The 56,512-nt window shown below is 50.8% G+C and carries 56 protein-coding genes and 3 pseudogenes (1 of these 59 cut by a window edge); 31 read left to right on the top strand and 28 right to left on the bottom strand.

Annotated elements, in window-relative coordinates; genetic code table 11:
• The 4 genes from GBAG_RS20445 to GBAG_RS20430 all read right to left on the bottom strand — a co-directional run.
• A protein-coding gene (locus GBAG_RS20445; RefSeq protein ID WP_034499837.1) for a hypothetical protein crosses the window boundary here: on the bottom strand, window positions 1-312 show its 5' portion. The gene continues 855 nt to the left of window position 1, outside the view; only the first 312 of its 1,167 coding nucleotides appear in the window; the start codon lies at window positions 310-312; the stop codon falls past the left edge of the window.
• A 175-nt stretch (window positions 313-487) separates the two neighbouring features.
• A complete protein-coding gene (gene ulaA / locus GBAG_RS20440) occupies window positions 488-1,744 on the bottom strand; it encodes a PTS ascorbate transporter subunit IIC (RefSeq protein WP_034499835.1) in 1,257 nt (418 codons plus the stop codon).
• Between the two features lie 12 nt (window positions 1,745-1,756).
• Window positions 1,757-2,044: a PTS sugar transporter subunit IIB gene (locus GBAG_RS20435; protein WP_034499832.1), complete on the bottom strand. Its 288-nt coding sequence runs from the start codon at window positions 2,042-2,044 to the stop codon at window positions 1,757-1,759.
• Window positions 2,045-2,204: 160 nt separating this feature from the next.
• Window positions 2,205-2,648, bottom strand: a complete 444-nt coding sequence (locus tag GBAG_RS20430) for a PTS sugar transporter subunit IIA (RefSeq protein WP_034499830.1) — start codon at window positions 2,646-2,648, stop codon at window positions 2,205-2,207.
• A 270-nt stretch (window positions 2,649-2,918) separates the two neighbouring features.
• Between GBAG_RS20430 and GBAG_RS20425 the strand changes: the two genes are divergently transcribed.
• Window positions 2,919-3,953 (top strand): LacI family DNA-binding transcriptional regulator, encoded by a 1,035-nt coding sequence (locus tag GBAG_RS20425; RefSeq protein WP_034499828.1) that lies wholly within the window; start codon window positions 2,919-2,921, stop codon window positions 3,951-3,953.
• A gap of 39 nt (window positions 3,954-3,992) precedes the next feature.
• On the opposite strand, the gene yieH is transcribed toward GBAG_RS20425, so the two are convergent.
• Window positions 3,993-4,658: a 6-phosphogluconate phosphatase gene (gene yieH / locus GBAG_RS20420; protein WP_034499825.1), complete on the bottom strand. Its 666-nt coding sequence runs from the start codon at window positions 4,656-4,658 to the stop codon at window positions 3,993-3,995.
• Between the two features lie 180 nt (window positions 4,659-4,838).
• Between yieH and GBAG_RS20415 the strand changes: the two genes are divergently transcribed.
• On the top strand, window positions 4,839-6,176 hold the full coding sequence (locus GBAG_RS20415) for an NCS2 family permease (protein WP_034499824.1): 1,338 nt from the start codon (window positions 4,839-4,841) through the stop codon (window positions 6,174-6,176).
• A gap of 41 nt (window positions 6,177-6,217) precedes the next feature.
• Here the strand turns inward: GBAG_RS20415 and GBAG_RS20410 are convergent, their stop codons facing one another.
• Complete coding sequence (locus tag GBAG_RS20410; RefSeq protein WP_034499822.1) at window positions 6,218-6,559, bottom strand: RamA family antibiotic efflux transcriptional regulator; 342 nt, start codon at window positions 6,557-6,559, stop codon at window positions 6,218-6,220.
• A gap of 21 nt (window positions 6,560-6,580) precedes the next feature.
• Entirely contained in the window at window positions 6,581-7,696 is a 1,116-nt protein-coding gene (locus GBAG_RS20405; protein ID WP_034499819.1) for an MBL fold metallo-hydrolase, read from the bottom strand.
• A gap of 189 nt (window positions 7,697-7,885) precedes the next feature.
• Here GBAG_RS20405 and GBAG_RS20400 point away from each other — a divergent pair, with 189 nt between their 5' ends.
• Window positions 7,886-8,458, top strand: coding sequence for a TetR/AcrR family transcriptional regulator (locus GBAG_RS20400; protein ID WP_034499816.1), 573 nt, complete (start codon window positions 7,886-7,888; stop codon window positions 8,456-8,458).
• Here GBAG_RS20400 and GBAG_RS20395 read toward each other — a convergent pair.
• From GBAG_RS20395 to GBAG_RS20385, 3 genes are all read right to left on the bottom strand, one after another.
• A complete protein-coding gene (locus GBAG_RS20395; RefSeq protein ID WP_034499814.1) occupies window positions 8,455-9,021 on the bottom strand; it encodes an NADPH-dependent FMN reductase in 567 nt (188 codons plus the stop codon). The two genes, GBAG_RS20400 and GBAG_RS20395, sit on opposite strands and share 4 nt — an antisense overlap.
• 34 nt (window positions 9,022-9,055) lie before the next feature.
• A complete protein-coding gene (locus tag GBAG_RS20390; RefSeq protein WP_034499811.1) occupies window positions 9,056-9,784 on the bottom strand; it encodes a 4'-phosphopantetheinyl transferase family protein in 729 nt (242 codons plus the stop codon).
• Window positions 9,785-9,917: 133 nt separating this feature from the next.
• The gene (locus GBAG_RS20385) at window positions 9,918-10,775 is read right to left on the bottom strand and encodes an MBL fold metallo-hydrolase (RefSeq protein ID WP_034499808.1); all 858 of its coding nucleotides are present in this window, start codon (window positions 10,773-10,775) and stop codon (window positions 9,918-9,920) included.
• Between the two features lie 150 nt (window positions 10,776-10,925).
• Between GBAG_RS20385 and GBAG_RS20380 the strand changes: the two genes are divergently transcribed.
• Window positions 10,926-11,843 carry a LysR substrate-binding domain-containing protein gene (locus tag GBAG_RS20380; protein ID WP_034499807.1) on the top strand — a complete coding sequence of 306 codons (918 nt, stop codon included), beginning with the start codon at window positions 10,926-10,928 and terminating at the stop codon, window positions 11,841-11,843.
• A gap of 51 nt (window positions 11,844-11,894) precedes the next feature.
• Here the strand turns inward: GBAG_RS20380 and mnmE are convergent, their stop codons facing one another.
• The 5 genes from mnmE to rpmH form a co-directional block, all read right to left on the bottom strand.
• The gene (mnmE, locus tag GBAG_RS20375) at window positions 11,895-13,259 is read right to left on the bottom strand and encodes a tRNA uridine-5-carboxymethylaminomethyl(34) synthesis GTPase MnmE (protein ID WP_034499804.1); all 1,365 of its coding nucleotides are present in this window, start codon (window positions 13,257-13,259) and stop codon (window positions 11,895-11,897) included.
• Window positions 13,260-13,366: 107 nt separating this feature from the next.
• Window positions 13,367-15,013, bottom strand: coding sequence for a membrane protein insertase YidC (gene yidC / locus GBAG_RS20370; protein ID WP_034499801.1), 1,647 nt, complete (start codon window positions 15,011-15,013; stop codon window positions 13,367-13,369).
• Between the two features lie 2 nt (window positions 15,014-15,015).
• Window positions 15,016-15,273 (bottom strand): membrane protein insertion efficiency factor YidD, encoded by a 258-nt coding sequence (gene yidD, locus GBAG_RS22420; RefSeq protein ID WP_072011227.1) that lies wholly within the window; start codon window positions 15,271-15,273, stop codon window positions 15,016-15,018.
• Window positions 15,237-15,596, bottom strand: a complete 360-nt coding sequence (gene rnpA / locus GBAG_RS20365) for a ribonuclease P protein component (RefSeq protein WP_034499799.1) — start codon at window positions 15,594-15,596, stop codon at window positions 15,237-15,239. The genes yidD and rnpA overlap by 37 nt, the downstream gene beginning before the upstream one ends.
• Window positions 15,597-15,613: 17 nt before the next feature.
• Window positions 15,614-15,754 carry a 50S ribosomal protein L34 gene (rpmH, locus tag GBAG_RS20360; RefSeq protein ID WP_003849659.1) on the bottom strand — a complete coding sequence of 47 codons (141 nt, stop codon included), beginning with the start codon at window positions 15,752-15,754 and terminating at the stop codon, window positions 15,614-15,616.
• A gap of 627 nt (window positions 15,755-16,381) precedes the next feature.
• Here rpmH and dnaA point away from each other — a divergent pair.
• From dnaA to GBAG_RS20305, 11 genes are all read left to right on the top strand, one after another.
• The gene (dnaA, locus tag GBAG_RS20355; protein ID WP_034499796.1) at window positions 16,382-17,770 is read left to right on the top strand and encodes a chromosomal replication initiator protein DnaA; all 1,389 of its coding nucleotides are present in this window, start codon (window positions 16,382-16,384) and stop codon (window positions 17,768-17,770) included.
• A 4-nt stretch (window positions 17,771-17,774) separates the two neighbouring features.
• Entirely contained in the window at window positions 17,775-18,875 is a 1,101-nt protein-coding gene (dnaN, locus tag GBAG_RS20350; protein ID WP_034499793.1) for a DNA polymerase III subunit beta, read from the top strand.
• Window positions 18,876-19,949, top strand: coding sequence for a DNA replication/repair protein RecF (gene recF / locus GBAG_RS20345; RefSeq protein WP_034499790.1), 1,074 nt, complete (start codon window positions 18,876-18,878; stop codon window positions 19,947-19,949).
• Between the two features lie 28 nt (window positions 19,950-19,977).
• Window positions 19,978-22,392: a DNA topoisomerase (ATP-hydrolyzing) subunit B gene (gene gyrB, locus GBAG_RS20340; RefSeq protein WP_034499786.1), complete on the top strand. Its 2,415-nt coding sequence runs from the start codon at window positions 19,978-19,980 to the stop codon at window positions 22,390-22,392.
• A gap of 126 nt (window positions 22,393-22,518) precedes the next feature.
• The gene (locus tag GBAG_RS20335; protein WP_034499784.1) at window positions 22,519-22,908 is read left to right on the top strand and encodes a YidB family protein; all 390 of its coding nucleotides are present in this window, start codon (window positions 22,519-22,521) and stop codon (window positions 22,906-22,908) included.
• Between the two features lie 252 nt (window positions 22,909-23,160).
• Window positions 23,161-23,979 (top strand): sugar-phosphatase, encoded by an 819-nt coding sequence (yidA, locus tag GBAG_RS20330; RefSeq protein ID WP_034499782.1) that lies wholly within the window; start codon window positions 23,161-23,163, stop codon window positions 23,977-23,979.
• 279 nt (window positions 23,980-24,258) lie between these two features.
• Window positions 24,259-24,942, top strand: a complete 684-nt coding sequence (gene dgoR / locus GBAG_RS20325) for a D-galactonate utilization transcriptional regulator DgoR (protein WP_034499780.1) — start codon at window positions 24,259-24,261, stop codon at window positions 24,940-24,942.
• Window positions 24,939-25,823 (top strand): 2-dehydro-3-deoxygalactonokinase, encoded by an 885-nt coding sequence (locus tag GBAG_RS20320; RefSeq protein WP_034499777.1) that lies wholly within the window; start codon window positions 24,939-24,941, stop codon window positions 25,821-25,823. Before dgoR ends, GBAG_RS20320 begins: the two co-directional genes overlap by 4 nt.
• Window positions 25,807-26,427, top strand: a complete 621-nt coding sequence (locus GBAG_RS20315) for a 2-dehydro-3-deoxy-6-phosphogalactonate aldolase (protein ID WP_034499775.1) — start codon at window positions 25,807-25,809, stop codon at window positions 26,425-26,427. The genes GBAG_RS20320 and GBAG_RS20315 overlap by 17 nt, the downstream gene beginning before the upstream one ends.
• On the top strand, window positions 26,424-27,572 hold the full coding sequence (dgoD, locus tag GBAG_RS20310; RefSeq protein ID WP_034499772.1) for a galactonate dehydratase: 1,149 nt from the start codon (window positions 26,424-26,426) through the stop codon (window positions 27,570-27,572). Before GBAG_RS20315 ends, dgoD begins: the two co-directional genes overlap by 4 nt.
• 66 nt (window positions 27,573-27,638) lie before the next feature.
• Window positions 27,639-28,976 (top strand): MFS transporter, encoded by a 1,338-nt coding sequence (locus GBAG_RS20305; protein ID WP_072011225.1) that lies wholly within the window; start codon window positions 27,639-27,641, stop codon window positions 28,974-28,976.
• A gap of 62 nt (window positions 28,977-29,038) precedes the next feature.
• Here GBAG_RS20305 and cbrA read toward each other — a convergent pair whose 3' ends face one another.
• Window positions 29,039-30,139, bottom strand: coding sequence for a colicin M resistance lipid reductase CbrA (cbrA, locus tag GBAG_RS20300; protein WP_034499766.1), 1,101 nt, complete (start codon window positions 30,137-30,139; stop codon window positions 29,039-29,041).
• A gap of 131 nt (window positions 30,140-30,270) precedes the next feature.
• Between cbrA and GBAG_RS20295 the strand changes: the two genes are divergently transcribed.
• Window positions 30,271-31,536 (top strand): YidR family protein, encoded by a 1,266-nt coding sequence (locus GBAG_RS20295; RefSeq protein WP_034499764.1) that lies wholly within the window; start codon window positions 30,271-30,273, stop codon window positions 31,534-31,536.
• On the opposite strand, the gene GBAG_RS20290 is transcribed toward GBAG_RS20295, so the two are convergent.
• On the bottom strand, window positions 31,537-31,857 hold the full coding sequence (locus GBAG_RS20290; RefSeq protein WP_034499761.1) for a YceK/YidQ family lipoprotein: 321 nt from the start codon (window positions 31,855-31,857) through the stop codon (window positions 31,537-31,539).
• A 317-nt stretch (window positions 31,858-32,174) separates the two neighbouring features.
• On the opposite strand from GBAG_RS20290, the gene ibpA reads away from it, so the two are divergent.
• The 3 genes from ibpA (at window position 32,175) to GBAG_RS20275 (ending at window position 35,026) form a co-directional block, all read left to right on the top strand.
• Window positions 32,175-32,588: a small heat shock chaperone IbpA gene (gene ibpA, locus GBAG_RS20285; RefSeq protein ID WP_034499759.1), complete on the top strand. Its 414-nt coding sequence runs from the start codon at window positions 32,175-32,177 to the stop codon at window positions 32,586-32,588.
• A gap of 228 nt (window positions 32,589-32,816) precedes the next feature.
• A complete protein-coding gene (gene ibpB, locus GBAG_RS20280; RefSeq protein WP_034499757.1) occupies window positions 32,817-33,245 on the top strand; it encodes a small heat shock chaperone IbpB in 429 nt (142 codons plus the stop codon).
• 125 nt (window positions 33,246-33,370) lie between these two features.
• Entirely contained in the window at window positions 33,371-35,026 is a 1,656-nt protein-coding gene (locus GBAG_RS20275) for a putative transporter (protein ID WP_034499754.1), read from the top strand.
• Between the two features lie 19 nt (window positions 35,027-35,045).
• Here the strand turns inward: GBAG_RS20275 and GBAG_RS20270 are convergent, their stop codons facing one another.
• A complete protein-coding gene (locus GBAG_RS20270; RefSeq protein WP_034499752.1) occupies window positions 35,046-35,753 on the bottom strand; it encodes a GntR family transcriptional regulator in 708 nt (235 codons plus the stop codon).
• A gap of 296 nt (window positions 35,754-36,049) precedes the next feature.
• On the opposite strand from GBAG_RS20270, the gene GBAG_RS20265 reads away from it, so the two are divergent.
• Together GBAG_RS20265 and GBAG_RS20260 are read left to right on the top strand one after the other, a co-directional pair.
• Window positions 36,050-37,672 (top strand): alpha-glucoside-specific PTS transporter subunit IIBC, encoded by a 1,623-nt coding sequence (locus GBAG_RS20265; RefSeq protein WP_034499750.1) that lies wholly within the window; start codon window positions 36,050-36,052, stop codon window positions 37,670-37,672.
• A complete protein-coding gene (locus GBAG_RS20260; RefSeq protein ID WP_034499747.1) occupies window positions 37,669-38,991 on the top strand; it encodes a 6-phospho-alpha-glucosidase in 1,323 nt (440 codons plus the stop codon). The genes GBAG_RS20265 and GBAG_RS20260 overlap by 4 nt, the downstream gene beginning before the upstream one ends.
• A gap of 96 nt (window positions 38,992-39,087) precedes the next feature.
• Here the strand turns inward: GBAG_RS20260 and dsdA are convergent, their stop codons facing one another.
• Complete coding sequence (gene dsdA, locus GBAG_RS20255; RefSeq protein WP_034499745.1) at window positions 39,088-40,416, bottom strand: D-serine ammonia-lyase; 1,329 nt, start codon at window positions 40,414-40,416, stop codon at window positions 39,088-39,090.
• A gap of 18 nt (window positions 40,417-40,434) precedes the next feature.
• Window positions 40,435-41,022 (bottom strand): annotated as a pseudogene (locus GBAG_RS20250) (GntT/GntP/DsdX family permease); the annotation flags it as partial.
• Between GBAG_RS20250 and GBAG_RS20245 the strand changes: the two are divergent.
• Both GBAG_RS20245 and GBAG_RS20240 read left to right on the top strand, forming a co-directional pair.
• Window positions 41,014-41,277: pseudogene (locus GBAG_RS20245) on the top strand (DNA-binding transcriptional regulator DsdC); the annotation flags it as partial. The pseudogenes GBAG_RS20250 and GBAG_RS20245 sit on opposite strands and share 9 nt — an antisense overlap.
• Window positions 41,278-41,372: 95 nt before the next feature.
• The gene (locus GBAG_RS20240) at window positions 41,373-42,185 is read left to right on the top strand and encodes a helix-turn-helix domain-containing protein (RefSeq protein ID WP_051873764.1); all 813 of its coding nucleotides are present in this window, start codon (window positions 41,373-41,375) and stop codon (window positions 42,183-42,185) included.
• A gap of 7 nt (window positions 42,186-42,192) precedes the next feature.
• Here GBAG_RS20240 and GBAG_RS20235 read toward each other — a convergent pair whose 3' ends face one another.
• Entirely contained in the window at window positions 42,193-43,485 is a 1,293-nt protein-coding gene (locus GBAG_RS20235) for a BNR repeat-containing protein (RefSeq protein WP_051873763.1), read from the bottom strand.
• On the bottom strand, window positions 43,485-44,756 hold the full coding sequence (locus GBAG_RS20230; RefSeq protein ID WP_034499740.1) for an MFS transporter: 1,272 nt from the start codon (window positions 44,754-44,756) through the stop codon (window positions 43,485-43,487). Before GBAG_RS20230 ends, GBAG_RS20235 begins: the two co-directional genes overlap by 1 nt.
• Window positions 44,757-45,086: 330 nt before the next feature.
• Here GBAG_RS20230 and GBAG_RS20225 point away from each other — a divergent pair, with 330 nt between their 5' ends.
• The 3 genes from GBAG_RS20225 (at window position 45,087) to GBAG_RS20215 (ending at window position 47,466) form a co-directional block, all read left to right on the top strand.
• Window positions 45,087-45,824, top strand: coding sequence for a basic amino acid ABC transporter substrate-binding protein (locus tag GBAG_RS20225; protein ID WP_410373342.1), 738 nt, complete (start codon window positions 45,087-45,089; stop codon window positions 45,822-45,824).
• A 168-nt stretch (window positions 45,825-45,992) separates the two neighbouring features.
• Window positions 45,993-46,757, top strand: coding sequence for an amino acid ABC transporter permease (locus GBAG_RS20220; protein ID WP_034499738.1), 765 nt, complete (start codon window positions 45,993-45,995; stop codon window positions 46,755-46,757).
• Window positions 46,744-47,466 (top strand): amino acid ABC transporter ATP-binding protein, encoded by a 723-nt coding sequence (locus GBAG_RS20215; protein ID WP_034499910.1) that lies wholly within the window; start codon window positions 46,744-46,746, stop codon window positions 47,464-47,466. The genes GBAG_RS20220 and GBAG_RS20215 overlap by 14 nt, the downstream gene beginning before the upstream one ends.
• Before the next feature lie 18 nt (window positions 47,467-47,484).
• On the opposite strand, the gene emrD is transcribed toward GBAG_RS20215, so the two are convergent.
• Entirely contained in the window at window positions 47,485-48,669 is a 1,185-nt protein-coding gene (gene emrD / locus GBAG_RS20210; RefSeq protein WP_034499735.1) for a multidrug efflux MFS transporter EmrD, read from the bottom strand.
• A gap of 256 nt (window positions 48,670-48,925) precedes the next feature.
• Between emrD and GBAG_RS20205 the strand changes: the two genes are divergently transcribed.
• The gene (locus GBAG_RS20205) at window positions 48,926-49,273 is read left to right on the top strand and encodes a DUF6404 family protein (protein WP_034499733.1); all 348 of its coding nucleotides are present in this window, start codon (window positions 48,926-48,928) and stop codon (window positions 49,271-49,273) included.
• 49 nt (window positions 49,274-49,322) lie between these two features.
• Here the strand turns inward: GBAG_RS20205 and GBAG_RS22865 are convergent, their stop codons facing one another.
• Window positions 49,323-49,412 carry a type I toxin-antitoxin system toxin TisB gene (locus GBAG_RS22865; protein ID WP_134185952.1) on the bottom strand — a complete coding sequence of 30 codons (90 nt, stop codon included), beginning with the start codon at window positions 49,410-49,412 and terminating at the stop codon, window positions 49,323-49,325.
• 431 nt (window positions 49,413-49,843) lie between these two features.
• Entirely contained in the window at window positions 49,844-50,146 is a 303-nt protein-coding gene (locus tag GBAG_RS20200) for a hypothetical protein (protein ID WP_034499730.1), read from the bottom strand.
• A gap of 199 nt (window positions 50,147-50,345) precedes the next feature.
• Here GBAG_RS20200 and GBAG_RS20195 point away from each other — a divergent pair, with 199 nt between their 5' ends.
• A complete protein-coding gene (locus GBAG_RS20195) occupies window positions 50,346-50,963 on the top strand; it encodes a hypothetical protein (protein ID WP_034499727.1) in 618 nt (205 codons plus the stop codon).
• 56 nt (window positions 50,964-51,019) lie between these two features.
• Here GBAG_RS20195 and GBAG_RS20190 read toward each other — a convergent pair whose 3' ends face one another.
• Window positions 51,020-51,682 carry an OmpA family lipoprotein gene (locus tag GBAG_RS20190; RefSeq protein WP_034499724.1) on the bottom strand — a complete coding sequence of 221 codons (663 nt, stop codon included), beginning with the start codon at window positions 51,680-51,682 and terminating at the stop codon, window positions 51,020-51,022.
• A 166-nt stretch (window positions 51,683-51,848) separates the two neighbouring features.
• Between GBAG_RS20190 and GBAG_RS20185 the strand changes: the two genes are divergently transcribed.
• On the top strand, window positions 51,849-54,179 hold the full coding sequence (locus GBAG_RS20185) for a molybdopterin guanine dinucleotide-containing S/N-oxide reductase (protein ID WP_034499721.1): 2,331 nt from the start codon (window positions 51,849-51,851) through the stop codon (window positions 54,177-54,179).
• On the opposite strand, the gene GBAG_RS20180 is transcribed toward GBAG_RS20185, so the two are convergent.
• Both GBAG_RS20180 and tag read right to left on the bottom strand, forming a co-directional pair.
• Entirely contained in the window at window positions 54,148-54,588 is a 441-nt protein-coding gene (locus tag GBAG_RS20180) for an N-acetyltransferase (protein WP_034499719.1), read from the bottom strand. The genes GBAG_RS20185 and GBAG_RS20180 overlap by 32 nt on opposite strands.
• Window positions 54,585-55,148 (bottom strand): DNA-3-methyladenine glycosylase I, encoded by a 564-nt coding sequence (gene tag, locus GBAG_RS20175; RefSeq protein WP_034499717.1) that lies wholly within the window; start codon window positions 55,146-55,148, stop codon window positions 54,585-54,587. Before tag ends, GBAG_RS20180 begins: the two co-directional genes overlap by 4 nt.
• A 140-nt stretch (window positions 55,149-55,288) precedes the next feature.
• Here tag and GBAG_RS20170 point away from each other — a divergent pair, with 140 nt between their 5' ends.
• Complete coding sequence (locus tag GBAG_RS20170; RefSeq protein ID WP_034499715.1) at window positions 55,289-56,005, top strand: autotransporter domain-containing protein; 717 nt, start codon at window positions 55,289-55,291, stop codon at window positions 56,003-56,005.
• A gap of 238 nt (window positions 56,006-56,243) precedes the next feature.
• Window positions 56,244-56,512, top strand: a pseudogene (locus GBAG_RS20165) (oxalate/formate antiport family MFS transporter); the annotation flags it as partial.

Raw genomic sequence — 56,512 nt, 5'->3', positions numbered from 1 at the left:
CCAGGCTTTACCTGATGCGAACTCTTCTAACGTATACATTTTTGTGAATGGTTGAGGTGAAACGCATAAAGTTTTAAGCATGGTTTTCCGGTAAAGCATTACCTCCATAATATAAATGGTTGAAATGGGTTCGCTGATGTTTTCTGTTGCATGAGATTGTGTTTCATAATTAGTGAGAAGCGCTTGTTGCTTTACATCCACAATGGAATGTTTTCTTTTTTCCGAATCCATCCGATAAATACACAAATCATAAAGAATTTCACTTGCAGGTACATTCGAACTTATTCTGGTGGAGACATGATAAACAGACATCATTCAAATCCTTATGAATACAAAGTATAAAGATTACAACGATTGCCCATTCAATAAAGGCATGTATGTCTGAAAATGGTAAGCGGAATTTATATTCCAGGGTGGAATGACATAAAAAAAGGTTCACCGCAAATTAGCGTGAACCTTTTCTACTACTGATTTGTTAACTCAAAGATTAGCGAACGATAATCCCTAACAGAATCCCCAGCGCACCAAAGTCGGCATCACTGAAAGTGGTGTTAGCAAAACCGATATCGCCCAGCACTGGCAGCAAGAACACTGGCAGGAAGGTAATCAGCAAGCCCTGCGCAAACGCCCCCAGAATCGCGCCACGACGCCCACCGGTTGCGTTACCGAATACGCCAGCGGCTGCACCGACGAAGAAGTGCGGCACCACGCCTGGGATAATCACGGTCATGTTCAGCAGATACAGCGCGAACATACCGATTAAACCTGCCGCAAAGCTGCTCAGGAAGCCAACCAGTACAGCATTAGGTGCATACGGGAACACGACCGGGCAATCGAGCGCTGGCTTCGCGTTCGGCACCAACTTGTCGGAAATACCTTTGAACGCTGGAACGATTTCCGCAATTACCATGCGCACACCTTGCAGAATGATGTACACGCCAGCCGCAAAGGTAATGGATTGCATGATTGAGAACATGAACCAGTTTTTACCACCGCTCAGCTCTTTCACCACGTCAGCGCCCGCAAACAGGCACGTCACGAGGAAGATAATGCTCATGGTAAAGGAGATAGCGACTGGTGTATCACGCAAGAACAGCAGACTTTTCGGCACATTCATGTCTTCAGTCGAGTGTTCTTTATTACCAAATTTGCTGCCGATGAAACCCGCCAACACATAAGATAATGTCGAGAAGTGGCCGATTGCCACGTCGTCAGAACCGGTAACTTGCTTCATGTAAGGGTGTGCAATGGCCGGGAAAAAGACCATCGCCACACCGACAACCAGCGAGCCAACAGCAATCAGCGTTACGCCAGTCATGCCAGCCGTTGCCAGAATCACCGCCACCATCATCGACATAAACAACGTGTGATGACCGGTCAGGAAGATAAATTTCCATGGCGTGAAGCGGGCAATCAAGATGTTGATAACCATGGCGAAGAACATGATCATCGCCATCTCTTTACCGAAGCTTTTTTGTGCGACGGAAACAATAGCTTCGTTGTTCGGCACCACGCCCTGAATACCAAAGGCGTGCTGGAATATATTGGCGAAATCACCCAGCGAAGACACGACCAGGCCAGCACCGGCACCTAAAATCACAAAACCCATAATGGTTTTGACGGTGCCTTTGATACATTCTGTGACCGGTTTTTTCTGTGCAATCAAACCAATCAAAGCGATTAAACCAACCAGCACTGCCGGTTCGGAAAGCACATCGCTCATCAAAAAACGAAAGAAATCCATATCGACCCCTGCTTACAGTGCGCCTAACTCGGTTAATGCCACGGACAAACGTTCTTTCATGGCTTTCTTATCGATCATATTGTCCAGTGCGACGATTTTGCCGCCGACGGACTGTGCGACTAATTGCTCGGCAATGTCTTTGGTGCCGACAAAAATATCGCTAGGCGTACCTTTGGCTGAACCAAGATCAACATGGTCAACATCCGCGCTCACGCCGAGATCTTTCAGGATGGTTTTAATGCTCATTTCCATCATCAGACTGGTGCCTAAACCGTTACCGCATACCACTGTGATTTTCATAATTTTCCCCTGGATTAAGAGCCTATCCCATTAGGCTATTTTATTTGTTCGTTTGGTCTTGGGCTGTGCTCAAAATCCTCACGTACTACGTGTACGCTGCGGTTTTTCCGCGCAGTCCGATCCCAAACGGTCTGCAACAATTACGCCTACTGGGCAGGCTCTAATAGCGCGCAATGACGGACAAAATGTCTTGCGATGTTTTGGCCGTCAAAATGGCCTGAATGTCTTGTTCGTTATCGAATAGCTGAGCGAGCTGAGAAATCGCTTCGATGTGGCTGGTGCTGTCGGTTGCGGCCAACACAATCAACAGTTTTACCGGATCGTTTTCATCGGCATCAAAATTCACGCCTGAGGTAATCAGGGTCAGCGCCAGCGCCAGTTTATTTGCGCCCTCTTCTGGACGCGCATGTGGCATCGCAATGCCTGGACCTACCACGTAATACGGGCCGATAGCTTCATGCGAGCGATAAATAGCTTCGACATAACGTGGTTCAATCGAGCCGTTTTCAATCAACGGGTGACACGAAATAGCTACGGCGTCGCGCCAGTCTTTAGCCTGCTCAACGACCTGAATGACCTCTGCGGTTAATAGATTTTTTAACATGCGTCTGATAACTCCCGATGATAATTAACAGGAGAGTAGATATTTTATGTATCAATTAATGTGATGGTTGTCGCATTTGATAGCGCTACCTGATAGCGCTATCAAGGTTTGTGATAGCGCTATCATTTATCCCGGCTCCGACTTTGGCTATATCCAGTTCCGGCATATACAATGCGTAAGGGTTTTTGCTAACGTGTTCAATTGCTTGACCGATAGACGGTGAAATAAAAATAATGAAAACAGTGAGTTGTAGTTGCCCGGAGAGGCCTAATGGAAAAAACGCGTAAGCGCCGAGGTACCGGGCGAGTCACACTGCAAGAAGTCGCCAATTTTGCGGGCGTCGGAACCATGACCGTTTCCCGCGCGCTGAGAACGCCTGATCAGGTTTCTGATAAGCTGCGAGAGAAGATAGAACAAGCGGTGGAAGCGCTGGGTTATATCCCTAATCGGGCAGCGGGCGCGCTGGCGTCCGGACACAGTGATACCGTCGCTGTACTCATTCCTTCTTTGACCGACAAAGCCAGTTCCCGCTTTATGCAGTCGCTACAGCAGGTGCTGAATAAAAACGAATTTCAGCTGCTACTTGGCTGCCATGAACATAACAAAAATAAAGAAGCTGAAATATTGATGACGTTGCTGCAAAGCAATCCTGCCGCGTTGGTTATCTTTGGCTCGCAACTGGCTGAAAAAACGTATCAAACTCTCGAAAAGGCGAATGTTCCAACGATTAATGTGGTGGGTTCCCCGTTTAGCCAGGCGTCAATTTCCCTCGAAGCGTCATTTTTTGAGGCGGCGCATAAACTGACGGAACACCTGTTGGATCAGGGATATAAGAATATTGGTTTTATTGGTGCGCACATGGATAACCGTCTGCAGCGCCAGCAGCTTAATGGCTGGCATAAAGCCATGCTCAGTCGCTACCAGAATTCCGATCAGGTTATTACCACGCCCGATGCCGCCAGCCTACAGTTTGGCCGCTACGCATTGACTGAAATACTCCAGCGCCAGCCGGAACTCGATGCGGTGATTTGCAGCCATGAAGACATTGCGTTAGGGATAATGTTTGAGTGTCAGCGTCGTCTGCTAAAAATCCCAGGTAATATTGCCATCGCCTGCCTCGATGGTTCAGACAGCTGCGATCAAACGCACCCAACACTGACCTCTATTCGCATCGATTATAAAAAGATGGGCAAAGAAGCGGGTAAACTGCTGATTGAATTGCTCAATGATGAGCGTGATGATGAGTTAGATGAATCGCGGGTCGAGCTTTTCAGCTATCAGATAGAGTTACGCCAAAGTACCTGAGTCATTCGGCGGATAAGCTTGTGCCATCCGCCATTTTCGTTAAACCGTAATATTCCAACCTCGCGCACGCCATAATTCCGGCAACTGCGCTAAATCGGTAAACGTCGTCACTTTCGGATGATCAATCGGCTTGTTATGCGGGTCGGCACAAAAATAGAAAACTTCCATGCCTGCGGCTATTCCTGATTGCGCACCCGCCATCGAATCATCCACCAGCACACAGTTTTTAACATCAACACCCATGGCATCGGCGGCGTGGAACATCAGTGCCGGGTCTGGTTTCCACAGCTGAATATCGTAGCCGCTAAACAGTTTGTCCGGGAAATGGTGGAGCATTCCGGTTTTGCCCAGCGAATGATTCATCTTGCTGACCGGGCCATTGGAGACAATACACATCGGCACCTTGATTTGATCGACTAAGGCTGCGGCACCTTCAATCTCCACCAGTTCGCTGTCGAATAGCCGTGAAACTTCGGCGCGATAAATCGGCTCCAGTTCCTCTTTTGGCAAATTCACTCCATGTTGGGCATTGATCGTGTCGATTATCTCGTAGAGTTTGATCCCTTTGAAGGTCTTGTGAACCTCCTCAAGCGCAAGCTCGATGCCGTATTGCGCAAACATATGCACGTAGGCTTTGGAGCAAATAACCTCACTATCAACCAGCGTGCCATCGCAGTCGAAGAACACCGCATCTATCCGGGACATACTGCCTCCATTTATTAAGATGAACATGCATCTTACCCAATTTGCGCAATTTTTGCGGCACGCAATCGTTGCCGTATAAGAAAATTCAATGAAAAAAAACTGCGCCGGGTCACCATGTTTTGTAATTTTTGGTATAGGATAGCGACGGATTTTCCCTCTCAATGTTCGGAATTAAGACTAATGAGCCAACCACAATCTACTCCGGCCGCAAATCCGGGGCTGCTCGAGCGCGTGTTTAAACTGCGCGAACACGGCACCACGGCCCGCACTGAAGTGATCGCCGGTCTCACGACCTTCCTGACGATGGTGTATATCGTTTTCGTCAACCCGCAGATCCTTGGCGCCGCTGGTATGGATACCCAGGCCGTTTTCGTCACCACCTGTTTGATTGCCGCATTAGGTAGCATCCTGATGGGTATTTTCGCCAACCTGCCAGTTGCACTGGCTCCGGCCATGGGCCTGAATGCGTTCTTCGCCTTTGTGGTGGTTGGCGCGATGGGGATTTCCTGGCAAGTCGGAATGGGCGCCATTTTCTGGGGTGCAGTCGGTTTACTGTTGCTGACTATTTTCCGCGTGCGTTACTGGATGATTGCCAATATTCCAGTGAGTTTGCGTGTCGGTATCACCAGCGGTATCGGGCTGTTCATCGGAATGATGGGCCTCAAAAACGCCGGGATTATCGTGGCTAACAAAGATACGTTAGTGACCATCGGCAACCTGACTTCGCACAGCGTTCTGCTGGGCGCGCTGGGCTTCTTTATCATCGCTATTCTGGCTTCGCGAAACATCCACGCTGCTGTGCTGGTATCCATCGTGGTGACCACATTGCTGGGTTGGATGATGGGCGATGTGCAATACCACGGTATCGTTTCTGCGCCACCAAGCGTGCTGTCCGTTGTCGGCCAGGTAGATTTAGCGGGTTCTCTGAATATTGGCCTGGCAGGGGTTATCTTCTCCTTTATGCTGGTTAACCTGTTTGACTCCTCTGGCACGCTGATTGGCGTAACGGATAAAGCAGGCCTTGCCGACGAAAAAGGGAAATTCCCACGCATGAAGCAGGCGCTGTACGTTGATAGCGTCTCCTCTGTTGCGGGCGCGTTTATCGGAACATCTTCTGTTACCGCCTATATCGAGAGTTCTTCTGGCGTGTCTGTTGGCGGGCGTACTGGCCTGACGGCGGTGATCGTGGGCTTGCTGTTCTTGCTGGTTATCTTCCTGTCACCATTGGCGGGCATGGTTCCGGCATATGCGGCAGCAGGCGCTCTGATTTACGTTGGCGTGCTGATGACATCCAGCCTGTCGCGCGTGAAGTGGGATGACCTGACAGAAGCAGTTCCGGCGTTTATTACCGCGGTCATGATGCCATTTAGCTTCTCCATCACCGAAGGTATCGCACTGGGCTTCATCTCATATTGCGTGATGAAACTCGGCACCGGTCGCTGGCGTGAAATCAGCCCATGCGTGATTGTCGTGGCGCTGATGTTTGTGCTTAAAATCGTGTTTATCGACGCACACTAATAGATTGTGCCGGATAACGCTTCGCTTATCCGGCCTACTTATTACCCGTTCAACGAATGATTCTCTCTGCGATACCTGCCCGGCGGCTGATGAAATGTGCGCGTAAATATCCGCGTAAACGTCTGCTGCGAATCAAAACCATACTTCAGACTAATATCGTAAACCTTGTTATCGGTATCGCGTAAATCACGCGCAGCCAGCAACAGTTTGCGGTCGCGAATGTATTTCCCGAGGGGCTCGCCTTTATACTGCATAAACAAACGCTGCAAGTGCCACTTCGAATAACCCGCATGTAAGGCAATATCATCTATGCGTAATGGCTGGTGTAAATTGTCGTCAATCCATTCAACAATTGTGTCGATAACCTGAGCTGAAATAGTCATTCGTCCCCCCGCGCTTTTTGCTTACATGGCACTGGTAGATTCCCACCAGGCACTAAATTGTTGTGCGCTGTCATTCACCCGAACAGGCTCGCCCTGCTTTGGTGTTAACAAACGGAAATTTTTGCCGAGACTGGCTTGCGCCAGGCTTTTGTACGGTGCATCCCAGGTATGTTTTGCCAGTACAAAGCGGCCCGCATGTCCCGGTAAAATCGCACGAGCATTCAAATCAACAGCGGCCTGCGCGGTTTCTTTTGGCATCATATGAATATTGTTCCAGTCCTCGTCGTACTGGCCATTTTCCATAATCGCGATATCCACTGATCCAAACTGTTCGCCAATCGCTTTGAAATGCGGCCCGTAGCCGGTATCGCCGCTGTAATAGATTTTTTGTTCATCGGTCACGAACATAAAACTCGCCCATAGCGTCTGGTTGCTCTTGAATGTACGGCCAGAAAAATGTCGAGCTGGAAGCACATGAACGGTTAGCTCATTCGAAACTTTTACTGACTGGTTCCAGTCTTTTTCCTGAATGATGTCGCTATTTACTCCCCAATAGCGCAGATGCGAACCGACGCCAAGCGGCGTGATTATCTGGCGGATTTTAGGTTTCAGCGCCTTGATGGTGGCGTAATCCAGATGATCGTAGTGGTCGTGGGAAATAATCAGCAGGTCGATTTCTGGCATCGACTCAGCCGTCCACGGGTAATCACCGGGAAATGCTTTATTCAGAAATGAAAAGGGGGCGGCATAGCGGCTGAAAACGGGATCGATAAGAATGCGTTTCCCGGCCAGCTGGATATACCAAGAAGAGTGGCCGAGCCAGACCATCGTGTCCTGCTCAATCGGCAGGCTCGCCAGATCGGTTTTCACCAACGGTAACGGTTGTTGCGGGCGCGCGTTTTCAGTTCGCGTGGTTAAAAACCCCCACCATGCGGCGAGCTTACTTTTCTGCCCGGTATAACCCTGCGTGGGAACCTGGTTGTGAAATTGCCCGTCAACATAGTTTGCAGAGCGTTCGACTAAACTTAGACCTTCTCCCTGCGGAGCCTGGCCAAACCCGGCATTCAGGACAAAAGGCAAACTGGCTGCTGTAGCAATCAACATAATAATAACCGCGCAAATGGAGAGACGTTTCATATCCTGGCCCGCATGTACGCCCCATCCACTGGAACGTTGCTAACAAAACTTGATAATGAGTGAGTAAGCACTCATTATAGGTACAGAGTGACCTGCGTCAAGATGCTTTTCAATCGCTGACATTCAGCGTTGCAGTGGCGTAGCTCGCGTGATTCAATTCGCTTTCGTTAATTTTGAGGGTTAATCGTTGTGGCTCGTCCGAAGAGTGAAGATAAAAAACTAGCGTTACTGGAAGCGGCGACTATCGCCATTGGCCAGTCGGGTATCGTGGCGTCTACCGCGCAGATCGCCCGCGCCGCAGGGGTTGCAGAAGGCACGCTGTTTCGCTATTTCGCCACGAAGGATGATTTGCTCAACGAGCTTTATCTACATTTGAAGCAAGGTTTACTGTTGGCGATGCAGGCGAATCTCGACCGCACGTTGAAGGAACCGAAGGAATACACCCGCTATATCTGGAACAGTTACATCGACTGGGCGATTGCTAATCCGCAGGCGCATCGCGCGATTCGCCAGCTCGCTGTAAGCGATAAAATTGACGAAGAAACCAAGCAGAAAGTGGCGGAGTTGTTCCCGGAATTACACGAAATTTGCTCGCAATCGATCTTAAAAGCCTTCAGCTGCGGGCCTTATCGCGCATTTAGCGACGCTATTTTTTCTTCACTGGCAGAGACGACGATGGAGTTCGCCAGCCGCGAACCGGAACGAGCTGGCGATTTTAAAGCGCTAGGTTTTGAGACGATGTGGCGTGCTTTAGCGAATTAGCTTTTCACGCGCTGAATATAATCGCCAAATGCGGTGAGCTGCCCGGTCAGATGATCAAGTGTGCTTTGATCCACCACTTCGCCCGTTTGCGCATCCACTTTATTCTGAATCACGCCACCCATAAATTCGGGCTTGTTCATCACCATCGCATCTAAGAACACCAGAATCTGGCGCAGATGATACTGGCAGCGCGCGCCGCCAATCGCGCCCATTGAACTGGTTTGGATCAGCACCGGTTTACCCGCCAGCGGCTGTTCCGGCAAGCGTGACAGCCAGTCGATAGCGTTCTTCAACCCACCCGGCACCGAATAGTTATATTCCGGCGTCACGATCACCACGCCATCTGCGGCGCGAATCTGCTCGGCAATGGCTTCCACAGTTGCCGGGAACCCCTCTTCTTGCTGCTTATCGGCGTCATACAACGGAATGTCTTTAATCGACGGTAATGCGTCAATGCTCATCCCTGCCGGGGCGATGCGAGGCAATGTGCGGGCAACCATGGCGTTGAATGAACCCTGTCGAAGGCTACCTAATAACGTGACAATCTTTAACGTGTCGGACATGCATACTCCTTGGTGTCAGGACGTTCTGGAAAGATTAGTTTTGATATAACGCTTTTTCGGACGACATACTGGTTAAGCGAATAATACTGCCGTCAGGGTCCCGGTAACGAGATTTAACATCCCACAGACTATGCCAGTTTTGCGGGCTTTCAAACTCCCACAAACTCAGTTTTTCGATGGCAGGTGAAACCACACAACCCCAAATCAGTAACCCTTCTACGTCGCTAATCGCTTCTATTTCAGTCTGGTCACTCACTCGTATGCGCCCGGCACCCGGCAGAAGCTGCAAACTTTCTTCGCGCCCCGTCAGCTTAAAAGCGCTTTGATGCAACGTGCGCAGTTGCGCTTTCGCCTCACCCGGATTTTTTTGGTTATTTATCCAGATGGATTCGTTGCTGCGAAACGTCGAAGCTGACGCGATAGAAGGTAGATTGCCGAACGACTGATTTATCTCGATATCCAGCCCACAACGGCCTTCGGTCGTGATCAACACCCCGACTTTGTTTCCGGCGTAGGCAATGCTGAAATCCGTTAGCGAAGAGTCGGCAAAGTGCGGGCGTCCAGCAGCGGTAGTGACGATCTTTGGTAATTGTTGAATGCCATACAGCATATAAAGCAATTCAGCCAACAAACTGCGGGAGGCTAAAAATCGTGAACGGCGGTGTTCTGGCATGTTGAGGGCGTGATCATGACATTCGTCATTCAGCCGGCTCGAAAAGGGGTATTTCGGGTTAATCGTCCATCTTGCAAAATGCGTTGCCATTTGTCTCTCCTTGATACCAGGCAATTTACTCTGTTTTTGATTGTAGGTTTTTTGGTAATGAAACGCACGGCCCGGCATGGATAAAAAACGATCAAAACCTTAGCAAATGATCAACGTCATGAATATTTGGGTTTTAATCATCCGCCAGCCCAGCCTGCGTGTATTTGATGCTGTAGCCCGACTCAGAGGGATGGATATAGGCAAATCCTTGTGTTCCAAAATGCATTCCCGCGACGAGCAGGTTTTCTCGGGCGACGTGTCGCAGAATTTCTGCGCGGGTTTGTTCAGCCTGAGCAGAGTTGCAATCAAACATAATGGAAACTGCCGGGTGAGCTGACTGTATATGGGGAAAATGAACCACATCGCCCCAGATAAGCAAACTCGTTTCCGTTGAATCAATCTGAAAACCCGTGTGGCCCGGCGTATGGCCAGGGAGCCAAACCGGGCGAATGCCTTCTGTTATCTCATCTTCGGAAATAATGTGCAGCCTGGATGCATAGGCATCAAGTACGCGGCGGGCGAGCAAAAAATTACGCTGTCCTCGCTCGCTGGCTTCGTTGAAATGATGATCGTCTCGCCAGTATTCAGCTTCAAGAGCATGTAGATAGAGTCGCGCATTTTTATATACCACAAGCCCCTGGTCATCGAGCAAGCCGCCGATATGGTCGGGGTGGCAATGCGTTATTAAGAGTGTGTCGATGTCGTCAGGAGAAACTCCGGCGGCACGCAGGTTTTGGCTGAGCCTACCTCCCGCGTTGTTCAACCCTCCCGTACCGCTATCAACCAGCATAGTGCGCCCACGGCCACGTATCAGGTAGCAATTGATGTGGATAATGCCGGGTTCATCAACACCCGCGCTATGCTGAATTGCCTCTGCCGCCGGTTTTCCAATACCTGATAGCAAATCCAGACTGGCTGCCATATTTCCGTCACTGACGGCGGTAACCAGAAAGTCACCAATCTGACGGGAGAAAAAAGTGGGCTGGTTCATGACGGTTACCTCAAGATGAATGACGGGAAACACTAGACTTGCGCGATGACTTTCCGTCATCTTAAAGGCTTAAATCAGGCTCTTATAACGATACTATTTCACCCATCAATGACATTTTGTCACTGAACCTGCACGAATAGGATGGCTCTAATGCGCAGAAAGCTTCCCAGCAGCGCTTCATTGCTGGCTTTCGAGTCAGCGGCAAGACACGGTAATTTTGCCAGGGCAGCCGAGGAGTTGTCGCTAACGGAAGGCGCTATCAGTCGCCAGATAGCGCGCCTTGAATCGCTACTCAGCTGTAAACTCTTTGACCGCGTAGGGAACCGGGTAAAACTTAATCCTGTGGGGGTTCGCTATTCACATCATGTTCGCGAAATGCTTGAACGACTGGAAAGAGATACCCAGTACATTTGCGGTATTCACGAAGGAGGGCAAAGCCTGGAACTTGCCGTTCTCCCCACTTTTTCAAGCCGCTGGCTTATTCCTCGTTTGAATGGTTTCAGATCCTTGCATCCGGATATCACACTGAATATTGCCGCCCGAAGCGACCCGTTTATTCTTGCTGGAAGTGGTTTTGATGCCGCCATTCATTTTGAACATCCTGGATGGGCGGGCATGAACGTCAGTTTTCTGCTTGAGGAGCGTTTGATACCGGTGTGCCATCCGACATTGCTGACAAACGAAGATATAGCGCAACAACTGAACGGGCTGCCGCGTATCCATCGGCGGCAGAATCCGGAAGCATGGCATCACTATGCCCGGCAAAATGGAATTGTTCTTGATAACCCTTCTCAAGGCGACCGCTACGACCTGCATGAAATGGCTATCGCTGCTGCAATCACGGGACAGGGTGTTGCGCTGGTGCCACGGATGTACGTTGAAAAAGAGCTTCAGGATGGTTTGCTGGTGGCGCCCTGGCCGGAATCAGAAAGCCTGAGCAAAAAGTTTTGTCTTGTGAAGCCAACCGTTTCGGGAATCAACGATCAGGCATTAGAGGCTTTTGAAACCTGGTTGCAGGTAGAAATCACGAGCGGTACGGCAAGAATAGATAATAAAAACCCGTATTAACATGTCGTTAATACGGGTTAGTGAACGTTCACGTACTAATCAGCTTTTAGCTTACTTGCCGATACAGAAGCTTGAGAAAATGCGTCCGAGCAAATCATCCGAGGTAAATTCGCCGGTGATTTCACTCAGGCTTTGCTGAGAAAGACGTAATTCTTCAGCCAGCAATTCCCCGGCCCACGCACCCAGCAGCTGCGCTTTGCCTTGTTGCAGATGGTCTGCCGCCTGTTCCAGCGCTTGCAAGTGGCGACGACGCGCCAGGAAGCCGCCTTCCATATTGGTTTCAAAGCCCATGCTCTGTTTTAGATGATCGCGCAGCACATCTACACCTTCACCGGTACGCGCAGACAGGCGTACAAGTGAGTGACCATTCACATCGCTCAGGCCCAGCGTTTCACCTGTTACGTCCGCTTTGTTGCGCACCACGGTAATCGGCAAACGGGCCGGTAAGCGTGCAATAAAGTCTGGCCAAATATCTGCCGGGTCGGTCGCGTCGGTTGTGGTTCCGTCAACCATAAACAGCACGCGGTCCGCTTGTTCAATCTCATTCCACGCACGTTCGATGCCGATACGCTCAACTTCGTCGCTGGCTTCACGAAGACCTGCGGTATCGATGATATGCAGCGGCATGCCGTCGATGTGGATATGTTCGCGCAATACGTCACGAGTGGTTCCGGCAATATCCGTCACAATCGCGGCTTCACGCCCGGCCAGAGCGTTCAGCAGACTTGATTTTCCGGCGTTAGGACGTCCGGCAATCACGACTTTCATGCCTTCTCGCAGCAAACTGCCCTGGCGTGCTTCGGCGCGAACCGCGTCCAGATCGCCAATAACTTGATTCAGTTGTGCTTCAATTTTGCCGTCAGAAAGGAAATCAATTTCTTCATCCGGGAAATCAATCGCCGCTTCAACGTAAATTCGCAGATGAGTCAGCGCTTCAACCAGATGGTTTACTTTTGCCGAGAATGCACCCTGTAACGAATTTAACGCTGAACGCGCCGCTTGTTCTGAGCTGGCATCAATCAGGTCGGCAATCGCCTCGGCCTGTGCCAAATCCAGTTTGTCATTCAGGAACGCCCGCTCGGAGAACTCACCCGGCCTTGCGATTCGCAGCCCTGGAAGCGCCAGAATACGTTTTAACAGCAGATCGAGGATAACCGGGCCGCCGTGACCCTGAAGTTCCAGCACGTCTTCACCGGTGAAGGAATTTGGGCCTGGGAACCACAGTGCGATGCCTTGATCCAGAACGCTGCCATCCGTATCACGAAATGGCAGATAATCGGCGTAGCGTGGCTTAGGGAGTTTGCCCAGAATCGCTTGTGCGACTTCACTCGCTTGACGGCCTGAGACGCGCAGGATACCGACCCCACCACGTCCCGGCGGTGTCGCCTGGGCAACGATTGTCTCGTTATGGCTCATTACTGTCCCTTCGTTTTTGATTGGTGGATGGCGCTTCGCTTATCCACTCTACGAAATAAAAAAGGCGGTCAAATGACCGCCTTTCGTTACAACTAGCTCAATCGCTATCAGGTCTTTTTCTTATCGCGGCTGTGTAAGCCACGCTTTTCAAGACCGCGATAAATCAGCTGCTGCTGGATGATGGTCACTGTGTTACTGACGATATAGTACAGTACCAGGCCTGACGGGAACCACAGGAAGAACACCGTGAAGATGACCGGCATAAAGGTCATGATCTTCTGCTGCATCGGGTCGGTCACGGTGGTCGGCGACATCTTCTGAATGAAGAACATCGTCAAGCCCATCAGGATCGGCAGGATGTAGTACGGGTCTTGTGCAGACAAGTCATGAATCCACAGTGCGAACGGCGCATGGCGCAGTTCCACAGAACCCATCAGCATGTAGTACAACGCCAGGAAGATTGGCATCTGGATAACCAGAGGCAGACAGCCACCCAACGGGTTGACCTTCTCAGCTTTATACAGGGCCATCATTTCCTGGCTCTGACGCTGTTTATCGTCACCAATACGTTCACGCATGGCTGCCAGTTTAGGCTGCAACATACGCATTTTCGCCATGGAGGTGTACTGCGCTTTAGTCAGCGGGTACATGATGCCACGAACGATAAAGGTGATTACGATAATGGAGAAGCCCCAGTTACCGATGAAGCTGTGCAGGAATTTCAACAATTTGAACAGCGGCTGAGAAATAAACCACAACCAACCATAATCCACGGTCAGGTCAAGGTGTGGCGCAACGGCTGCCATTTTGTCCTGAATTTCCGGGCCAACCCACAGGGTGCTGCCCAGTTGAGCTGTTTGGCCTGGCTGAACCAGTTGCGGAGCAGATTTATAACCAATCGCCGCCACATCATTGCTCAGTTTGGTGGTATAGAAGTTGTTTGTACCCTGATTACGTGGAACCCACGCAGTTGCGAAGTACTGCTGCAACATCGCTACCCAACCATTGCTGGCGTTAACGTTCAGGTTTTCACCGTCTGCGATTTTATCGAATTTATATTTTTCGTATTTCGCATCTGGAGTTGAGTACGCTGCACCGCGGAAAGTATGCAACGCAAAGTTGCTGCTTCCGGTATCGCGGTGGGACGGCAAATTGATGGACTGCTTCAGCTGACCAAAAGTAGCCAGTTCCAGCGGTTTCTCACCGGCGTTCTTCACGTTGTAATCCACGCTTACCGCGAACTCGCCGCGTTTCAGAGTGAAGGACTTAGTAAAGGTGTTGCCAGCCGCATCGGTATAAGTCATTGGAATCACCAACTCGTTCTGGCCTTCCGGCAAGACGAAGCTGTCGCTTTCAACGTTATACAGAGGACGATCGCCATTAGCCGGGTTATCCGGGCCGTCACGACCAGTCAGGCCGCTTTGTGCCTGGTAGATAAACTCTGGCGTGGTTTCCAGTAACTGGAACGGCTCATTGGATTTGAGCTCTTTCGGGTAGGTCAGTAACTGTGCCTGCTCAACATCACCACCACGGGTGTTGATGGAAAGCTCAAGGACGTCAGTCTTAACCGTGATGATTTTCCCCTGGCCACTGGTCGGCACACCCTGGCTTGCGGCGTTACCTGCTGCGGTGGTCGTAGTCTGCGTGGTCTGCTGTACCTGAGGTTTAGGAGCGTGGTCCTGCTCCCAGGCTTGCCAGATCATGAAAGACACGAACAACAAAGCGATGAGAAAGAGATTGCGTTGCGAATCCATCGTTAGTGTTCTCTGGTATCAAAAGGTCCAGGTGGGACGGGATCGTCTCCACCGGGGTTCAAAGGGTGGCATTTTAATACGCGTTTCACTGTCAACCAACTGCCTTTTAATACCCCAAACCTGCGCAATGCCTCAATTCCGTAGTGAGAACAGGTTGGAGTAAAACGACAATGCGGCCCGAGAAGCGGACTTATCAGGCGCTGATAGACCCTAATCAGGCCTATCAGGAGCCGGGAGACAGGCGACAGTGACGGCGCCATAACTTTTCCAATGCTTCCGATAAAGCCCGGTTATCCAGGTCTGCAACCCCTTTCTTAGCCACTACCACGAAATCCATTGGCGGGAGTTCGTGCTGACGCAAACGGAAACTCTCACGCGTCAGACGTTTAATCCGATTGCGTTCGTGTGCACGTTTAACGTTTTTCTTAGCGACTGTAAGACCGATGCGGGGATGCCCCAGCGAATTTAGGCGGCCGAGGATGGTGATTTGCGGCGTGCCAGCCCGTTGAGGCTGCTGGAAGACGAAAGTGAAATGAGTGGGAGTTAACAAGCGTAACTCCCTGGGAAATGCGAGCTTAACCACTCAGGGGTTAGCTTTTATTACTTAGAAACGGTCAGACGGGAACGGCCTTTAGCACGACGACGTGCCAAAACCTGACGACCATTTTTAGTTGCCATACGAGCACGGAAACCGTGTGAACGGTTACGCTTCAGTACGGACGGTTGAAAAGTGCGTTTCATGGCGATTTCTACCTAAACTTGGATAAATTTCACTGGGTTAGCGAAGAGCCTTGCAGAAACTGCAAATGACTTACGCCTCAGTGTGGCTGATTAAAGAGGCCGGATTGTAATAATTGTACACTCCGGAGTCAATTCTCTTTCCTTATTTCCCGTGCCTTAATTCGCTTTTTGACCCCTGAAACGACCAGGATCTGACCAAAATAAAGCCGTGGTGACACGCGACGGGTGGGGAATTATACGGCGTCCCCATTAAAGCGCAAGGATCGACTGGGATCTTCCTTAGATCAGATAAGCTGATTTTGTGCGCGAGTCATTAAATTTTCCAATATAGGAATGTTATGCGCTACGCGTTTAGCAGGATCGTTTACACTTACACTCCACAAAACAACCCTGTGGATAAATCGGGAAGAAACTGTGAGAAACAGAAGATCTCTGGCGCACTTTAGGCTATGATCCGCGGTCCCGATCGTGATCCTTTAGCGTTCACCCTGGGGTAAACCGCAGATAGCGGTTCGCACGCTTCCCGTACCGGGGTTCCGTTGAGGAAGAGTCGGCGTGTGTCAACAATCATGAATATAAACTTTCAGTCTTCGTCATTTTATCGACTTTGTTCGAGTGGAGTCCGCCGTGTCACTTTCGCTTTGGCAGCAGTGTCTTGCCCGATTGCAGGATGAGTTACCAGCCACAGAATTCAGTATGTGGATACGCCCCCTACAGGCGGAACTGAGCGATAACACGCTGGCCCTGTATGCGCCAAACCGTTTTGTACTCGATTGGGTGAGAGACAAGTACCTCAATAACATCAATGGCTTGCTCAATGATTTTTGCGGTAATGATGCCCCTGTCCTGCGTTTTGAAGTTGGTAGCAAACCGGTCAGTCAAACGCTGAATCAGCAGACTGTTACTACTGCTCCGGCGCATGTGCACATTGCACGTCCAACGAATCAAATTCGCCCAAGCTGGGATAACCTCCCTGCTCCGGCTGAACACTCTTATCGTTCTAACGTCAACGTGAAACATACCTTTGATAACTTCGTTGAAGGTAAGTCGAACCAATTGGCTCGCGCGGCGGCACGTCAGGTGGCTGATAACCCAGGCGGCGCATATAACCCTCTATTCCTTTATGGCGGCACGGGTTTAGGTAAAACGCACCTTTTGCATGCTGTTGGCAACGGTATTATTGCTCGCAAACCGAATGCAAAAGTGGTGTACATGCACTCTGAGCGTTTCGTTCAGGACATGGTAAAAGCACTGCAAAACAACGCTATTGAAGAGTTCAAACGTTACTACCGTTCTGTTGATGCGCTGCTGATTGATGACATTCAATTCTTTGCTAATAAAGAGCGCTCACAAGAAGAATTCTTCCACACCTTCAACGCCCTGCTTGAAGGTAATCAACAGATCATTCTGACTTCGGATCGTTATCCAAAAGAGATCAACGGTGTTGAAGATCGTCTGAAATCTCGTTTCGGTTGGGGACTGACGGTAGCGATTGAACCGCCGGAACTGGAAACTCGCGTTGCGATCCTGATGAAAAAAGCTGACGAGAATGACATTCGTCTGCCGGGTGAAGTGGCTTTCTTTATTGCCAAGCGTTTACGTTCTAACGTGCGTGAGCTTGAAGGAGCACTGAACCGTGTTATCGCCAATGCCAACTTTACTGGCCGGGCGATAACCATCGACTTCGTGCGTGAAGCGCTGCGTGACTTGCTGGCGCTGCAAGAAAAACTCGTTACCATCGACAATATCCAAAAGACGGTGGCCGAGTACTATAAAATAAAGATTGCTGACCTGTTGTCCAAGCGTCGTTCTCGCTCGGTTGCCCGTCCACGTCAAATGGCGATGGCGCTGGCGAAGGAACTGACTAACCATAGCTTGCCAGAAATCGGCGATGCCTTTGGTGGCCGCGACCATACTACGGTTCTGCACGCCTGCCGTAAGATTGAGCAGTTGCGTGAAGAAAGCCACGACATCAAAGAAGATTTCTCCAACTTAATCAGAACATTATCTTCGTGACGCTATGAAATTTACCGTTGAACGTGAAACTTTATTAAAACCGCTGCAACAGGTGAGTGGCCCCTTAGGTGGCCGTCCGACGTTACCGATTCTCGGCAACCTGCTGTTGCAAGTCGCGGAAGGGACTCTTTCATTAACAGGCACTGACCTGGAAATGGAGATGGTCGCGCGTGTCGCATTGGTGCAACCGCATGAGCCGGGTGCTACAACCGTTCCTGCGCGTAAATTTTTCGATATCTGTCGTGGTTTGCCGGAAGGTGCAGAAATCGCTGTTCAGCTTGAGGGCGACCGCATGTTGGTGCGCTCCGGGCGTAGCCGTTTCTCGCTTTCAACGCTGCCTGCGGCGGATTTCCCGAACCTGGACGACTGGCAGAGCGAAGTAGAATTCACGCTCCCGCAAGCGACCATGAAACGCCTGATTGAAGCCACGCAGTTTTCTATGGCGCATCAGGACGTTCGTTACTATTTGAACGGCATGTTGTTTGAAACCGAAGGCGAAGAGTTACGCACCGTGGCGACCGATGGTCACCGCCTGGCTGTGTGTTCAATGCCGGTCGGTCAGTCTCTGCCTAACCATTCGGTGATCGTGCCGCGTAAAGGCGTGATTGAGCTGATGCGTATGCTCGACGGCGGTGATTCACCGCTGCGCATTCAAATTGGTAGCAACAACATTCGTGCTCACGTCGGCGACTTTATCTTCACTTCTAAGCTGGTTGATGGCCGTTTCCCAGATTATCGCCGCGTATTGCCGAAGAACCCGGATAAACATCTCGATGCCAGCTGTGATTTGCTGAAACAAGCATTTTCACGTGCGGCGATTTTGTCGAATGAGAAGTTCCGTGGCGTTCGTCTGCAAGTGATTGCCAATCAGTTGAAAATCACCGCTAACAACCCGGAGCAGGAAGAAGCCGAAGAAATTCTGGACGTCACTTATGACGGCACAGATATGGAAATCGGCTTTAACGTCAGTTACGTGCTTGATGTACTAAACGCACTGAAGTGCGAGAACGTACGCATTTTGCTGACTGACTCTGTTTCCAGCGTGCAAATTGAAGATGCAGCTTCTCAGGCTGCGGCCTATGTCGTCATGCCAATGAGACTGTAGATGTCGCTGTCGCGTTTACTGATTAAAGACTTTCGAAATATCGAAAATGCGGATCTGGCTCTGTCTCCAGGGTTTAATTTTCTGGTCGGAGCCAACGGAAGTGGCAAAACCAGCGTGCTTGAGGCGATTTATACCCTCGGGCACGGGCGTGCTTTCCGCAGTCTGAAAATTGAACGTGTGATCCGCCATGAAACAGAATCCTTTGTCCTGCATGGGCGTATACAGAACGGCGAGCGGGAAACCTCTGTTGGCCTGACCAAAGACCGTGCAGGCGACAGCAAAGTGCGCATTGATGGTAGCGACGGCCACAAAGTGGCTGAACTCGCGCTGTTAATGCCCATGCAACTCATCACCCCTGAAGGGTTTACATTGCTCAACGGCGGCCCCAAATACCGTAGAGCTTTCCTCGATTGGGGATGTTTCCACAACGAACCAGGTTTTTTCGTCGCCTGGAGCAATCTCAAGCGCCTGCTAAAGCAACGTAACGCTGCGTTGCGGCAAGTCACGCGCTATGCGCAACTACGACCATGGGATCAAGAGCTTATCCCACTAGCGGAGCAAATCAGCCGCTGGCGTGCCGAGTACAGTGCAGCCATTGCCGATGACATGGCAGATACCTGTGCGCAATTTCTACCGGAATTCGCGCTTAACTTTTCCTTCCAGCGTGGTTGGGAAAAAGAGAGTGACTACGGTGAGCTACTGGAGCGCAACTTCGAGCGCGACAGAATGCTGACCTACACCGCCCACGGCCCTCACAAAGCTGATTTCAGAATTCGTGCAGACGGTGCGCCGGTAGAAGATACGTTGTCGCGTGGGCAACTTAAATTACTGATGTGCGCCTTACGACTGGCGCAGGGTGAGTTTCTCACCCGACAGAACGGGCAGCGTTGCCTGTATCTGATAGATGATTTTGCCTCTGAACTAGATGATGCACGTCGTGGTCTATTAGCCAGCCGGTTAAAGGCGACGGAATCACAGGTTTTTGTTAGCGCGATTAGCGCAGAACATGTGATGGATATGGCGGACAAAAATTCGAAGATGTTCGCCGTGGATCAGGGTAAAATAACGGATTAACCCAAGAATAAATGAGCGAGAAACGTTGATGTCGAATTCTTATGACTCCTCCAGTATCAAAGTCCTTAAAGGGCTGGATGCGGTACGTAAGCGCCCAGGCATGTATATCGGCGATACGGACGACGGCACCGGTCTGCACCACATGGTATTTGAGGTCGTAGATAACGCTATCGACGAAGCCCTTGCCGGTCACTGTAAAGACATCGTTGTCACCATTCATGCTGATAACTCTGTTTCCGTAACCGATGATGGTCGTGGTATTCCTACCGGCATTCACCCTGAAGAAGGTGTGTCTGCAGCCGAAGTTATCATGACCGTGCTTCATGCCGGCGGTAAGTTCGATGACAACTCTTATAAAGTTTCTGGCGGTCTGCACGGCGTGGGTGTTTCGGTTGTTAACGCCCTGTCTCAGAAGCTGGAACTGCTGATTCGCCGTGAAGGCAAAGTACACCAGCAAACTTACATCCACGGCGTGCCACAAGCGCCGCTGGCGGCAACGGGTGATACCGATGCAACCGGTACGCAAGTCCGTTTCTGGCCAAGCCACGAAACCTTCACCAACGTGATTGAGTTTGAATACGACATTCTGGCTAAACGCCTGCGTGAACTGTCGTTCCTGAACTCTGGTGTTTCTATCCGCCTGATTGATAAGCGTGATGGCCGCCAGGACCACTTCCACTACGAAGGTGGTATCCGCGCGTTCGTTGAGTACCTCAACAAAAACAAAACTCCAATTCACCCAACCGTGTTCTATTTCAGCACTGAAAAAGACGGCATTGGCGTGGAAGTGGCGTTGCAGTGGAACGATGGTTTCCAGGAAAACATCTACTGCTTTACCAACAATATCCCGCAGCGCGATGGTGGTACGCACCTGGCAGGTTTCCGCTCGGCGATGACACGTACGCTGAATGCGTATATGGAAAAAGAAGGCTACAGCAAAAAAGCGAAAGTGAGCGCCACCGGTGACGATGCCCGTGAAGGCCTGATTGCTGTTGTCTCCGTAAAAGTTCCAGATCCTAAATTCTCTTCTCAGACCAAAGATAAACTGGTTTCTTCAGAAGTGAAAACAGCGGTCGAGCAGCAGATGAACGAATTGCTGTCTGAATACCTGCTGGAAAACCCGTCTGATGCGAAAATCGTCGTCGGTAAAATTATTGATGCGGCTCGTGCTCGTGAAGCAGCACGCCGCGCACGTGAAATGACCCGTCGTAAAGGCGCGCTGGATTTGGCTGGTCTGCCAGGCAAACTGGCTGACTGCCAGGAGCGCGACCCGGCTCACTCCGAACTGTACCTTGTGGAAGGGGACTCTGCGGGCGGCTCTGCAAAACAGGGGCGTAACCGTAAGAACCAGGCGATTCTGCCGCTGAAAGGTAAAATTCTGAACGTTGAGAAAGCGCGCTTTGACAAAATGCTCGCCTCTCAGGAAGTTGCCACGCTGATTACCGCGTTAGGTTGCGGCATTGGCCGTGACGAATACAACCCGGACAAACTGCGTTACCACAGCATCATCATCATGACGGATGCGGACGTCGACGGCTCACACATTCGTACTCTGCTGTTGACCTTCTTCTACCGTCAGATGCCTGAAATCGTTGAACGCGGCCACGTGTATATCGCACAGCCACCGCTGTACAAAGTGAAGAAAGGCAAGCAAGAGCAGTACATCAAAGATGATGAAGCGATGGACCAATACCAGATCGCAATCGCACTGGATGGCGCAACGCTGCACACCAACGCCCACGCACCAGCCATTGCTGGCGAAGCGCTGGAAAAACTGGTGTCTGAGTTTAAAGCCTGCCAGAAAATGATTGGCCGCATGGAGCGCCGTTATCCGCGCAACTTGCTGAACAACCTGGTTTATCACCCGACGCTGGCTGATGCCGATTTGGTTGACGAAAGCAAAGTGAATGCCTGGGTTTCAGCATTGGTTAATGCGCTTAACGAAAACGAGCAGCACGGCAGTACCTGGAACTCCCTGGTTCGTCATAACCGTGAACTGAATCTTTTTGAGCCGGTAATTCGTGTGCGTACCCACGGCGTTGATACTGACTATCCGTTGGAGCAAGAGTTTATCGTTGGTGGTGAATACCGTCGTATTTGCACGCTGGGCGAGAAACTGCGCGGTCTGATCGAAGAAGATGCGTTCATTGAACGTGGCGAGCGCCAACAGCCAGTTGCCAGCTTCGAGCAGGCGCTGGAGTGGTTGGGCAAAGAGTCACGTCGTGGCCTGTCTATTCAGCGTTACAAAGGTTTGGGCGAAATGAACCCGGATCAGCTGTGGGAAACCACAATGGATCCACAAAGCCGTCGTATGCTGCGCGTGACTGTAAAAGACGCGATTGCAGCCGATCAGCTGTTCACCACCCTGATGGGTGATGCGGTTGAACCACGTCGTGCATTTATCGAAGAAAACGCCCTGAAAGCGGCGAATATCGATATCTAATCTGTACCTGTTGGTGGGCTTCTGTCCACCAACCATTTCCCTCACCTTGCCTCTATTTTCCCGTGTTAATCCCCCTGAGTGACTACACTTCAAGTACACACTTCGTGAATGCAAGAGGACACGGTCATGGGTTTATTCGATCAAGTTACTGGCATGATGGGGGGTGGCGATGCAGGTAAATTCAAAGTCATCCTTACATGGATAAATGAACAAGGCGGCATTCAGGCAATTCTGGAGCGGTTTCGCGAAAAAGGTTTTTCAGATGTGGTTACTTCATGGCTGAGTGGCGCACATAATCAAAGCGTTAGCCCGGAGCAAATACAAGATGTATTGGGCACGCCTGCAATTAGCGGCCTGGCTGAAAAACTCGGGATTGATGTGGGAAGCGCATCTCAGCTGCTGGCAGAGCAGTTCCCGAAAATTGTCGATACTTTATCGCCAGCAGGTGAAGTGGCTCACGATGAAGATTTGCTGACCAAAGGATTCCATATGCTGAAGGATAAATTCTTTAGCTAATACCCGTCATACTTCAAGCCGCAGATGCGTTGGCTGCACACGCTCACCCGAATCACTTACTTGAGTAAGCTCATCGGGATTCTCGTGTTTGCCGCCTTTCTGCAACTCGAATTATTTTGGGTATATACGCCACTCTTTACGGGTGGCGTTTTTTTCATCCAAAAAACGGACCTTTTTCACCCGTAACGTAGCGCTATTTTTGCAGGCTTAATCGCGTTAGCATGAGATAAACTCATTACCTCAGAAAATCCTATGCCTATAAAACTCATTGCTATTGATATGGACGGCACACTGTTGCTGCCAGACCACACCATTTCTCCAGCCGTTAAAGCAGCCATCGCCAGCGCGCGCGAACGCGGCGTCAACGTTGTTTTGTGTACCGGACGTCCTTTTGCAGGTGTTGAGAGCTATCTCAAAGAGCTGCATATGGATAAACCGAATGACTACTGCATTACCTATAACGGTGCATTAGTTCAGAAGGCCAACGATGGCAGCACCGTGGCGCAAACCGCGCTGAGTTATGACGACTATCGCTACCTGGAACAGCTTTCCCGCGAAGTCGGTTCCCACTTCCACGCGTTGGACAGACACACGCTGTACACCGCGAACCGCGATATCAGCTACTACACCGTTCATGAATCCTTTGTCGCCAATATCCCGCTGGTATTCAGCGAGCCAGAAAACATGGATAAAAACGGCGCGTACCTGAAAGTGATGATGATCGACGAGCCAGCGATTCTGGATAAAGCCATCGCTAAAATTCCAGCCGATGTGTATGAGCGTTATACATTGCTGAAAAGCTCGCCTTATTTCCTTGAGATCCTCGACAAACGCGTTAACAAAGGCACAGGCGTGAAAGCGCTGGCGGAATCTTTGGGCATCAAGCAAGAAGAAGTGATGACGCTGGGCGATCAGGAAAACGACATCGCGATGCTGGAATACGCGGGTATCGGTGTGGCGATGGAAAACGCCATTGATAAAGTGAAAGAAGTCAGCAACTTCGTCACAAAATCGAATCTCGATGATGGCGTTGCGTATGCGATTGAGAAGTTTGTTCTGAACGATCGATAACATTTAAGCCTTAAGCCCCGGCAATAACTCAGCCGGGGTTTCTCGACCCTCAAATACCCCATCTCAGTTCCCCTTCAATGTAACAACACGATCCTTCCACATATTTTATATCTATTGATTGTCTGTTTTGTGATCCAAATTGTAGTACAACATATCTGTGTTGTACTACATTACGAACATCAGAAGAATAATCTGAATGACGTTGGTACTTCAAAATAGCGGTGTTTTTCAGCGATCGCGGTAAAATGTGGTTAAAACCTATGTTGAACAGGGCAAACCATGACTAAGACCGATCGCATCATCGTGACGTTGGGCAAACAGATTGTCGGCGGCAAGTACACCCCGGGTGCTGCATTACCGTCAGAAGCGGACTTATGTGAGGAGTTCGAAACCTCACGCAACATTATCCGCGAAGTTTTTCGCTCCTTAATGGCGAAGCGCTTAGTTGAAATGAAGCGTTATCGCGGCGCTTTTGTGCAGCCGCGTAACCAGTGGAATTACCTTGATACCGAAGTGTTGCAGTGGGTGCTGGAAAACGACTACGACCCGCGTCTGATTAGCGCCATGAGCGAAGTGAGAAACCTGGTCGAACCCGCCATCGCACGCTGGGCCGCAGAACGGGCTACATCAAATGACCTGGCGCGTATCGAAGGCGCACTCAACGACATGGTGGCGAATAACCAGGATCGTGATGCGTTCAACGAAGCCGATATTCGTTACCACGAAGCGGTGCTGGAATCAGTGCATAACCCGGTGCTGCAGCAGTTAAGTATCGCAATAAGCTCGCTCCAGCGTGCGGTTTTCGAACGCACCTGGATGGGTGATGAAGCCAACATGCCGCAAACGCTTCAGGAACATAAAGCGCTATTCGATGCGATTCGTCATCAGGATAGAGAGGCGGCAGAAAAAGCGGCGCTGACAATGATTGCCAGCTCCACCAAACGACTAAAGGAAATCACATGACATCACGCTACATCGCTATTGACTGGGGTTCGACTAACCTGCGCGCCTGGCATTACCAGGACGGAATTTGCATTGATAGTCGCCAGACCACCGCAGGCGTTACGCGCCTGAACGGTAAAACCCCAGAAGCGGTGTTCGATGAAGTCACCCAGGGATGGCGTGAAAAAACTACGCCAGTTTTGATGGCCGGGATGGTAGGCAGCAATGCCGGGTGGAAAATAGCCCCTTACTTGCCGTGTCCGGCGCGGTTTTCTGATTTAAGCCAGCAACTGACCCCGGTGCTGGATAACGTCTGGATCATTCCCGGCCTTTGTGTCCAGAGCGACGGCAACTGCAACGTGATGCGTGGTGAAGAAACCCAGCTTCTCGGGGCGCGAACTCTAGGCCCGTCGTCGCTCTACATCATGCCGGGAACGCACTGCAAATGGGTTCATGCGGATAACGAAACGGTGCAGGATTTCCGCACCGTGATGACCGGTGAGCTGCATCATATTCTGCTGAACCACTCCTTAATTGGCGCAGGCCTGCCTGAGCAACAAACCAGTCGCGAAGCCTTCGAGGCCGGGCTGCATCGCGGTATCAACGATAGCGATTTGTTGCCACGACTTTTTGAAATACGGGCTGCCCATGTGTTGGGTGAACTGCCGCGTAGCGAAGTCAGCGAATTTCTTTCCGGGTTGTTGATTGGTAACGAAGTGGCGGCGATGACTCGTCTGTACGCTCCGGACACTCAACAGCCTGTCACCATTGTTGCTAATCCATCCCTGAGCCAGCGCTATATCAAAGCACTTGAGTTGCTGGGTTACCAGGCGAAAGTGCTGGATGGTGACAATGCATTCCAGGCAGGAATAAGGAGTATTGCAAATGCAGTGGCAAACTAATCTACCGCTCATCGCTATTTTGCGCGGTATTACACCGGACGAAGCACACGCACATGTTGCCGCGTTGCTGGGTGCGGGATTTGATGCGATAGAAATCCCGATGAATTCACCAGACTGGCAGCAAAGTATTCGCGCAATGGTTGCAGAATTTGGGCATCGCGCACTGATTGGCGCAGGGACCGTTTTGAAACCCGATCAGGTCAATGAGCTGGCTGAGATGGGCGGCAAACTGGTTGTCACACCGAATACGCAGCCGGAAGTTATTCGCCGTGCCGTCGCCAGCGGAATGACGGTCTGCGCCGGTTGTGCCACCGCCTCAGAAGCGTTTACCGCGTTGGATGCGGGCGCTCAGGCGCTGAAAATCTTCCCTTCTTCCTCTTTTGGCCCGGACTACATCAAAGCGCTTAAAGCCGTGCTGCCGCCAGAAGTACCCGTGTTTGCGGTTGGTGGTGTGACGCCTGAAAACCTGGTGCAATGGCTAAAAGCGGGCTGCGCTGGAGCAGGTCTTGGCAGCGATTTATACCGTGCGGGTCAATCTGTTAAGCGTACAACTGAGAAGGCGAAAGCATTTGTTAAAGCGTACAAGGAGGCTGTGCAGCCATGAAAATTACTAAATTAACCACTTATCGATTACCCCCGCGCTGGATGTTCCTGAAAATTGAAACCGATGAAGGTATTGTCGGCTGGGGCGAGCCGGTTATTGAAGGCCGGGCAAAAAGCGTTGAGGCAGCCGTTCATGAATTAAGTGAAATGCTGATTGGACAGGATCCTGCGCGTATTAATGATTTGTGGCAAGTGATGTATCGCGGCGGTTTTTATCGTGGTGGCCCTATTCTGATGAGCGCAATTGCCGGTATTGACCAGGCGTTGTGGGATATAAAAGGTAAAGTATTAAATGCACCAGTCTGGCAATTAATGGGTGGATTGGTTCGCGATAAAATTAAAGCCTATAGCTGGGTCGGTGGCGATCGTCCATCAGAAGTGATTGAAGGTATTTCCGCATTGCGGAAAATTGGCTTTGATACCTTTAAATTAAATGGCTGTGAAGAAATGGGAATTATTGATAACTCCCGTAAAATTGATGCCGCTGTTAATACCGTTGCACAAATTCGCGAAGCCTTTGGCAATGAAATTGAATTTGGTCTGGATTTCCATGGCCGTGTCAGTGCGCCGATGGCGAAAGTATTAATTAAAGAATTAGAGCAATATCGCCCGCTGTTTATTGAAGAACCGGTTCTTGCCGAGCAAGCAGAATACTATCCGCGTCTTGCGGCACAAACCCACATTCCAATCGCCGCAGGCGAACGTATGTTCTCGCGCTTTGAGTTCAAACGCGTACTGGAAGCCGGCGGACTGGCGATTCTGCAACCCGATCTTTCTCATGCTGGTGGTATCACCGAGTGCTACAAAATTGCCGGTATGGCTGAAGCTTATGACGTTTCACTGGCTCCACATTGCCCGCTTGGCCCAATCGCACTGGCTGCATGTTTGCACATCGACTTTGTGTCCCGCAACGCGGTGTTCCAGGAACAAAGCATGGGGATTCATTACAACAAAGGTGCGGAATTACTCGACTTCGTAAAAAACAAAGACGATTTCAAAATGGATGGCGGTCACTTTATGCCATTAATGAAACCAGGCCTTGGTGTAGAAATTGATGAAGAAAAAGTCATTGAACGCAGTAAAAATGTAGCCGACTGGCGCAACCCTTTATGGCGTTACGAAGATGGTTCAATTGCCGAATGGTGAGGGTTATTTTATAAACCACCTGTAATACCCCAATAAATATAAAACACCCTCTGTATATAACAGGGCATGGTGGCTGGTATTGCCATGCCCAAATTCTGGAGACAGAACACGATGGATATTTCTGTAACCGCTACAAAACCTACGCGTCGTCGTTATGTGACGCTTATTATGATCTTTATTACCGTGGTTATTTGTTATGTCGACCGCGCTAATCTGGCCGTAGCCTCTGCCCATATTCAGGAAGAATTTGGTATTACCAAAACCCAGATGGGTTATATCTTCTCGGCTTTTGCCTGGCTTTATACTTTATGCCAGATTCCTGGCGGCTGGTTCCTTGACCGCGTCGGCTCGCGCATGACCTATTTTATTGCGATTTTCGGTTGGTCTGTCGCAACGTTATTCCAGGGTTTTGCTACCGGATTAATGTCGTTAATTGGCCTGCGTGCGATTACCGGTATTTTTGAAGCCCCTGCATTTCCGACGAACAACCGCATGGTAACCAGTTGGTTCCCGGAACATGAGCGTGCGTCTGCGGTAGGTTTTTATACTTCTGGCCAGTTCGTCGGGCTGGCATTCCTCACGCCGTTGCTTATCTGGATTCAGGAAATGCTGAGCTGGCACTGGGTGTTTATTATCACCGGTGGCGTAGGCATCATCTGGTCATTTATCTGGATTAAGGTTTATCAGTCACCGCGTGCCAGCAAAGGCATCAATCAGGCTGAACTGGATTATATTCGTGATGGCGGTGGCCTGGTCGATGGCGATGCGCCAACCGAGAAAAAATCCCGCATTCCTATGACCGCAGCCGACTGGAAACTGGTATTCCATCGCAAACTGGTTGGCGTTTATCTTGGCCAGTTTGCGGTCACGTCCACGCTGTGGTTTTTCCTGACCTGGTTCCCGAATTACCTCACGCAAGAAAAAGGCATTACTGCGCTGAAAGCCGGGTTTATGACTACCGTTCCATTCCTGGCCGCCTTCTTTGGCGTGCTGCTTTCGGGCTGGGTGGCTGACAGGCTGGTTCGCAAAGGCTATTCACTGGGGATTGCGCGCAAAACGCCAATCATCTGCGGCTTGCTGATCTCCACCTGCATTATGGGCGCGAACTACACCAATGATCCGGTGTGGATTATGACGCTAATGGCCATCGCCTTCTTTGGTAACGGCTTTGCTTCAATCACCTGGTCGCTAGTTTCGTCGCTGGCACCGATGCGCCTGATTGGTCTGACCGGCGGAGTATTCAACTTTGTTGGCGGCCTGGGCGGGATCACCGTTCCGCTGGTTGTCGGCTACCTTGCGCAGGGCTACGGTTTCGCCCCAGCGCTGGTTTATATCTCTGCTGTGGCGCTGCTTGGCGCACTCTCCTACATCCTGTTGGTGGGTAAAGTAGAAAGGGTGGGATAAAAATCTCCAGGCATTTACCCTGAGGCGTCAACGCTTCAGGGTGAAACTTCTAATATCTTGCATCACAGATTTTCCGTTGTGTAATCCCGGCAGGTGGGCTCATTTATGTTTAGCGGGATATGCGCAACGTTGCTCTGCATCAGCAATTTTCTTAATCCCGGAGCGGTTAAGCACCGGCTTTTGATGATTTTGCCGTAGAGTTTAATGCGTAGTTTCCTTGTTGCGCGCCAGTACGCATCGTTGGGATCCTCTGCTTTGTTCTTCAGCACTGAATTAAGGATCTCTGCACTGTCGAGCGCATAGCTAATTCCTTCGAGTGAACTTGCGCTGATAAAACCTGCCGCCTCGCCAATCAAAAACGCATTTTCTTTCCCGCAAATAAAATCTGCCCATCGCGATGGAAATAGTACGGTGCATTTTTCACTTTTTACCTTTTCTCCGAATCGGAAATGGAATGCGGCCATCTTTTCTTTCAGACTTTCAAAGCGTTGCTGTCCCTCTTTCATTGGATACGCGCCACCAAAGATAAAATAGCCGTCTTTACTGATACTCCAGGAATAACAATTCGTTACGTCATTATCAAAAATACATGAGTAAAACGGCGCGGGGTGCTGTTCTACAAACCACTGCTGAATGGCGACGTATTTGCGAATCTGATGATCGGGATACAGGTGGCGATGAACCAGAGAATTAGCCCCGTCGGCACCGACGAGATAATCAGCGGTAACGTGCTGTTTTTGGCCATCGCTGTGAAAAACCACCTGCCATTTACCCTCTTCACGCCAGATTTTCTGGCACAGACTGTCATGGTGAACCACAACGTCATCAGGAATAAGCGATTTCATCCATAAATCAAATGCGTGGCGATTGATGTTGATATAGCTACGCTGGTAGTTGCGAGTGAGTGATGTCTCCACATCGACCGTCTTGACGCTAAAAATTTGCGGGTTGGCGATGACCTCGACTGGCAGGGTTATACCGTCACGAATAAATGAGCGTTGGGCGTCCGGTGCCAGTAGTCCACCGCAGGGTTTGGTGAATCCATCAGTGCCATGCTGGTGTTTTTTATCTAGTGCAATCACACGCTTCGATCCGGCTAATTGCCGTGCCAGCGCTGAGCCTGCGGGCCCTAATCCAATAATTGCTACGTCGAAATGTTCCATTGTCTTTGCCTCAGGTAGAGAATGAACGGCAATGTACAAAACGAATATGAAGTCAGCGTGAAGTTTTGCTGCGGCCAGTATCTATGTGTACTGTACTCTTCTCTCTTTGATGTCATTGTCTGGATAACGACATGAAACAACTCACTTTTGCATCTCGTCATCATCAACTCACCAACACCCATACCTGGACTCCAGATAGCCAATATCTGGTGTTTGATGTGCGCCCTTCTGGCGCGTCGTTTACCAGCGAAACCATTGAGCGCGTTAATATCAATACCGGCGAAGTGCAGGTTGTGTACCGGGCATCACTGGGTGCGCATGTTGGCGTAGTGACGGTAAATCCGCAGCAACCTGAGCGTTATGTTTTTATCCACGGCCCCGAAAATCCTGATGAAACCTGGCAGTACGATTTCCATCACCGCCGTGGCGTGGTGGTCGAAAACGGGATGGCAACCAATCTCGACGCAATGGATATCACCCCACCCTTTACCAAAGGCGCACTGCGCGGCGGCAGTCATGTTCATGTCTGGAGCCACGATGGTTCACGCCTGAGCTTCACCTATAACGACCACGTCATGCATGAATACGACGCGGCGCAAGATTTGCGTAACGTCGGCATTGCGCTGCCTTACGGGCCTGTGACACCCGCGAAGCAACATCCTCGTGAATATGACGGCAGCCATTATTGCGTGTTGGTTAGCCGCACGACATCCACGCCACAGGCAGGCAGTGATGACATAAACCGTGCTTACGAAGAAGGTTGGGTAGGCAATAATGGCTACCGTAAAGCAGATGGAGACCAACAGCGCTGGGCGCTGGCGTTTATCGGCGATACGCTTTCAGAAAGCGGCGACAAAGTGCCAGAGCTGTTTATCGTTGATTTGCCCGAGAACAAAGAGGCGTATTTTATTGCGGGTGATGAGCCGATTGAAGGCACGCAAACTACGCTTCCTGCGCCACCTGCGGGTGTGCAGCAACGTCGCCTTACGTTTACTCACCAGCACTGCTATCCCGGTTTAACCCCGCAGCCACGGCATTGGGTGAGAAGCTCCCCGGATGGCAGTTTGCTGGCATTTTTGATGCGTGACGATTCAGGTGTGGTGCAGATGTTTCTGGTTTCACCCAACGGCGGGGAGCCACGCCAGCTTACGCAGGGTAAAGATGACATTCAGTCGGCGTTTAACTGGCACCCGTCAGGGCGGGCTATGGGCTTTGTGCAGAACAATCGGATTGTATTGTGCGATGTGAATAATGGTGCCATTACACCGCTCACGCCGCCAAATGGCAACGAGCCATCAGCGGATGCGGTGGTGTTTTCACCCGATGGGAAACAGGTTGCGTGGATGCAAGATGTCGACGGCTTCCGCCAGCTATTTATGACCCAAACAGGGCTTTAATTACTGAACGGGCGGGATCACAGAATTGGTCGCCAGGTTCTTGCTCTCGCTCGCTTCAACCCTGGATTTTAGTGATTTATCTTCACGGAACAGATCCCACGGTAACAACACGGTATCCGCTACTGCGGTAAATGGCATATCGAGCGCGACAAATGGCTTGTATCCCCAGCTCGTTTCGCTGTCAGTCAGCATTTCGTAGCTTGCGCGAGTGCCGGGATAGGTTCCCTCTTGCCCACCTGTGTGAGTCATAACACTTGAACATCCACTGACTGTCAGAAGCCCGCTGCCCAGAATTATTGTTGGAAGATAACTTTTCATCATCACTGTTAATTTTCGTTAATAAGGGCCATTTCCGGCCTGGCTGCATTGGGTTATATCACCCATACAGAGAATAAAAACTGTGCGGTTGCCACTCTGTGGCGGCTATCGCAGATTAATCTTGTTTACTCCACAAGGAGTCTATGTACTGACAGCTAATGTCGCAAAAAATTTCCTTTTGTACCCTTGAAAAGCGTAGATAAGGACCGATTTTAGGAATGTAGCCAATAACAGTACGCCGTAAGGGTACTGGGTTCCTGAAGCCTGTCCATGATGGAAGGCAATGTTTGATTCTCGCTGATTATCAGGAGTTTTAATTTATGCGTAATTTCGACTTATCCCCGCTCTACCGTTCTGCAATCGGGTTTGATCGTCTGTTCAACCTGCTGGAAAACAACCAGGGTCAGAGCAACGGCGGCTATCCTCCATACAATGTTGAATTGGTTGATGAAAACAACTATCGCATTGCCATTGCTGTTGCCGGTTTCGCGGAAAGCGAGCTGGAAATCACAGCCCAGGATAACCTGCTGGTAGTAAAAGGCGCGCATGCAGACCCACAGCCAGAGCGCACTTACCTGTATCAGGGGATTGCTGAACGCAACTTCGAACGCAAATTCCAGTTAGCCGAAAACATCCACATTCGTGGCGCTAATCTGGTTAACGGCCTGCTGTACATCGACCTGGAACGCGTGATTCCGGAAGCGATGAAACCGCGCCGTATCGAGATCAATTAATTCTGCGGGTCGCATTAAGCGGCCCACACCAAAAATTTAACCAGACTTAGGCTTGCCGACAGGGAGCCTAAGGCTCATACCCGAGCAACTTCATGATGCAGGTAGGCGGCAATCGAATGAATCCCGATGAGCTTACTAAAGTAAGCGATTCGGGTGAACGAGAGCAGCCAACAACCCTGAATCTTGAAGGGCGATGGGTAAAACTCGCTTCATAGAAGGAGAATAACTATGCGTAACTACGATTTATCACCTCTGCTGCGTCAATGGATCGGTTTTGACAAATTGGCTAACGCCTTACAAACCAGCAGCGAAGGTCAGACATTCCCGCCTTACAATATTGAAAAAGGCGATGACAACCATTACCGCATTACGCTTGCGCTGGCAGGGTTCCGCCAGGAAGATCTCGAAATCGAGCTGGAAGGCACGCGTCTGCATGTAAAAGGGACGCCGGTAAAATCTGAAAAAGAGACCACCTGGCTGCATCAGGGGTTAGTGACTCAGCCATTTAACCTGAGCTTCACCCTCGCGGAATACATGAAAGTTTCCGGCGCGACCTTTACCAACGGTCTGCTGCACATCGACCTGGTACGCGAAATTCCGGAAGAAGTCGCACCGAAACGCATCGCCATCAGTGAACGCCCGGCGCTTAATAGTTAATAGTAGTAATCCCCTTTTGAGGCCCCATTTTATGGGGCCTTTTTTGTGCTCTGCACCCCATTAACTCCCCTGCCTCTCTGCCAGAATCCTTGTTAACAATAATGTTATTCACAGGGAATTCTTAAATGAGTGGAATAGCGTTAACCGTCAGTATGTTGGCATTGGTCGCAGTCGTGGGCTTGTGGATTGGTAACATCAAAATTCGCGGCGTTGGGTTTGGCATCGGAGGTGTGTTGTTCGGCGGGATTATCGTCGGCCATTTTATCAATCAGGCGGGAGTAAACCTGAATGGCGATATGCTTCATTTCATTCAAGAATTTGGCCTGATTCTTTTCGTTTACACCATCGGCATTCAAGTGGGGCCAGGTTTCTTCTCGTCATTACGGGTTTCCGGCCTGCGTCTTAATCTCTTTGCACTGCTCATTGTGGTGATTGGCGCGCTGGTTACGGCACTCATCTATAAAATTTTCGATGTTCCGTTACCGGTGGTGCTTGGGATTTTCTCGGGTGCGGTAACGAATACTCCGGCACTCGGTGCGGGCCAGCAAATTCTGACCGATCTCGGCACACCTGCGGAGTTGGTGGATAAAATGGGGATGAGCTACGCGATGGCCTATCCCTTCGGCATTTGCGGAATTTTGCTCACCATGTGGCTCATTCGTATGGCTTTTCGCATCAATGTCGATCAAGAAGCGCAGCGTTTTGATAGCAGCTCAGGGCAATATCACGCACAACTCCAGACGATGAATATCTGCGTTGCCAACCCGAATCTCAACGGATTACCGATTCAGGATGTTCCGGTACTCAATAGCGACACCATTATCTGCTCGCGCCTGAAACGCGGTGAATTGCTGATGGTTCCGGCGCCTGGCACCATCATTCAAACCGGAGATTTATTGCACCTGGTCGGCCAGGAAAAAGATCTGCACTCCGCATTGCTGGTGATTGGCCAGCAGGTGGATACCTCACTTTCCACACGTGGCACTGATTTACGTGTGGAGCGCGTGGTGGTGACGAACGAGAAAGTGCTCGGCAAGAAAATCCGCGACCTGCATTTAAAACAAAAGTATGACGTGGTGATTTCACGCCTGAATCGTGCGGGCGTCGAGCTGGTTGCCAGCAGCAATGCCAGCCTGCAATTTGGCGATATCCTCAATCTGGTGGGCCGTCCGGAATCCATAGAGGCGGTGGCGGCAGAGGTGGGGAACGCGCAGCAAAAACTCCAGCAGGTGCAAATGCTGCCGGTGTTTATCGGTATTGGGCTTGGCGTGCTGCTCGGATCTATCCCGCTGTTTATTCCGGGCTTCCCGGTTGCACTGCGTCTCGGATTAGCGGGCGGGCCGCTGATTATGGCAATTATCCTGGGGAGAATCGGAAGCATCGGCAAGCTGTATTGGTTTATGCCGCCGAGTGCGAATCTGGCGCTGCGGGAATTGGGGATTGTGCTATTTCTGGCGGTCGTCGGTTTAAAATCTGGCGGTGATTTTATCGGCACCTTGCTGCATGGTGACGGTGTGAGCTGGATTGGCTACGGCATTCTGATTACCGGAATTCCGCTACTGGTCACGGCGTTGGTTGCCCGGCTCCTCGCCAAAATGAATTACCTGACGCTGTGCGGCATGCTGGCCGGTTCGATGACCGATCCGCCCGCTCTGGCCTTCGCAAACGGTTTGCACGCGACCAGTGGTGCCGCAGCACTTTCTTACGCCACGGTTTATCCGTTGGTGATGTTCCTGCGCATTATCACGCCGCAGCTTCTGGCCGTGCTGTTCTGGATGTAATGACGATGAATGCCAGCGCTTACAGGTGTACCCGGCGTAAATGGTAATCCACCTGGTATTCGCTGGCATTGCGGAACATTACGGAATAATTCACATAGTCACCGCTGTCGCTATATGACAGCGATGTGATACGCAGAATGGGAGTTAGCTCATCAATGTTGAGCAATTTCGCCATCTTCTTGTCTGCTAATACTGGCGTCAGGCTTTCATAGTTACCGCACACGATAATGTGGCACTCATCCTCGATATAACTGAATTTTGAACCTTCCAGATGTGCGATGGACAAATTACGGAATAATTTCAACGGCATATAGCTGTCTTCTACCATCAGCGGTTTGCCATCTACCGAGCGCACCCGGCGCGAGAAATAGATCCGTTCATCAATATTAATGCGCAACTGACTGGCGATGGCGGGCGGTGCGGGCATTATCAGAAACTCCAGCACATTACTCACCACCTCTTTGCCCTGGTTGCGCATCACCTCAATAAAACCCGTCAGGTTGCTGGTTTCGTGGTGAACGTCTTTATTCGCCACGTAGGTGCCGCTGCCGTGGCGGCGCACAACTAACCCCCAGCTCACCAGTAAATCTATAGCCTTGCGTAAAGTCATTCTTGATACGCCGAACTCGCTCGCCAGACGCTTTTCAGAAGGCAATGGGCTGCCAATATTGTAATCCGCTGAATTAAGCCGGATGCGTAACCTGTCAGCGATAGATTTGTAGATCACCTGTAGACCTCTTAATGACTTCGCGCTGGGCTTAATAAACCCTCGTTCCATTAATCAATTATTTGATTTAAATGATTTTAATTTCGCATTCACCTAATGAATTAGAAAGGAAAAATCACTGTGTCTAGTTATTAATCAAAAAGTAGACAACTTACACCAAATAAAAACTATGAAAGCGATCACGAATCGGTGCGACGGGCAACGATAAGTCACCTGCGTCTCCCTACTCTCAGTCTCAGGCCAGCGTTAAAAAATAAGGCCATTTACCCTACAGGTTGTTACGTGAGGATTTAAAAATGCTCAGTCAAATACAACGTTTTGGTGGCGCAATGTTTACCCCGGTTTTGTTGTTTCCGTTCGCCGGGATTGTCGTCGGTATCGCCATCATGCTGCGCAATCCGATGTTCGTCGGTGAAGCGCTCACCGCACCCGATAATTTATTCGCGCAAATTGTTCACATTATTGAAGAAGGTGGCTGGACGGTATTCCGTAATATGCCGCTGATTTTTGCCGTCGGCTTACCGATTGGCCTCGCTAAGCAAGCGCAGGGCCGTGCTTGCTTAGCGGTGCTGGTGAGCTTTATGACCTGGAACTACTTCATCAACGCCATGGGGATGACCTGGGGCCATTATTTCGGTGTCGATTTCAACGCCGATCCGGTGGCGGGATCCGGGCTAACCATGATTGCCGGGATCAAAACGCTTGATACCAGCATCATCGGCGCGATTGTTATCTCCGGGTTTGTCACGGCTATCCACAACCGCTATTTCGAAAAACAACTCCCTGTCTTTCTCGGTATCTTCCAGGGCAGTTCATTTGTCGTGATTGTCGCCTTCTTCGCCATGATCCCTTGCGCCTGGTTTACCCTGTTTGGTTGGCCAAAAGTGCAAATGGGCATTGAATCCCTCCAGGAATTCTTGCGCAGCGCCGGTTCGCTTGGCGTCTGGGTGTATACGTTCCTGGAACGCATTCTGATTCCAACCGGCCTGCATCACTTTATCTACGGTCCGTTTATCTTTGGCCCGGCGGTCGTGGAAGGGGGCATTCAGGTTTACTGGGCGCAGCATTTACAGGAGTTCAGCCAAAGCACGCTGCCGCTGAAAACCCTGTTCCCGGAAGGCGGATTTGCGCTGCACGGTAACTCCAAGATATTTGGTTGCCTCGGGATTGCTCTCGCGCTGTACGCCACTTCTGCTCCTGAAAACCGCGTGAAAGTCGCAGGCTTGCTGATACCCGCAACACTCACCGCGATGCTAGTGGGCATTACCGAACCGCTTGAATTTACCTTCCTGTTTATCTCGCCGGTTTTATTTGCCGTCCATGCATTCCTCGCCGCAACGATGGCGACCGTGATGTACATGTGTGGCGTGGTGGGCAACATGGGTGGCGGGCTTCTCGACCAGTTCCTGCCGCAAAACTGGATACCGATGTTCCACAACCACGCGTCGATGATGTTTATCCAGATTGGTATCGGTCTGGCCTTCACCGGCATCTACTTTGTGGTGTTCCGCACCCTAATCTTGCGCTTCAACCTGAAAACGCCAGGCCGTGAAGAGAGTGAGATCAAGCTGTACAGCAAAGCGGATTACCAGGCGTCCCGCAGTCAGACAACGGCTGCTGCCACCAAAGAAACCAAACAAGGCCAGGCTGCTGGCATCCTCGAAGCGCTGGGCGGTACTGGCAACATTCTTAGCGTCAATAACTGTGCGACTCGCTTACGCATCACCCTTGCGGATATGGCGCAGACGCAAAGCGACGACATTTTCAAAGCGCTGGGAGCCCACGGAGTGGTGCGACGCGGCAACGGTATTCAGGTGATTGTGGGCCTGCATGTCCCGCAAGTCCGAGACCAACTTGAAACCCTGATGAAAGACACTTCTTTGACCGAACTTAAATCCATGACGGAGGCAGTATCATGAAAAAATTCTCTGTAGTAGTAGCCGGTGGCGGCAGCACATTCACTCCTGGTATCGTATTGATGTTACTGGCAAACCAGCACCGCTTCCCGCTGCGCGCCCTGAAGTTCTATGACAACGATGGCGCACGTCAGGAAACGATTGCAGAAGCGTGCAAAGTCATCCTCAAAGAGCAGGCTCCTGAAATCGAGTTCAGCTATACCACCGATCCGAAAGAAGCCTTTACCGATGTGGACTTCGTGATGGCGCACATCCGTGTGGGTAAGTACCCGATGCGTGAAAAAGACGAGAAAATCCCACTGCGCCACGGTGTACTGGGTCAGGAAACCTGCGGTCCAGGCGGGATTGCCTACGGCATGCGCTCCATCGGCGGGGTATTAGAGCTGGTTGATTTCATGGAAAAATATTCGCCAAACGCCTGGATGCTTAACTATTCCAACCCGGCGGCGATTGTGGCTGAAGCCACGCGTAAACTGCGTCCGAACGCGAAGATTCTCAACATTTGCGATATGCCAATCGGCATTGAAAGCCGCATGGCGCAAATCGCTGGCCTGAAAGATCGTAAAGAGATGCGCGTACGTTATTACGGCCTCAACCACTTTGGCTGGTGGACATCAATCGAGGATAAAAATGGCAATGATTTGATGTCGAAGATCCGCGAACATGTGGCTAAATTTGGTTATGTTCCACCATCAGATGAGCATGGGACTGAAGCAAGCTGGAATGACACATTCTCTAAAGCAAAAGACGTATGGGCTTTAGACCCGAGCACCTTCCCGAATACTTACCTGAAATATTATCTGTTCCCGGATTATGTGGTTGAGCACTCCAACCCGGAACACACTCGCGCCAACGAAGTGATGGAACACCGCGAAAAACATGTGTTTGGTTCCTGTAATGCCATCATTCAGGCCGGGAAATCATCGGCTGGGGAACTTGAGATTGACGAACATGCGTCGTACATCGTCGATCTGGCGGCGGCAATTGCCTTTAACACACAAGAACGCATGCTTTTGATTGTGCCGAACAACGGCGCGATTAATAACTTTGACCCGGAAGCGATGGTCGAAATTCCATGTCTGGTCGGTAAAAGCGGGCCGGAACCGCTGGTTGTCGGCAACATTCCGCAATTCCAGAAAGGGTTGATGAGCCAGCAGGTGGCGGTAGAAAAACTGGTGGTCGAAGCCTGGGAAGAAGGCTCTTACGTGAAGTTATGGCAGGCGATTACGCTGTCTAAAACCGTGCCAAGTGCATCGGTTGCCAAAGCTATTCTTGATGATTTGATTGAGGCAAACAAAGAGTACTGGCCTGAGTTGAAATAGGTTAGTAGGGTGTGGGTCGCCCTCACCCTAACCCTCTCCCACAGGGAGAGGGAACTGTTCGGTTTTCTCCCTCACCTGGGGGTGAGGGCTCTGTAATTACTTCGCTTTTGCCAGATACTGCGCCATCTCTGCTTCTGGCACCATGCCACCGCCCGTCGCCCAAACGATATGCGTGGCGTTTTGTAGCTGTTCAGCGGTGAAACCGTGCATCTGATGGTAAGCCGTATCCGCACTGATGTGCAGCGGGCCAGGCATTCCTGCTAATGCGGAAGGCTCAAGGCGAATATTCTCTTCATCTGCAAGCCAGCCGAGTAGCGTATACATCGTCTGATCTTCAAGAGTATAGAAACCGTCGAGCAAGCGCTGCATCGCACGCCCGACAAAACCGGATGCACGCCCCACCGCCAGGCCATCTGCGGCAGTAACATTATCAATGCCTAAATCCTGCACGGAAATTGTGTCATGCAGGCCGGTGTAAACGCCCAGCAGCATGCATGGCGAGTGAGTCGGCTCGGCGAAAATGCAGTGAACGTGATCGCCGAACGCCATTTTCAGACCAAATGCTACGCCGCCAGGGCCGCCGCCTACACCGCACGGCAGATAAACAAACAGCGGATGCTGTTCATCCACAACGCGTCCGAGCTGCGCGAACTGGTCTTTCAAGCGCTGGCCAGCAACCGAATAGCCGAGGAATAATGTGCGCGAGTTTTCGTCGTCGATAAAGAAACAATTCGGGTCGGATTCAGCGGCTTTACGACCTTGTTCAACGGCGACACCGTAATCTTCTTCGTACTCCACAACCGTCACGCCGTGGCTGCGCAATTTGGCTTTCTTCCAGGCGCGGGCGTCGGCAGACATATGCACGGTGACGTTAAAACCAATGCGCGCGCTCATTATTCCGATGGATAACCCCAGGTTGCCGGTTGAACCCACGGCAATGCTGTATTTGCTGAAAAATTCTTTAAATTCAGCCGTCAATAGCTTGCTGTAATCGTCTTCGGTGGTCAGCAACCCGGCTGCAATCGCCAGTTTTTCGGCGTGAGTCAGAACTTCATAAATCCCGCCACGCGCTTTGATCGAACCTGAAATCGGCAGATGACTGTCTTTTTTGAGCCACATCTGGCCGCCAATCACCTGCTTAAACTCTTTCTCCAGGCGCTTTTGCATCGCCGGAATCGCCACCATTTCTGATTCGATAATCCCGTTGGTGGCGGCTGTTTCTGGAAACGCCTGCGACAGATAAGGTGCGAAACGCGTCAGACGGGCGTGCGCATCCTGAATATCTTCAGCCGTCAGACCGACGTACGGCAAGCCTTCGGCAAGCGTGGTGGTTTGCGGGTTAAACCAGCGTGTTTCTTGCAGCGCAACTAAATCGCGAACCAGGGGAAACTGTTGAATCAATGTGTTTATTTCAGCGTTTTTCATAAGACAATCTCTTTGCGCTTAAATGATAAAGGAAAGCAGGAACGTTGCGCCCAGTGCCAACACAGAGGCGATAAAAGTCGCCGTTGTATAGTATTTGAATGTTTCGTTGAGTGTCGCGCCGCAATACTGTTTCACCAGCCAGAACAGCGAATCAGTCACGATGGTGCAACCAATCGCGCCGGCACCGATAGCAATGGTGATAATCTCCGGGCTAACGTTGGGATAAAGCGGCAGCATCGGGGCGACAATCGCGGTAGCTCCCATCATGGCGACCGTTGCCGAGCCGACAGCCGCATGCAGAATTAGCGCGACCAGCCAGGCCAGCAAAATCGGGTGCATATGCAAATTCGACAGCAATACCGCCAGTGAATCAGCCAGGCCACTGGTTTTCAGAATCGCGTTAAACGCACCACCCGCACCGATAATCAGCAAAATATTGGCAATAGAAGCAAAGCCATTTTCGGTATGCGTCAGGAGTTTGCTCATCCCGATATGCTGGCGTATCCCAAGCACGTAATAGGCGACAAACACCGCAATAAACATGGCGGTAATCGGGTTGCCGATAAACTCCAGCAGCGTATACAACGTACCGCTTTTCGCCATATCTCCGTTGATTTACCGCCTTCTTCTGGCATTGGTTTTGACCGCTCAGACTTAGCGGTGATTGCCGCTGTGAACCAGGTGGGCGTGGCAATGGGACGGAAAAGACTGGTGCAAAAACGTATCGACAAGGGCGAGCTGGTGGCCCCATTTGGAGACATGATCCTGAAATGCCATCAGCATTACTACGCCACCACACTTCCTGGGCGGCAGTGGCCTAAAATTGAAGCGTTTATTCAGTGGATGCAGTCACAAGTTTGATTTTTAGATTGATGCTGGGTGGCAATGACGCGAAGGTAATGCGCTGCCAGACATGATAATTCTGCCTGCTTCTCCTGAAAACTGGTGAGGTAGACATGCCACTGATTCTTCCCCGTGACACCCATTTTCACCATCCGCTGGAAAAGGTGATGTTCCATTTTTGGCAACCGGAAAGCAGCATCAGTCTTGAGCATACTCACGAATATAGTGAGCTATTTTTGGTTGAAAGTGGCAGTGGGATACATGTTTGTAATGAGAAGCCTTATTTACTGACTTCCGGCATGCTCTGTTACCTTAATCGCCAGGATTATCATCTGTTTGAGGCGATGAAAGATCTAAAGCAAATCAATTTTCTATATCTCGGTCGTGACCAATTCAATGTGCTAAAAAACATCGCACATTTGCTACCTGACACTGAGGAAAGCCATGTCTGGCAAATTGATAACCGCATCATGCTGCGCATCATTGAGCGCTTGGGGAGTTTTAAAGAACTGCAATTCGACGATAAATTGATGGCAGAGAGCCACAAAGAGATGATTTTTCTTGAAGTGCTGCATACGCTACGCCAGTGGCGTTATAAAACACAGGATTTCCACTCAAGTGATGACCGCCTCAGTCAGATGATTATTTATTTGAATAGCCATTATGCGCAGTCGCTAGATATCGACCAACTTTGCCAACAGTTTGGTATGGCGCGTCGTACTTTGCAGCGTGCATTTGTGCAATACACGGGCATCTCGCCGCAGCAATACCTTTCGTTATTGCGTCTGTTACAGGCAAAGTATTGGCTGCGTTTTTCAGACCAAAGCGTGGGGGATGTGGCAGGTAAGTGCGGTTTCAGCGATATCAGTCACTTTTCCAGAAGCTTCCGCAAGCAGTTTGGGATATCGCCGAATCAGTGTCGGTAGGCTGACCTTACGTTAACTCCAGCACTTCCAGCTCAGTGGGCTTTGTCACCGTATCATGTGGTACATCGCGGAAAATCGGCAATGCTTCCCAACGCAGCCAGTAACGCGATTGCGGTGAATAATCGCTGTTTAATGCAGCCATAATCTGAACTTCGGCATCGGGATGCGTTTCTTGATGAGGTCGCCAGAACGCTTCCGGTATCAGACTTTCCAGCGGTTTGGTTTCCACTATACGTAAATTCTCTTCGTCGATAATCCAGATACCCTTACCGGTCCACAGCGACGTCCACTCGACCTCCAGCATTTCATTGCCTACGGCTCGTGGTGCTGAAAGCGTGATATCTGGCGGAATCGAGCCGCCGCCGCTGAAATCCCAGCGAAATGTCCATTGGCTTAGCTGCTCTTTTTGCCAGTGGCATTTGTCGTCCGGCCTTGCGAGCCAGGCCTGGGAATGGCCGGCTGCATCATAGCGATGGAAAATCAGCACTACCCGGCCCTGATTATCAAAACCGACTTCCTGAACCATATTAATCAGCCCGTCGCCGATACCGGCATTATCCACAATTTCGCCACTGCAACGTGATATGGGCAATGCCAACGGTGTACCGTCTGATTTTTCCCAATGGATCAAGTCGCGGCTGCGTGCATAAGAGAGATTATTGTTGGTTTCACAATGAGGTGATTCGCGCCACATCCATACCATATGCCAGTAGTTGTCAGGGCCTTGTACTGGCTGGCGAGCATAACCGTTGCGTGCGCCTTCTCCGTTAAGCAGTGGCGTGTCTAATAAACGCGTCCACTGCTGTGTTTGAGGCTGATAGACGTTATAAATATCATCACCATTGCCGCTACACCCATCGCGATAGCGGAACAGCAAGCGCCCCTGATTATCTTTAAAAAATACGGGGTAAGTGGTGCGGTTTTCCCGGTCACCAACCATGTGTGGAACGCAACGTAGCGACGTAATATCCAGTGGTTTCTCTGAGCGAAAATAGATCAGCGGGTCAACATGCATATTGCCAGCCAGGTGTATAAACCCGGCACTATCTATCGCCATGGTCAGATAATTGTGGGAATCAAAATCGGTGAAATGCGCAGGGCGCTTTCGTTCGTCTATCCAAAACCCTTCTGGTTGAAACTGTGTCCAGTTGCCATCAGGCAGTGCCCGGTTTCCCACGGTAAGGCGATGATTTTCATCATACCAGGCGGCAAACTGTTGGTTTCCATGGTTCATTAGGCAAAACAAAACGGTGAAATCGGCACAGGCTTTGCCTGGCGTTACTGAGGTGAGACATGGCATCACAGACTCTCCTGAAGGGATAAATGTTGTTTGTTACGCAGAAAATAAACGGCCAGCACAATCGCGCCGATGGGATGCAAAGTTGCCCCGATATACACCGGTAGCGAATAGCCGAAATGGTCGATAATCGTGCCGACAAAGCCGTTGAAAATAATGGAGGTGACACCTCCTAACGCGCTCATCACCCCGATAGCGGTAGCAATGGCAATGCGTGGGGCAAGGCCGCCCATCATAATGGTCGCCATGCTCAGCCAGGCTGTACACATGAAGTTAATGATCGTCATGATGGCCACCGCAGCATACGGATTCGTCATTGAAGGCAGCAGGAAAACGAGAGGCGACAAACAAGTCACTGACCAGATAATGGTGAGCCTTGCGCGTGTGGAACTCATTCCGCGAGCGACTAATCTGTCCGACATCCAGCACGCTGCCAGCACACCAAACACAGCTACCAGCGGCGGGAACCACATCATTTTGCCAACCTGTGCCAGCGTCATACCAATCTTTTCCTGCATAAACCCAACCTGCCAATACTGATAAAAGAACCAGAACGGGTCGGTGAGTAAGCGGGCTATGAGTAGCGCCCAAATGGGTTTTGAGGTCAGCACCATTTTGTAACGCTGCAAAAGTGGCACGTTCGCCGAGTTTTCGTGGGGGACTTCTTCTACAGCGGCTGGCGTACGGCGGCTGGAATAAAACCACATCAGCCCAACAACGACTCCTGCGATTGCCGGAATAAAGAATGCCCAGCGCCAGCCTGTGGATAGCGTTACCCAGGCGACAAATGGCGGGGCTAGAATCAGGCCAAGGGACTGGATGATATTGGTGAGTTGGAAGGCAAAGGCGCGTTTTTCTGCCTTAAACCAGGTAAAAACTGCGAGTGTTAAGGCCGGGACAATGCCGGACTCTGCCAGCCCCAGCAATACTCGCCCGGCGATCAGACCGTTAAGCGAAGTAGACATGCCGGTAATCAGCGTGGCAATTGACATCACGACCATCAGCGCGCTCAACACATAACGGCTGCCAAAACGGTCAACGATGCCGCCAACGATGAAGTACATCAAGGTATAAGGGATCATAAATGCGCTGATCAGTATTGAGTAATCGGTATTACTCAGGCTGAGTTCATGCATCAATGTGGTTTTTAGAATCGAAACAATCTGCCTGTCTAATGAAAAGAAAAACAACACACCGCCAAGTATCAACAGCAGCACCCAAATCAGCATACTGCCGCTATCGCGATGGACATTACTGGTAGCCAGTTGACTCATCATATTCTCCGCTACTTCATTATTTTTTCTGATAAAGCTGGATAAGAGGTCTGGCGAGTATATCGAGGCGTAAACATATCTCTGGCAAGACAACAAGCGGCTGTGAATTACCTCACGTTGATTTGTACGGCTGTGCCATTGTCCTGGTGGAAACGGCACTTTTTACCAGGTTACCTGTCTTTAGCGGGCTGATTCAGAATTACACCTGCAATTATTGGTTGATGCATTTCGTTAAGTTATGTATTTTTATGCAAATTAAATGCATAAATAATTCGTCAGGAGCGTCACATGTTAAGGATGTTTGCCAAGTCAGTTCTTTTAGCCGGGTGCATGGTTTCCACCGTTCTCACTTCCGCCTACGCCGCGCAGCAGACTTATGTGGTCGGCTCTGGCGGCACTTACCGTCCATTTGAATTTGAAAACAGCCAGAAGCAACTGGAAGGCTTCGATATCGACATCATCAAGGCCATCGCAAAAGTGGAAGGCTTTGATATCAAACTGGTTAACACGCCGTGGGAAGGTATTTTCGCCACCCTGAATTCTGGCGATCGCGACATTATTATTTCCGGCATCACCATCACCGACAAGCGTAAAGCAATGGTCGATTTCTCCGCGCCTTACTTCCCGGCAGAGCAATCCATCGTGGTGCCGAACGACTCCAAAGTGGATTCTGTTAACGCGCTCAAAGGTAAGAAAGTTGGCGTGGTGAACTCCAGTGCGGGCGATACCGTAGTGTCCGACACGTTGGGTAAAAACAGCACCGACATCAAACGTTTTGATAACACGCCATTGATGCTGCAAGAGCTGGCTGAAGACGGCATCGACGCGGCTGTTGGTGACGTTGGTGTGGTGAAGTACTACATCAAATCTCACCCGGAAAAAGCCTTGAAAGCCGTTAAAGACGACAAATTTGAACGCCAGTATTTCGGTATCGCGGTCGCAAAAGATAACCAGGAGTTGTTGGGTAAAATTAACTCCGGCCTGAAGAAAATCGTTGCCGATGGGACTTACGCAAAAATCTATTCCACGTGGTTTGATAGCAACGTTCCAACCCTCCCCGCTGAATAATTTGTTATACCCGTTAGCATTCGAGTTGCAGCCAGGCGGCAAGAGAGTAAGTCCCCAGGAGCTTACTTGAGTAAGTGACTGGGGCGAAGGAGCGCAGCCAACACCCCTGCAGCTTGAAGGATAATGGGTATATGACTTGAGGCCGTTTCGGCCCCAACAAGGACAGGTATGACCGGATTTCGCTGGGAGATAATCTCAGAATACGCGCCGCTATTTATGCAAGGTGCGATCATGACCATCAAGTGCACCATCATCTGCGTTATTTTAGGCACCACCTGGGGCTTGTTGCTTGGGCTAGGCCGCATGGCGCACGCCGAAGATGGCCCGTGGAAACACGTGCTGCGTTACGCCGTGCAGTGGCCAGTGCGCGTTTATGTGAGCGCTTTCCGTGGCACGCCATTGTTTGTGCAAATCATGGTGGTTCATTTTGCGCTGGTGCCGCTGTTTATTAACCCGCGTGACGGCATGTTAGTGACCAGCGGACTGATGTCGGTGGATTTCGCACGCATGCTGCGCTCGGAATACGGCGCGTTTCTTTCGTGTGTGGTGGCGATTACGCTGAACGCGGGAGCTTACGTTTCGGAAATTTTCCGCGCCGGTATTCAGTCAATCGACAAAGGCCAGATGGAAGCGTCACGTGCGCTGGGAATGGGCTGGGGAAAAACGATGCGCAAAGTGATTTTGCCGCAGGCGTTCCGCCGCATCCTGCCGCCGTTGGGCAATAACGCTATCGCTATCGTGAAGGATTCTTCACTGGCTTCAGCGATTGGTCTGGCCGATCTGGCTTATGCAGCGCGTACTGTTTCTGGCGCTTATGCGACTTATTGGGAACCATATCTGACAATTTCATTAGTTTATTGGGTTCTGACGTTCCTGCTTTCGCTGATGGTGCAACACATGGAAAAGAGGTTTGGCAAAAGTGATTCACGTTAAAGACTTGCAGAAACAGTTTGGCAAAACCCATGTGCTGCGCGGCATTTCATGTGATATCGCGCCGCAAGAAGTGGTGTGCGTCATTGGTCCATCCGGTTCCGGGAAAAGTACTTTCCTGCGTTGTCTGAACGCGCTGGAAAAACCAGACGGCGGTGAAGTCGTGGTCAACGGTTACGCGGTTCATGACCCGAAAACCAACCTGAATACGCTGCGCTCTGGCGTTGGCATGGTCTTCCAGCGTTTTAACCTGTTCCCACATATGACGGTGCTGGAAAACCTGACGATGGCGCCGATCTCGCTAAAAGGTTTGTCGAAAGCCGAAGCGGTATCACGCGCCGAAAAGCTGCTGCAAAAGGTGGGGTTGATAGACAAGATTGATGCCTGGCCGTCAAGCCTTTCCGGTGGGCAACAGCAACGTGTGGCGATTGCGCGTGCGCTGGCGATGGAGCCGTCGATCATTTTGTTTGATGAGCCAACTTCAGCACTCGACCCTGAACTGGTGGGCGAAGTGCTGGCAGTCATGAAACAGCTGGCGCTGGAAGGGATGACGATGGTTATCGTCACCCACGAAATGGGCTTTGCCCGTGAGGTTGCCGACCGCGTGGTGTTTATCGATCAGGGCGTGATTCAGGAGCAGGGGCCGCCGTCGCAACTGTTCAGTAACCCGACCAACCCGCGCACCAAAGAGTTCTTGAGTAAAGTGCTTTAATTTCGGGTATGGGGAAACTTACACCGTTTCCCCATGCTGCTGAAAACGATGCGCCAGCGGCAACCAGCAGAACAGAATCATCACGCCCATCGCGGTCATTAACATGCCGAGGCTGAATTGCCCGGTTTGTGGCAGCAACGCTGAAAACCACGCCATTGCGCCTGATCCAATATTTTGCAGCCCGCCCACAAGCGCCCCTGCGGTGCCTGCCAGGAACGGGAACGGCTCCATTGCACCGCTGGTCGCCAGCGGGAATAACATACCTGCGCCGAAGAAAAACAGCGCGGCTGGCACCAACAGCGTCCAGATATTCATCACGCCCAGCCAGCCTGGGATCCACATCAGGATGCCAGCAAACAGGCAGCTTAAAACCGCCTGCCACATCAGCGATGAAAAACGCGCGTTTTGCCGCCCGGCATACCAGGAGCCAAAAAAGGCAGCAGGAATCGGCAGAATGAACAGAATACTCACCACCAAGCCGTTAAGCCCCAAAACACCGCCCATCAACACGCCAGAGCAGGCTTCAAATACCGCAACACCGGCAAGACCACCGACCAGCATCAGCAAATAACAATTAAATGAACCGCTGCCGAGCAGCGTTTTATAGCTCGCCATCAGCCGTTGCGGTTTTTCCTGAACTGGGCGCGTTTCCGGCAGCCAGCGCAGCATGCAGAACGCCACAATCATGCACAGCACCAGCAGGAAACCGTAGCAAGCGCGCCACCCCCACACGGAGTCAAGCATTCCGCCAATCACCGGAGCCATGAGTGGGCTAACCAGAATCCCCATATTCAACAAACTGTTAGCAGAGCGAAGCGATGCACCTTCGTAAAGGTCACGTGGCATGGTCCGCGCCATCACGCCCGCAACGCCCGTCCCCATTCCCTGCAGCGCACTGGCAATCACTAACGCGGTTAAATTTGTTGTAAACAGCGCCCACAGGGTGGCGAGGATGAAAATGCTCATGCCGGTAAGAATGACCGGGCGTCGGCCAATACGGTCTGAAATTGGCCCATAGACAAGTTGTGATAAGCCATAGGTCAGCAAATAAGCCGCCATCACCTGCTGGATTGCGCCGCTGCGCACGCCAAAATCGCGAGCCATATCGGGAATTGAGGGGATATAAATGGTTTGCGTCATTTGTCCGACAGCAACCAACAGAATCAACATCATCAGAAGGTGAATATTGGCTAACTTTTTCATTTTCTCAGGTGTTATTTGGGGTGTAGATGCTAATTGTCAGTTTATAAAACTGACTGCGCCAAAAAATCGAGAGGAATCTACCACACAAAGACCATGAAGCCCTATGGCCTGACACCTTTTGAACCAGAGATAAAATGGCAGCCTGTAAAGCCTCAACGGCAATTTTTGTTGCCAGAAATGAGGGATGAGCCTCAGTGTCATCCGATGACGAGATATATCCTTGAAGTTAAAAACTATTATCAGGGGATATGTTGGAATGGATTTTGAAACGAAGAAACAACGTGCGCTCAAATTACTTGCCAAAACAGGGATGTGGAAAAGCACTTATGCCCCACCCTATGTCAATTTGCTCTGGCGTTTTAATTTCAGGTGTCGGCCTCCACATTTTGTTCCTTTTTACATGACTTTCCTGAACTTCAGCCTCTACTTCGGCGTGCTGTGGGGGGGGATTATGTGGTTTCTTCAATGGCGAAATGATGGAGATACTGCTGGAAGTATATTGTTGAAAATAGTGTCGGCAGGAATCACGTTCGGTTTAATAATGACCGTGTATTACGCCTTAAGTCGTTGGTATTACAGATTGCCCGCCTGGAAAGATTTATAAAAGGGAGGCGGTTTCCCGCCTCCCTTTGGTGCGACTTGAAGGCCAGGAATTACTTAAAGTATTTCATGGCGACTTCAAGCAGTTGCAGTAACGCAACCATGAGTTTCAGAAACAAAATAGCCAGTCCCATCAAGCCCATACGCTTTTTCTCCTGTAGTCAGGAGCACTTTCAGCCGACGAGCCTTTCCGCTGCCTGTAGCCTGCTGAATTTGTTGAGGTTACTAGATGCGCTCCTCTGAGGTTAAGGCACTGACGGCACCACCCGTTTCAGCCAGGACTTGAATTGCGCGGCGGTTTGCGGCCTCAGAGCACATCACATTCAACACACTCAGTATATCCATTTTACTGTATAAATAAACAGTAAAAGGGTGAAAATGCGAACAGCTTCGCAAGTGACATTTTTATTGATTGCTCACAATAGCAGCAAGTATTTGCACCGCCGAAGGTTTCGTCGTATATTTTGGAGGTTGAAGTTACTAGATGTGCGAAGCAGTAAAAGCACTAGCAGTAAAAACAAAAGACCTCGCCTCACCAGCGGGGTTTTTTGTTTTTATAAGATATGAAATTTACTTAGTTATAAAACCCTTGTGGAACCGACTGCCCGAAGCCATCGCCGCTGTCGGTGCTGTTATCACGTCGCCCGCGGGCTTCGAGTCTGTCAGCGCGCATTTGTTCGCTTATCTCTCTGCGCTGCTCCGTTGTTAAATTCTCACGGCCATAATAGTGATCCGGATATTGCGAGCGCATGATTAATGCCTCGTTGGTCTCGGTCGGGCTAAGGGTTTTATGCCCGTCATAGCCTGACGTATCAGTCGATGAGCAACCCATAATGGCGAGCGGGATAAGCAATATCAAAGCGTATTTATAAGCCATATCTCTTCCTGAACCAGCACGATGAATAACGAATTCACGCAGCGTATCATGGATAGTTTAGCTGCGACTGTCTGCCGCCACACGATTCGGCGAAATGTTTAAACACACTCTTTCAAGCCACTTTCCTCACCGGTTTTCATTTGCGAATTACCCTTAATAAGCATGCTAATAATTCATGAACTGAATACTGGAGAGAAACATGATTAAGCCTTGTTTTTCCGCTTTGCTGCTCAGTGCACTACTGCTGAGTGCCGGAGTCATGGCCGCTGGGTCTGAAAATGTCATCAGGCCCGTACGCGGCACCATCGACGCGGTGGAGGGGAATACGCTCAAAATCACCACGCGCCAGGGCGACAAGCTCGACGTCGCGCTAACAGATGAAACCAAAGTAAATAGCGTCAGCGAGGCGAAAATCAGTGATATCAAGCCTGATAGCTTTATAGGCACTGCCGCTGTGCAACAGGCGGATGGCACGCTTAAGGCTCTGGAAGTCCATGTTTTTGCACCCAGTTTGCGTGGCTCAGGCGAAGGATTTAATCCCTTTGAATCTGCGGATGGGAATGTGAACACCATGACTAACGGCACCGTAGGTAAGCTGGTGAATAGTCAGGGTCGGACGATGACAGTGAAGGTTAAGGATCAGGAGAAAAAGGTTATCGTGCCAGACGATGTGCCTGTGGTTTTGATTGCCCCGGGCGATCGCAAATTGCTGCAACCGGGTACAAAAGTGGTGCTGCACGTGACAAAAGACGACAAAGGGCAGGTCGTGGTGCGCGGTGTTTCTGCGGGTAAAGACGGGCTGACACCGCCGATGTAAATGCCTGGGTACAAAATATTTCGCCCCGGCACAGCGCCCGGGCGAATTAAAGCCGATTAAGACAGCGGGCTAAGCGTAATTTCTACGCGGCGGTTCTGTGCTTTGCCTTCAGCTGTGCTGTTGCTGGCGATTGGATTTGCCGGGCCAGCCCCTGTGGTACGCACACGGTTTGCGGCCACGCCTTGCGTGATAAGCGCGCTACCCACGCCATCTGCACGTTGCTGTGAGAGCTTCATATTCAGCTCCTGGCTGCCGGTGCTGTCGGTGTAACCCACAACGTTAACCGCAGTTTTTGGATACTCTTTCAGTACCATTGCCACGCCGGTTAAAGTATTTGCACCAGCTGGTTTCAGCGTCGCGCTGCTGCTATCAAAGGTCACATTATTTGGCATGTTCAGCACGATATTGTCGCCATTACGCGTCACACTTACGCCTGTTCCTTGCATTTTGTCGCGAAGTTTAGCTTCCTGCACATCCATGTAGTAACCCACGCCACCACCTAAAGCTGCACCCGCAGCGGCACCAATCAGTGCGCCTTTGCCGCGATCTTTCTTGGATGAGGAAAGTACGCCTACGCCAGCCCCAACCAGCGAGCCGATGCCTGCTCCAATACCTGATTTCCCTGCTTCACGTTCGCCGGTGTAAGGGTTGGTCGTACAACCAGAAACTGCTAACGTGCCGCAAACAATGGCGGCAATCATCATGACGCGTTTTTTCATCTCATTTCCTTTGTGAATTTAATAACTCAACCGCATGATCGGCGGCGGTTGATTATGCAGTGTGAATGTGTAGAAATTTCTATAGAGTCGTCTGAATTTGTAAACTAAATATTGAGTGGCCATCAGGCCGCCACCTGCCCACTACCTGCGACAAGGGGAGCCTGAATTGGCTAATACACTCTCATCAAACAAGAAAATCCTGACCGCCGCCCATTGGGGGCCGATGCTCGTCGAAACTGACGGAGAGCGTGTGCTCACATCCATCGGCGCACTGGAAACCGGCCACGAAAACTCATTGCAAAGCGCCGTTCCGGATCAGGTCCACAGCAAAGCCCGTGTGCAATTTCCCATGGCGCGAAAAGGTTTTCTTGCCTCGCCTGATGCCCCACAAGGTGTGCGTGGCGACGATGAATATGTGCGGATTAGCTGGGATGAGGCGCTGCAACTGATTCACCAGCAGCACCAACGTATTCGTGCCAATTATGGCGCAGCGTCTATTTTTGCGGGTTCTTACGGCTGGCGATCCAATGGCGTGTTCCATAAAGCGGCGACGCTGTTGCAGCGCTATATGAGTCTTGCAGGTGGCTACACCGGGCATCTGGGAGATTATTCAACGGGCGCTGCGCAGGTGATCATGCCGTATGTGGTTGGCTCCAATGAAGTTTATCAGCAGCAAACCAGTTGGCCGTTAGTGCTTGAACATAGCGACGTGGTGGTGCTCTGGAGCGCTAATCCGCTCAACACGTTGAAGATTGCGTGGAACGCCAGTGACGAACAAGGCGTGAAGTTTTTCGAGCAACTGAAAAACAGCGGCAAAACGGTGATCGCCATTGACCCGATGCGCTCGGAAACGGTGGATTTCTTCGGCGAAAATGCCCAGTGGATTGCCCCGAATATGGGGACTGATGTGGCGCTGATGCTGGGTATCGCGCATACGCTGGTGAGACACGGCTGGCACGACACAGAGTTCCTGGCGCGTTGTACGCATGGTTACGACAAATTCGCTGCTTATCTGATGGGCGAATCAGACGGCCAACCGAAAACAGCAACCTGGGCGGCAGAAATTTGCGGCGTGCCTGCGAAAACTATCGAATATCTGGCGCAGTTGTTTAGCAAAAACCGCACCATACTGATGTCCGGCTGGGGCATGCAGCGCCAGCAATACGGTGAGCAAAAACACTGGATGCTGGTGACGCTCGCGGCGATGCTTGGGCAGATTGGCACGCCTGGCGGCGGTTTTGGCCTGTCCTATCATTTTGCGAATGGCGGCAATCCAACGCGGCGCGCGGCGGTGTTAGGGTCTTTGCAGGGGACCGTGGCAAATGGAGCCGATGCCGTAGAAAAAATCCCGGTGGCGCGAATAGTAGAAGCGCTGGAAAACCCCGGTGGTGAGTATCAGCACAACGGGCAACAGAAAATCTTCCCGGATATCCGCATGTTGTGGTGGGCTGGCGGCGGTAATTTCACCCATCACCAGGACACAAACCGCCTGATAAAAGCCTGGCAGAAACCGGAACTGGTGGTGATTTCCGAATGCTTCTGGACGGCGGCGGCAAAGCACGCCGATATTGTCCTACCGATCACCACATCGTTTGAACGCAATGATTTAACGATGACCGGCGATTACAGCAATCAGCATCTGGTGCCGATGAAGCAGGTGGTTGCCCCGCAGGGTGAAGCGCGTAACGATTTCGACGTTTTTGCGGCACTGAGCGCATTGTGGGAAGAGGGCGGCGAGGCGCGTTTCACTGAAAGTAAAACCGAGCTGCAATGGCTGGAAGAGTGCTATGAAATCGCCCGCAAACGCGGTGCGGCGCAGCAGGTGGAATTACCGGACTTTAAAACGTTCTGGGAAAGTAACCAACTGATAGAAATGCCGGAAAGTGAAAAGAATGCCGGTTTTATTCGTTTTGCTGATTTCACGCGCGATCCGCAGGCGAATCCATTAAAAACGCCGAGCGGGAAAATCGAAATTTATTCTGAACGAATCGCCAGTTTTGGTTACGCCGATTGCCCGCCGCATCCGACCTGGCTTGCTCCGGACGAATGGCAAGGCAATGCTGAAGCAGGCCAGCTTCAACTGCTTTCTTCTCACCCGGCGCACCGTCTGCATAGCCAGCTTAACTACGCAGCGTTGCGTGACAAATACGCCATCGCCGGGCGTGAGCCGTTAACGCTGCATCCGCAAGATGCCGCGGCGCGTGGTATTGCTGATGGCGATTTGGTGCGGGTCTGGAATGCCCGAGGGCAGGTGTTGGTGGGGGCGCTGGTGACGGACGGCATTAAACCTGGCGTCGTCTGTATACACGAAGGTGCCTGGCCGGATTTAGATGACCGGAAGCTGTGTAAGAACGGAGCGGTTAACGTGCTGACGCTGGATATTCCGACGTCGCGGCTGGCAAATGGCTGTGCGGCGAACTCCTCGCTGGTATGGGCCGAAAAATATCTCGGCCCGGTGCCGGAGGTTACTGCGTTTTCTCCTCCTGCCAGCTCATAATCCACGTCGGGTGGCGCGTTTCATTTTGCCAGGCGCTTTCTTCAATGCGAAAGCCCTGGCGATGGTAAAAATGCACCGCCCGCTGATTCTTCTGGTAAACCTCGAGGCTCAGTGAGGGGTAAATCTCTTTGACGTGTTCCATCAACGACTGACCCATTCCCTTGCCAATAAAAGGTTCGCTGACAAACAGCGCGCCGATAAACAGTGAATCCAGCACGCTAATAAATCCCACCATTTTGTCCTGATGCTGATAAACCCAGGTTTCAGATTGCGGGATATATACGTTGCGCACGATGGACTCACTTTCGTGCCAGTAGTTTTCGCTAATAAAGGGATGAGCCTGAATAGTGCTGGCAAGCCAGATTTCAATCAGTTCATCCATTTCATCTGGCTGTAAGCGGCGAATCATTTGAGATTATCAGGATGGCAGAAGCAGGTGGTGACATGATCGTTAACCAATCCGCAAGCCTGCATAAACGAGTAGCAAATCGTCGAGCCGACAAACTTGAAGCCGCGTTTTTTCAGCGCTTTTGACAGCGCGTCGGAAGCGGGAGTCATGGCTGGAATCTCACCCAACGTTGCGGCTTTCGTCACTTGCGTCTGATTATCGACAAATGACCAGACGAACTCCGGGAATTTCTCGCCGTTGGCTTCCATCGCCAGGTACGCTTTTGCGTTATTGATGATGGCTTCAATTTTCCCTCGATGGCGAATAATTCCCGCGTCTTGTACTAATACATCGACATCTTCCGGTTGCAGTAATGCCACGGCCTGCGGGTCGAAATTCTTAAAGCACCGACGATAGTTTTCACGCTTTTTCAACACGGTAATCCAGGACAAACCGGCCTGTTGCCCTTCAAGGCAAATCATCTCGAAAAGGTGTTGACCGTCAGTCACCGGCACGCCCCATTCCTTATCGTGGTACGCAATATAGAGCGGGTCCTGGGATACCCATCCACAACGCAACATATGTGTCTCCTTTGATGAAATTTCTCGTGCCAACTTGACGTGCCAGATAAAGAGACAATAGTTAATTCAGGGCTATCCGCAAGCCCGCCAAAAACACAAAAAAATATCGCCGGATTTGGCTCTTTCCTGGAGTCGCTTTAATGAATAAAAACTTTAAACGCAGTGGTCGCCGTGTCACTTTCTCCACGGTGCTGGTTTTGTGTTGCCTGCCCTATGCTACGAATGTATTTGCCTGGCAACAAGAGTATGTCGCCGAAGAAACTTCAGGCGAAGCGCAGGATCGTTATACCTGGGACAGTAATCACCAACCAAGTTATAACGATATTCTCGCAGAAAGGATTAATTCTTCATTTACCTCCCAAAACCAGGAGGGGCTGATGCTCGTTTCTGGTAACGACAGTGTTAACGCTGATAGCTCACATTTGGGTATCGGCTGGAATATCTCTTTGCCTGGAAAAATAACCACCGGGCCGACGGCAAAATATCGTTGGGATGGCTCGTCTACCGGGATTTATAACGAATATGGCGACTCCGCCGTTGCTGCGCAATTTACCGATCAACTCTGGCATGCCAGCGTTTCTACTGTGGGCTGGCGGGTAGATTCATCGGTGGGTTATCTGCGCCCGTGGGCACAGCTCAGTTACAACCATCAATATGGTGAAAATCAGTGGAAAGCGCAGTCCGGGATGCGATCTAACGTTGCAAACGGACAGGATGCGAGCTGGATGGATGTGACTGTGGGGGCGGATATGCCGATTGGTAAAAATATGGCAGCGTTTGCTTCTATGTCACAAGCGGAAGGTTTAGCCACCGGCGAAGCCTATATTTATAATGTGGGTGTGAGTGCCCGTTTCTGATCATTAATTTAACCTTGAACCTGTATATTTAACATCTAATGCTCAATGTTTACGGGCATCAGGTTGATAGTAATCACTAACAAAACGGCTTGTTCAATCCCCGTCCAGGTCATTCATACCCTCTCAGATGCATTTCATTCCGGCTTGAGTGCAACTCATGCCTTTTTCTCCTGGAATAAAATGCACTTCGTTACTCTTGGCAGCAGAAGATTTCTCTTAAATTTTGCGGACATCTGCCATGAATAATGCCTCTTACAACCGTACTCGCTGGTTAACTCTGATCGGCACCATCATTACCCAGTTTGCCCTGGGTTCCGTTTATACCTGGAGCCTGTTTAACAGCGCGCTTTCGCAAAAACTGGATGAGCCAATCAGCCAGGTCGCGTTCTCCTTCGGTTTATTAAGCCTGGGTCTGGCGATTTCCTCCTCTGTTGCGGGCAAATTGCAGGAACGCTTTGGTGTCCGCAAAGTCACCATGGCGGCGGGTGTGTTGCTGGGTGTCGGTTT

It is taken from the genome of Buttiauxella agrestis ATCC 33320, from assembly GCF_000735355.1.
GTDB lineage: Bacteria > Pseudomonadota > Gammaproteobacteria > Enterobacterales > Enterobacteriaceae > Buttiauxella > Buttiauxella agrestis.
The sequence above is the reverse complement of the archived record's forward strand: the minus strand, read 5'-3'. Positions and strand labels throughout refer to the sequence as shown.

What these genes read in the sequence shown, in the direction of transcription:
- ulaA (WP_034499835.1), bottom strand. Translation starts at nt 1,744, where the DNA reads ATGGATTTCTTTCGTTTTTTGATGAGCGATGTGCTTTCCGAACCGGCA.
- GBAG_RS20435 (WP_034499832.1), bottom strand. Translation starts at nt 2,044, where the DNA reads ATGAAAATCACAGTGGTATGCGGTAACGGTTTAGGCACCAGTCTGATG.
- GBAG_RS20430 (WP_034499830.1), bottom strand. Translation starts at nt 2,648, where the DNA reads ATGTTAAAAAATCTATTAACCGCAGAGGTCATTCAGGTCGTTGAGCAG.
- GBAG_RS20425 (WP_034499828.1), top strand. Translation starts at nt 2,919, where the DNA reads ATGGAAAAAACGCGTAAGCGCCGAGGTACCGGGCGAGTCACACTGCAA.
- yieH (WP_034499825.1), bottom strand. Translation starts at nt 4,658, where the DNA reads ATGTCCCGGATAGATGCGGTGTTCTTCGACTGCGATGGCACGCTGGTT.
- GBAG_RS20415 (WP_034499824.1), top strand. Translation starts at nt 4,839, where the DNA reads ATGAGCCAACCACAATCTACTCCGGCCGCAAATCCGGGGCTGCTCGAG.
- GBAG_RS20410 (WP_034499822.1), bottom strand. Translation starts at nt 6,559, where the DNA reads ATGACTATTTCAGCTCAGGTTATCGACACAATTGTTGAATGGATTGAC.
- GBAG_RS20405 (WP_034499819.1), bottom strand. Translation starts at nt 7,696, where the DNA reads ATGAAACGTCTCTCCATTTGCGCGGTTATTATTATGTTGATTGCTACA.
- GBAG_RS20395 (WP_034499814.1), bottom strand. Translation starts at nt 9,021, where the DNA reads ATGTCCGACACGTTAAAGATTGTCACGTTATTAGGTAGCCTTCGACAG.
- GBAG_RS20390 (WP_034499811.1), bottom strand. Translation starts at nt 9,784, where the DNA reads ATGGCAACGCATTTTGCAAGATGGACGATTAACCCGAAATACCCCTTT.
- GBAG_RS20385 (WP_034499808.1), bottom strand. Translation starts at nt 10,775, where the DNA reads ATGAACCAGCCCACTTTTTTCTCCCGTCAGATTGGTGACTTTCTGGTT.
- GBAG_RS20380 (WP_034499807.1), top strand. Translation starts at nt 10,926, where the DNA reads ATGCGCAGAAAGCTTCCCAGCAGCGCTTCATTGCTGGCTTTCGAGTCA.
- mnmE (WP_034499804.1), bottom strand. Translation starts at nt 13,259, where the DNA reads ATGAGCCATAACGAGACAATCGTTGCCCAGGCGACACCGCCGGGACGT.
- yidC (WP_034499801.1), bottom strand. Translation starts at nt 15,013, where the DNA reads ATGGATTCGCAACGCAATCTCTTTCTCATCGCTTTGTTGTTCGTGTCT.
- yidD (WP_072011227.1), bottom strand. Translation starts at nt 15,273, where the DNA reads ATGGCGCCGTCACTGTCGCCTGTCTCCCGGCTCCTGATAGGCCTGATT.
- rpmH (WP_003849659.1), bottom strand. Translation starts at nt 15,754, where the DNA reads ATGAAACGCACTTTTCAACCGTCCGTACTGAAGCGTAACCGTTCACAC.
- dnaN (WP_034499793.1), top strand. Translation starts at nt 17,775, where the DNA reads ATGAAATTTACCGTTGAACGTGAAACTTTATTAAAACCGCTGCAACAG.
- recF (WP_034499790.1), top strand. Translation starts at nt 18,876, where the DNA reads ATGTCGCTGTCGCGTTTACTGATTAAAGACTTTCGAAATATCGAAAAT.
- gyrB (WP_034499786.1), top strand. Translation starts at nt 19,978, where the DNA reads ATGTCGAATTCTTATGACTCCTCCAGTATCAAAGTCCTTAAAGGGCTG.
- GBAG_RS20335 (WP_034499784.1), top strand. Translation starts at nt 22,519, where the DNA reads ATGGGTTTATTCGATCAAGTTACTGGCATGATGGGGGGTGGCGATGCA.
- yidA (WP_034499782.1), top strand. Translation starts at nt 23,161, where the DNA reads ATGCCTATAAAACTCATTGCTATTGATATGGACGGCACACTGTTGCTG.
- dgoR (WP_034499780.1), top strand. Translation starts at nt 24,259, where the DNA reads ATGACTAAGACCGATCGCATCATCGTGACGTTGGGCAAACAGATTGTC.
- GBAG_RS20320 (WP_034499777.1), top strand. Translation starts at nt 24,939, where the DNA reads ATGACATCACGCTACATCGCTATTGACTGGGGTTCGACTAACCTGCGC.
- GBAG_RS20315 (WP_034499775.1), top strand. Translation starts at nt 25,807, where the DNA reads ATGCAGTGGCAAACTAATCTACCGCTCATCGCTATTTTGCGCGGTATT.
- dgoD (WP_034499772.1), top strand. Translation starts at nt 26,424, where the DNA reads ATGAAAATTACTAAATTAACCACTTATCGATTACCCCCGCGCTGGATG.
- GBAG_RS20305 (WP_072011225.1), top strand. Translation starts at nt 27,639, where the DNA reads ATGGTGGCTGGTATTGCCATGCCCAAATTCTGGAGACAGAACACGATG.
- cbrA (WP_034499766.1), bottom strand. Translation starts at nt 30,139, where the DNA reads ATGGAACATTTCGACGTAGCAATTATTGGATTAGGGCCCGCAGGCTCA.
- GBAG_RS20295 (WP_034499764.1), top strand. Translation starts at nt 30,271, where the DNA reads ATGAAACAACTCACTTTTGCATCTCGTCATCATCAACTCACCAACACC.
- GBAG_RS20290 (WP_034499761.1), bottom strand. Translation starts at nt 31,857, where the DNA reads ATGATGAAAAGTTATCTTCCAACAATAATTCTGGGCAGCGGGCTTCTG.
- ibpA (WP_034499759.1), top strand. Translation starts at nt 32,175, where the DNA reads ATGCGTAATTTCGACTTATCCCCGCTCTACCGTTCTGCAATCGGGTTT.
- ibpB (WP_034499757.1), top strand. Translation starts at nt 32,817, where the DNA reads ATGCGTAACTACGATTTATCACCTCTGCTGCGTCAATGGATCGGTTTT.
- GBAG_RS20275 (WP_034499754.1), top strand. Translation starts at nt 33,371, where the DNA reads ATGAGTGGAATAGCGTTAACCGTCAGTATGTTGGCATTGGTCGCAGTC.
- GBAG_RS20265 (WP_034499750.1), top strand. Translation starts at nt 36,050, where the DNA reads ATGCTCAGTCAAATACAACGTTTTGGTGGCGCAATGTTTACCCCGGTT.
- GBAG_RS20260 (WP_034499747.1), top strand. Translation starts at nt 37,669, where the DNA reads ATGAAAAAATTCTCTGTAGTAGTAGCCGGTGGCGGCAGCACATTCACT.
- dsdA (WP_034499745.1), bottom strand. Translation starts at nt 40,416, where the DNA reads ATGAAAAACGCTGAAATAAACACATTGATTCAACAGTTTCCCCTGGTT.
- GBAG_RS20240 (WP_051873764.1), top strand. Translation starts at nt 41,373, where the DNA reads ATGCCACTGATTCTTCCCCGTGACACCCATTTTCACCATCCGCTGGAA.
- GBAG_RS20235 (WP_051873763.1), bottom strand. Translation starts at nt 43,485, where the DNA reads ATGCCATGTCTCACCTCAGTAACGCCAGGCAAAGCCTGTGCCGATTTC.
- GBAG_RS20230 (WP_034499740.1), bottom strand. Translation starts at nt 44,756, where the DNA reads ATGAGTCAACTGGCTACCAGTAATGTCCATCGCGATAGCGGCAGTATG.
- GBAG_RS20225 (WP_410373342.1), top strand. Translation starts at nt 45,087, where the DNA reads ATGGTTTCCACCGTTCTCACTTCCGCCTACGCCGCGCAGCAGACTTAT.
- GBAG_RS20220 (WP_034499738.1), top strand. Translation starts at nt 45,993, where the DNA reads ATGACCGGATTTCGCTGGGAGATAATCTCAGAATACGCGCCGCTATTT.
- emrD (WP_034499735.1), bottom strand. Translation starts at nt 48,669, where the DNA reads ATGAAAAAGTTAGCCAATATTCACCTTCTGATGATGTTGATTCTGTTG.
- GBAG_RS20205 (WP_034499733.1), top strand. Translation starts at nt 48,926, where the DNA reads ATGGATTTTGAAACGAAGAAACAACGTGCGCTCAAATTACTTGCCAAA.
- GBAG_RS22865 (WP_134185952.1), bottom strand. Translation starts at nt 49,412, where the DNA reads ATGGGCTTGATGGGACTGGCTATTTTGTTTCTGAAACTCATGGTTGCG.
- GBAG_RS20200 (WP_034499730.1), bottom strand. Translation starts at nt 50,146, where the DNA reads ATGGCTTATAAATACGCTTTGATATTGCTTATCCCGCTCGCCATTATG.
- GBAG_RS20195 (WP_034499727.1), top strand. Translation starts at nt 50,346, where the DNA reads ATGATTAAGCCTTGTTTTTCCGCTTTGCTGCTCAGTGCACTACTGCTG.
- GBAG_RS20190 (WP_034499724.1), bottom strand. Translation starts at nt 51,682, where the DNA reads ATGAAAAAACGCGTCATGATGATTGCCGCCATTGTTTGCGGCACGTTA.
- GBAG_RS20180 (WP_034499719.1), bottom strand. Translation starts at nt 54,588, where the DNA reads ATGATTCGCCGCTTACAGCCAGATGAAATGGATGAACTGATTGAAATC.
- tag (WP_034499717.1), bottom strand. Translation starts at nt 55,148, where the DNA reads ATGTTGCGTTGTGGATGGGTATCCCAGGACCCGCTCTATATTGCGTAC.
- GBAG_RS20170 (WP_034499715.1), top strand. Translation starts at nt 55,289, where the DNA reads ATGAATAAAAACTTTAAACGCAGTGGTCGCCGTGTCACTTTCTCCACG.